General features: G+C 36.0%; 53 protein-coding genes and 5 tRNA genes (2 of these 58 cut by a window edge). 41 read left to right on the top strand and 17 right to left on the bottom strand.

Annotation, left to right across the window (positions count from 1 at the left end):
* The 3 genes from ypfJ to JEP71_RS02955 all read left to right on the top strand — a co-directional run.
* Positions 1–574, top strand: partial view of a KPN_02809 family neutral zinc metallopeptidase gene (gene ypfJ, locus JEP71_RS02965; protein WP_198619858.1) — the 3' portion only. Its footprint begins 311 nt before the window's first position; only the last 574 of its 885 coding nucleotides appear in the window; its start codon lies off the left edge, out of view; the stop codon is at positions 572–574.
* 61 nt (positions 575–635) lie between these two features.
* Positions 636–1,088, top strand: coding sequence for a DUF441 domain-containing protein (locus tag JEP71_RS02960; RefSeq protein ID WP_006533030.1), 453 nt, complete (start codon positions 636–638; stop codon positions 1,086–1,088).
* Between the two features lie 2 nt (positions 1,089–1,090).
* Positions 1,091–3,139, top strand: coding sequence for a tRNA(Met) cytidine acetyltransferase TmcA (locus tag JEP71_RS02955; protein WP_198625722.1), 2,049 nt, complete (start codon positions 1,091–1,093; stop codon positions 3,137–3,139).
* On the opposite strand, the gene JEP71_RS02950 is transcribed toward JEP71_RS02955, so the two are convergent.
* Positions 3,102–3,311, bottom strand: a complete 210-nt coding sequence (locus tag JEP71_RS02950) for a YpfN family protein (protein WP_109373648.1) — start codon at positions 3,309–3,311, stop codon at positions 3,102–3,104. The genes JEP71_RS02955 and JEP71_RS02950 overlap by 38 nt on opposite strands.
* Before the next feature lie 98 nt (positions 3,312–3,409).
* Between JEP71_RS02950 and JEP71_RS02945 the strand changes: the two genes are divergently transcribed.
* Complete coding sequence (locus JEP71_RS02945) at positions 3,410–3,793, top strand: DUF454 family protein (protein WP_198625721.1); 384 nt, start codon at positions 3,410–3,412, stop codon at positions 3,791–3,793.
* Positions 3,794–3,795: 2 nt separating this feature from the next.
* Here JEP71_RS02945 and JEP71_RS02940 read toward each other — a convergent pair whose 3' ends face one another.
* The 3 genes from JEP71_RS02940 to JEP71_RS02930 are packed head-to-tail and all read right to left on the bottom strand — an operon-like array spanning position 3,796 to position 5,968.
* Positions 3,796–4,464, bottom strand: a complete 669-nt coding sequence (locus JEP71_RS02940) for a M15 family metallopeptidase (RefSeq protein ID WP_109373646.1) — start codon at positions 4,462–4,464, stop codon at positions 3,796–3,798.
* Positions 4,461–5,591: a succinyl-diaminopimelate desuccinylase gene (gene dapE / locus JEP71_RS02935; RefSeq protein ID WP_198625720.1), complete on the bottom strand. Its 1,131-nt coding sequence runs from the start codon at positions 5,589–5,591 to the stop codon at positions 4,461–4,463. Before dapE ends, JEP71_RS02940 begins: the two co-directional genes overlap by 4 nt.
* A gap of 5 nt (positions 5,592–5,596) precedes the next feature.
* Positions 5,597–5,968 carry an ArsC family reductase gene (locus JEP71_RS02930; RefSeq protein ID WP_109373644.1) on the bottom strand — a complete coding sequence of 124 codons (372 nt, stop codon included), beginning with the start codon at positions 5,966–5,968 and terminating at the stop codon, positions 5,597–5,599.
* 206 nt (positions 5,969–6,174) lie between these two features.
* Between JEP71_RS02930 and JEP71_RS02925 the strand changes: the two genes are divergently transcribed.
* Complete coding sequence (locus JEP71_RS02925; protein ID WP_100160343.1) at positions 6,175–6,735, top strand: hypothetical protein; 561 nt, start codon at positions 6,175–6,177, stop codon at positions 6,733–6,735.
* Between the two features lie 77 nt (positions 6,736–6,812).
* On the opposite strand, the gene JEP71_RS02920 is transcribed toward JEP71_RS02925, so the two are convergent.
* Complete coding sequence (locus JEP71_RS02920) at positions 6,813–7,436, bottom strand: response regulator (RefSeq protein WP_069368881.1); 624 nt, start codon at positions 7,434–7,436, stop codon at positions 6,813–6,815.
* A gap of 556 nt (positions 7,437–7,992) precedes the next feature.
* Between JEP71_RS02920 and maeB the strand changes: the two genes are divergently transcribed.
* The 5 genes from maeB (at position 7,993) to JEP71_RS02895 (ending at position 16,795) form a co-directional block, all read left to right on the top strand.
* Positions 7,993–10,275, top strand: a complete 2,283-nt coding sequence (gene maeB, locus JEP71_RS02915) for an NADP-dependent oxaloacetate-decarboxylating malate dehydrogenase (RefSeq protein WP_196532491.1) — start codon at positions 7,993–7,995, stop codon at positions 10,273–10,275.
* A gap of 215 nt (positions 10,276–10,490) precedes the next feature.
* Positions 10,491–11,360, top strand: coding sequence for a ChaN family lipoprotein (locus tag JEP71_RS02910; RefSeq protein ID WP_196532492.1), 870 nt, complete (start codon positions 10,491–10,493; stop codon positions 11,358–11,360).
* A gap of 45 nt (positions 11,361–11,405) precedes the next feature.
* Positions 11,406–12,188: an energy transducer TonB family protein gene (locus tag JEP71_RS02905; RefSeq protein WP_232797462.1), complete on the top strand. Its 783-nt coding sequence runs from the start codon at positions 11,406–11,408 to the stop codon at positions 12,186–12,188.
* 28 nt (positions 12,189–12,216) lie between these two features.
* On the top strand, positions 12,217–14,385 hold the full coding sequence (locus JEP71_RS02900) for a S9 family peptidase (RefSeq protein WP_198625719.1): 2,169 nt from the start codon (positions 12,217–12,219) through the stop codon (positions 14,383–14,385).
* 166 nt (positions 14,386–14,551) lie between these two features.
* Entirely contained in the window at positions 14,552–16,795 is a 2,244-nt protein-coding gene (locus JEP71_RS02895) for a TonB-dependent receptor (RefSeq protein ID WP_198625718.1), read from the top strand.
* Positions 16,796–16,899: 104 nt separating this feature from the next.
* On the opposite strand, the gene xseA is transcribed toward JEP71_RS02895, so the two are convergent.
* The gene (gene xseA, locus JEP71_RS02890; protein WP_198619863.1) at positions 16,900–18,282 is read right to left on the bottom strand and encodes an exodeoxyribonuclease VII large subunit; all 1,383 of its coding nucleotides are present in this window, start codon (positions 18,280–18,282) and stop codon (positions 16,900–16,902) included.
* A 169-nt stretch (positions 18,283–18,451) separates the two neighbouring features.
* Here xseA and guaB point away from each other — a divergent pair, with 169 nt between their 5' ends.
* From guaB to JEP71_RS02875, 3 genes are all read left to right on the top strand, one after another.
* Complete coding sequence (gene guaB, locus JEP71_RS02885) at positions 18,452–19,918, top strand: IMP dehydrogenase (RefSeq protein ID WP_109373637.1); 1,467 nt, start codon at positions 18,452–18,454, stop codon at positions 19,916–19,918.
* A gap of 84 nt (positions 19,919–20,002) precedes the next feature.
* Positions 20,003–21,580, top strand: a complete 1,578-nt coding sequence (gene guaA / locus JEP71_RS02880) for a glutamine-hydrolyzing GMP synthase (protein ID WP_100160335.1) — start codon at positions 20,003–20,005, stop codon at positions 21,578–21,580.
* 230 nt (positions 21,581–21,810) lie between these two features.
* Positions 21,811–22,302, top strand: coding sequence for a hypothetical protein (locus JEP71_RS02875; RefSeq protein ID WP_198625717.1), 492 nt, complete (start codon positions 21,811–21,813; stop codon positions 22,300–22,302).
* 60 nt (positions 22,303–22,362) lie between these two features.
* Here the strand turns inward: JEP71_RS02875 and JEP71_RS02870 are convergent, their stop codons facing one another.
* Positions 22,363–22,950 carry a hypothetical protein gene (locus JEP71_RS02870; protein ID WP_198625716.1) on the bottom strand — a complete coding sequence of 196 codons (588 nt, stop codon included), beginning with the start codon at positions 22,948–22,950 and terminating at the stop codon, positions 22,363–22,365.
* A gap of 142 nt (positions 22,951–23,092) precedes the next feature.
* Between JEP71_RS02870 and JEP71_RS02865 the strand changes: the two genes are divergently transcribed.
* Positions 23,093–23,872 (top strand): nucleotidyltransferase domain-containing protein, encoded by a 780-nt coding sequence (locus tag JEP71_RS02865; RefSeq protein WP_198625715.1) that lies wholly within the window; start codon positions 23,093–23,095, stop codon positions 23,870–23,872.
* Positions 23,856–24,908 (top strand): DNA polymerase beta superfamily protein, encoded by a 1,053-nt coding sequence (locus JEP71_RS02860; RefSeq protein ID WP_198625714.1) that lies wholly within the window; start codon positions 23,856–23,858, stop codon positions 24,906–24,908. Before JEP71_RS02865 ends, JEP71_RS02860 begins: the two co-directional genes overlap by 17 nt.
* 128 nt (positions 24,909–25,036) lie before the next feature.
* On the opposite strand, the gene sra is transcribed toward JEP71_RS02860, so the two are convergent.
* Both sra and cutA read right to left on the bottom strand, forming a co-directional pair.
* Complete coding sequence (gene sra / locus JEP71_RS02855; protein WP_109373597.1) at positions 25,037–25,270, bottom strand: stationary-phase-induced ribosome-associated protein; 234 nt, start codon at positions 25,268–25,270, stop codon at positions 25,037–25,039.
* A 399-nt stretch (positions 25,271–25,669) separates the two neighbouring features.
* Positions 25,670–25,978, bottom strand: a complete 309-nt coding sequence (gene cutA / locus JEP71_RS02850; RefSeq protein WP_198619902.1) for a divalent-cation tolerance protein CutA — start codon at positions 25,976–25,978, stop codon at positions 25,670–25,672.
* A 370-nt stretch (positions 25,979–26,348) separates the two neighbouring features.
* Between cutA and JEP71_RS02845 the strand changes: the two genes are divergently transcribed.
* From JEP71_RS02845 to JEP71_RS02830, 4 genes are all read left to right on the top strand, one after another.
* Complete coding sequence (locus JEP71_RS02845) at positions 26,349–27,332, top strand: sugar-binding transcriptional regulator (protein ID WP_099075600.1); 984 nt, start codon at positions 26,349–26,351, stop codon at positions 27,330–27,332.
* A 252-nt stretch (positions 27,333–27,584) separates the two neighbouring features.
* Positions 27,585–28,340: a molybdate ABC transporter substrate-binding protein gene (gene modA / locus JEP71_RS02840; protein ID WP_196532527.1), complete on the top strand. Its 756-nt coding sequence runs from the start codon at positions 27,585–27,587 to the stop codon at positions 28,338–28,340.
* Between the two features lie 99 nt (positions 28,341–28,439).
* Positions 28,440–29,216, top strand: a complete 777-nt coding sequence (locus JEP71_RS02835; protein WP_109401741.1) for an ABC transporter permease — start codon at positions 28,440–28,442, stop codon at positions 29,214–29,216.
* Positions 29,210–29,836, top strand: a complete 627-nt coding sequence (locus JEP71_RS02830) for an ABC transporter ATP-binding protein (RefSeq protein WP_160230432.1) — start codon at positions 29,210–29,212, stop codon at positions 29,834–29,836. Before JEP71_RS02835 ends, JEP71_RS02830 begins: the two co-directional genes overlap by 7 nt.
* A 21-nt stretch (positions 29,837–29,857) precedes the next feature.
* On the opposite strand, the gene JEP71_RS02825 is transcribed toward JEP71_RS02830, so the two are convergent.
* Together JEP71_RS02825 and JEP71_RS02820 are read right to left on the bottom strand one after the other, a co-directional pair.
* Entirely contained in the window at positions 29,858–30,550 is a 693-nt protein-coding gene (locus JEP71_RS02825) for an XRE family transcriptional regulator (RefSeq protein WP_198625713.1), read from the bottom strand.
* 110 nt (positions 30,551–30,660) lie between these two features.
* On the bottom strand, positions 30,661–30,918 hold the full coding sequence (locus JEP71_RS02820; RefSeq protein WP_006532995.1) for a hypothetical protein: 258 nt from the start codon (positions 30,916–30,918) through the stop codon (positions 30,661–30,663).
* A gap of 832 nt (positions 30,919–31,750) precedes the next feature.
* Between JEP71_RS02820 and JEP71_RS02815 the strand changes: the two genes are divergently transcribed.
* The 4 genes from JEP71_RS02815 (at position 31,751) to JEP71_RS02800 (ending at position 34,808) form a co-directional block, all read left to right on the top strand.
* The gene (locus JEP71_RS02815; protein WP_196532529.1) at positions 31,751–32,158 is read left to right on the top strand and encodes a DUF4878 domain-containing protein; all 408 of its coding nucleotides are present in this window, start codon (positions 31,751–31,753) and stop codon (positions 32,156–32,158) included.
* Positions 32,137–32,712 (top strand): YiiX/YebB-like N1pC/P60 family cysteine hydrolase, encoded by a 576-nt coding sequence (locus JEP71_RS02810; protein WP_232797461.1) that lies wholly within the window; start codon positions 32,137–32,139, stop codon positions 32,710–32,712. Before JEP71_RS02815 ends, JEP71_RS02810 begins: the two co-directional genes overlap by 22 nt.
* 258 nt (positions 32,713–32,970) lie before the next feature.
* Positions 32,971–33,675, top strand: a complete 705-nt coding sequence (locus JEP71_RS02805; protein ID WP_198619904.1) for an RNA ligase family protein — start codon at positions 32,971–32,973, stop codon at positions 33,673–33,675.
* Positions 33,672–34,808 (top strand): AAA family ATPase, encoded by a 1,137-nt coding sequence (locus tag JEP71_RS02800; protein ID WP_198625712.1) that lies wholly within the window; start codon positions 33,672–33,674, stop codon positions 34,806–34,808. Before JEP71_RS02805 ends, JEP71_RS02800 begins: the two co-directional genes overlap by 4 nt.
* Positions 34,809–34,933: 125 nt before the next feature.
* Here the strand turns inward: JEP71_RS02800 and JEP71_RS02795 are convergent, their stop codons facing one another.
* Positions 34,934–35,425: a DUF4822 domain-containing protein gene (locus tag JEP71_RS02795; RefSeq protein WP_160230430.1), complete on the bottom strand. Its 492-nt coding sequence runs from the start codon at positions 35,423–35,425 to the stop codon at positions 34,934–34,936.
* 1,032 nt (positions 35,426–36,457) lie between these two features.
* Here JEP71_RS02795 and JEP71_RS02790 point away from each other — a divergent pair.
* From JEP71_RS02790 to JEP71_RS02775, 4 genes are all read left to right on the top strand, one after another.
* Entirely contained in the window at positions 36,458–37,678 is a 1,221-nt protein-coding gene (locus JEP71_RS02790; RefSeq protein ID WP_109373588.1) for a PfkB family carbohydrate kinase, read from the top strand.
* A 27-nt stretch (positions 37,679–37,705) separates the two neighbouring features.
* Positions 37,706–38,443 (top strand): glutamine amidotransferase, encoded by a 738-nt coding sequence (locus JEP71_RS02785; protein WP_006532984.1) that lies wholly within the window; start codon positions 37,706–37,708, stop codon positions 38,441–38,443.
* Between the two features lie 130 nt (positions 38,444–38,573).
* On the top strand, positions 38,574–39,530 hold the full coding sequence (locus JEP71_RS02780) for a DMT family transporter (protein WP_075674018.1): 957 nt from the start codon (positions 38,574–38,576) through the stop codon (positions 39,528–39,530).
* Between the two features lie 10 nt (positions 39,531–39,540).
* On the top strand, positions 39,541–40,572 hold the full coding sequence (locus tag JEP71_RS02775; protein ID WP_075674019.1) for a methylphosphonate esterase: 1,032 nt from the start codon (positions 39,541–39,543) through the stop codon (positions 40,570–40,572).
* Positions 40,573–40,681: 109 nt separating this feature from the next.
* Here the strand turns inward: JEP71_RS02775 and glpX are convergent, their stop codons facing one another.
* The gene (glpX, locus tag JEP71_RS02770) at positions 40,682–41,662 is read right to left on the bottom strand and encodes a class II fructose-bisphosphatase (RefSeq protein WP_198625711.1); all 981 of its coding nucleotides are present in this window, start codon (positions 41,660–41,662) and stop codon (positions 40,682–40,684) included.
* A 206-nt stretch (positions 41,663–41,868) separates the two neighbouring features.
* Here glpX and JEP71_RS02765 point away from each other — a divergent pair, with 206 nt between their 5' ends.
* The 10 genes from JEP71_RS02765 to JEP71_RS02720 all read left to right on the top strand — a co-directional run bounded on the left by JEP71_RS02765 (position 41,869) and on the right by JEP71_RS02720 (position 49,619).
* A complete protein-coding gene (locus JEP71_RS02765; RefSeq protein ID WP_198625710.1) occupies positions 41,869–44,928 on the top strand; it encodes a DUF2339 domain-containing protein in 3,060 nt (1,019 codons plus the stop codon).
* Between the two features lie 104 nt (positions 44,929–45,032).
* Positions 45,033–45,437, top strand: a complete 405-nt coding sequence (locus JEP71_RS02760; RefSeq protein WP_198619908.1) for a GFA family protein — start codon at positions 45,033–45,035, stop codon at positions 45,435–45,437.
* 216 nt (positions 45,438–45,653) lie between these two features.
* On the top strand, positions 45,654–46,313 hold the full coding sequence (locus JEP71_RS02755) for a LuxR C-terminal-related transcriptional regulator (protein WP_198619909.1): 660 nt from the start codon (positions 45,654–45,656) through the stop codon (positions 46,311–46,313).
* A complete protein-coding gene (gene uvrC, locus JEP71_RS02750) occupies positions 46,297–48,129 on the top strand; it encodes an excinuclease ABC subunit UvrC (RefSeq protein ID WP_196574360.1) in 1,833 nt (610 codons plus the stop codon). Before JEP71_RS02755 ends, uvrC begins: the two co-directional genes overlap by 17 nt.
* Before the next feature lie 55 nt (positions 48,130–48,184).
* Positions 48,185–48,733 carry a CDP-diacylglycerol--glycerol-3-phosphate 3-phosphatidyltransferase gene (gene pgsA / locus JEP71_RS02745; RefSeq protein ID WP_075674025.1) on the top strand — a complete coding sequence of 183 codons (549 nt, stop codon included), beginning with the start codon at positions 48,185–48,187 and terminating at the stop codon, positions 48,731–48,733.
* 141 nt (positions 48,734–48,874) lie between these two features.
* Positions 48,875–48,950: transfer RNA gene (locus JEP71_RS02740), tRNA-Gly, on the top strand.
* 25 nt (positions 48,951–48,975) lie between these two features.
* A tRNA-Cys gene (locus JEP71_RS02735) sits at positions 48,976–49,049 on the top strand.
* 5 nt (positions 49,050–49,054) lie between these two features.
* A tRNA-Leu gene (locus JEP71_RS02730) sits at positions 49,055–49,141 on the top strand.
* 133 nt (positions 49,142–49,274) lie between these two features.
* Positions 49,275–49,361 (top strand) — tRNA-Leu (locus JEP71_RS02725).
* 171 nt (positions 49,362–49,532) lie between these two features.
* Positions 49,533–49,619, top strand: a tRNA-Leu gene (locus JEP71_RS02720).
* A 191-nt stretch (positions 49,620–49,810) separates the two neighbouring features.
* On the opposite strand, the gene JEP71_RS02715 is transcribed toward JEP71_RS02720, so the two are convergent.
* The 4 genes from JEP71_RS02715 to copM all read right to left on the bottom strand — a co-directional run bounded on the left by JEP71_RS02715 (position 49,811) and on the right by copM (position 54,008).
* Positions 49,811–50,842 (bottom strand): glycosyltransferase family 9 protein, encoded by a 1,032-nt coding sequence (locus JEP71_RS02715; protein ID WP_198625709.1) that lies wholly within the window; start codon positions 50,840–50,842, stop codon positions 49,811–49,813.
* A 319-nt stretch (positions 50,843–51,161) separates the two neighbouring features.
* Complete coding sequence (locus JEP71_RS02710) at positions 51,162–52,331, bottom strand: iron-containing alcohol dehydrogenase (RefSeq protein ID WP_198619911.1); 1,170 nt, start codon at positions 52,329–52,331, stop codon at positions 51,162–51,164.
* A 226-nt stretch (positions 52,332–52,557) separates the two neighbouring features.
* On the bottom strand, positions 52,558–53,469 hold the full coding sequence (locus tag JEP71_RS02705; RefSeq protein ID WP_198619912.1) for an AraC family transcriptional regulator: 912 nt from the start codon (positions 53,467–53,469) through the stop codon (positions 52,558–52,560).
* Positions 53,470–53,636: 167 nt separating this feature from the next.
* Positions 53,637–54,008 (bottom strand): CopM family metallochaperone, encoded by a 372-nt coding sequence (gene copM / locus JEP71_RS02700; RefSeq protein WP_109373579.1) that lies wholly within the window; start codon positions 54,006–54,008, stop codon positions 53,637–53,639.
* Positions 54,009–54,297: 289 nt separating this feature from the next.
* Between copM and JEP71_RS02695 the strand changes: the two genes are divergently transcribed.
* From JEP71_RS02695 to JEP71_RS02680, 4 genes are all read left to right on the top strand, one after another.
* Positions 54,298–55,083 (top strand): class I SAM-dependent methyltransferase, encoded by a 786-nt coding sequence (locus JEP71_RS02695; RefSeq protein ID WP_232797460.1) that lies wholly within the window; start codon positions 54,298–54,300, stop codon positions 55,081–55,083.
* 226 nt (positions 55,084–55,309) lie between these two features.
* Positions 55,310–55,729: a hypothetical protein gene (locus JEP71_RS02690; RefSeq protein ID WP_198619913.1), complete on the top strand. Its 420-nt coding sequence runs from the start codon at positions 55,310–55,312 to the stop codon at positions 55,727–55,729.
* A gap of 460 nt (positions 55,730–56,189) precedes the next feature.
* Complete coding sequence (locus JEP71_RS02685; protein ID WP_198625708.1) at positions 56,190–57,419, top strand: sugar transporter; 1,230 nt, start codon at positions 56,190–56,192, stop codon at positions 57,417–57,419.
* Between the two features lie 134 nt (positions 57,420–57,553).
* Positions 57,554–57,671 carry the beginning of an SMR family transporter gene (locus JEP71_RS02680; RefSeq protein ID WP_023581949.1) on the top strand. The gene runs 215 nt beyond the window's last position, so 118 of the gene's 333 nt are visible here — the first part of the coding sequence; it begins with the start codon at positions 57,554–57,556; its stop codon lies off the right edge, out of view.

The raw sequence follows: 57,671 nt of genomic DNA, 5'->3' as shown, positions 1-57,671 counted from the left end.
AGCAGGCAAACAATATAGCTATCCTAAACTTGTTTTATATACCAACAGCACCACAACGCAATGCGGTACAGGTACAAAAATAATGGGACCTTTTTATTGTCCCGCGGATAGAAAGATTTATCTCGATCTCTCTTTTTATAATGAAATGAAACATAGCCTAGGTGGTGGCGGTGAATTTGCTCAAGGTTATGTGATTTCACATGAAGTAGGGCACCATGTTCAGCATTTATTAGGTATCACTAATCAAATGCGTGAAAAACAACAAATGGCGCGTTCAAAAGCAGAGGCAAATCGTTTATCTGTAAAATTAGAGTTGCAAGCAGACTGTTTTGCTGGAATGTGGGGACATTTTATTGCAGGTGAAGGTCGTATTGATGAAAGCGATTTATTAACCGCGATCAAAACGGCGCAAGCGATAGGTGATGACAAGTTACAGAAACAACAGCAAGGTTATGTAGTGCCCGATAGTTTTACACACGGCACAGCAGAACAGCGCAAGACTTGGTTTATGAGAGGCTATAACAGTGGCAGTATTAAATCTTGCGATACATTTGCTTCTTCGTCTTTGAACTAATACCATTTGTCGGTAAATAAAAGATAATTAACGCTATAAAGAGAAAGGCTTAGGAACAAACATGAGTAACGTTGATCCCTCACTATTAATTTTGCTGGTTCTCGCAGGACTTGGCATTATTAGTCATAATATGACTGTAACGTTAGCAATGCTTGCTTTGCTAGTGATTAAAATCACACCTCTAAATCAATATTTTCCTGTTGTTGAAAAATATGGCATGACTATCGGGATCTTAATTTTGACCATTGGGGTAATGACACCCATAGCAACAGGACGTATTTCAGGGCAAGAAGTTCTTAACTCATTTTTAAACTGGAAATCATTACTAGCAATTGCGATAGGTATCGCGGTTTCTTGGTTAGGCGCACGGGGCGTTTCTCTAATGAATAACCAGCCTTCAACGGTTGCTGGCTTATTAGTGGGAACAGTCATTGGTGTCGCACTTTTCCGAGGTGTGCCTGTTGGACCATTAATTGCAGCTGGTATTCTTTCATTGTTAATCGGTAAATCCTAGCTGTGCCATTGTCTCATTTACATCAATATCAGCAAAAATTAGCTCAATTAGGGCAACGCCAGTTACTGCTATTAGCGGGTGAACCAGCATGGCAAACGGCACAGATCCAGCAAATTACTCAATTATGCCAAGGTGATTGGGTCACTATTTCTTCCAATCAACCCCATGCTATTTTACCTGAACAAGCTATTCGCCTATTGGGACGTGAGTTCCTACATGCGGTTTTTGATGCTAATGAAGGATTTAATACTGATGCTTTAGCCATGTTAACGGGCACATTAAAAGCAGGTAGTGTATTGATTTTGTGCTTGCCTGATATTGAACGTTGGGACAGTTATACCGATAACGATAGTCAGCGATGGAATGATGCTCAAGGTGTGCTTTCAACACCAAATTTTATGGCATGGCTAAAAAACATCACTTTAGGTGATGACAAAGCAATTGTCTGGCAACAATCAACGCCATTTCAATTACCCAAATTGATTGAAAAGGCTAAACCTTGGGCACTTCCACAAGGTAAACCAACCGCAGAACAGCAAGTAATTTTAGATAATTTGCTATTATCGACATCGGGTATTTGGAGTGTTATTGCACCAAGAGGCAGAGGAAAGTCAGCGCTGGCGGGAATGTTTATCGATCAATATCAAGGAAATGTACTGGTATGTGCACCTGCTAAAAATAGTACAGATGTTTTATCTTCACACACCAATAAAGCTATTTCATTTTACTCTCCTGATAATTTATTAGCGCTGTGTATAAATAACGAAATCCAAAGTGATTGGCTGATTATTGATGAGGCTGCTTCTTTGCCTATTGCACAACTAGAAGTGCTGTGTGGTTATTTCCCTAATGTCTTAATGACAACTACAGTACAAGGCTATGAAGGAACAGGGCGAGGTTTTATGCTGAAATTAGGAGACAACATTCCTAATTTGCATACCTATCAATTACAAACACCAATTCGTTGGGCTAAAGATTGTCCATTAGAAAATTGGCTTAATCAGTTGTTATTGCTTGATGAGCTTGAGTCTGATTTCGAGCGTCAGAAACAAGGTGGAGTCGATATCCACCAGCTTCAAGGAAATTGGCATAACAATATTTCACAACTACATGATTTTTATCAGTTACTTACCAGTGCGCATTATCGAACAACGCCACTTGATCTACGACGTTTACTTGATGGTCAAAAACAGCGTTATTGGTCAGCTTCAATCAATAAAAAAATCGTGGGTGCTGTGTGGTGTATCGAAGAAGGAGGATTACCTTTCGAACTTGCTTATGATGTTTGGCTAGGTACTCGTAGGCCAAGAGGTAATCTGGTTGCTCAATCATTAGTAACTTATGGTTTAACACCCGATGCAATGTGTTTGAACTCATTGCGTATTAGCCGCATTGCTGTTTTACCTCAATATCGACGCCAAAAAATTGCCGCAACTTTAATTGCTAATATTGTAAAAGAGAGTCAAAAACAGACTATTGATTATCTTTCGGTGAGCTTTGGTTATACCGAAGTGTTAGCACAGTTTTGGATGCAATGTGGCTTTCAAATAGTGCGCTTAGGGGTACATAAAGAGGCAAGCAGTGGATGCTACGCTGCAATGGCAATTTATCCACTAACAGAAAAAGGCGAACAGTTATTACGCTCGTCTTTACGTGCTTTTGCTTTGCAATATCCGCAGATAGAACAGCAAACCAAGCTCTGCTTAGCGGATAATTTAATACCAAATCATATCGCTACATCACAAGACCGTTGGTTAGTGATGGCGGGTTTTGCATTTGCTCATCGTCCAGCACTGACTGTTTATGAGAGTGTTGCTAATTTTTTAGCAGGTTATGAGCAACACTACCCGTTATTAGTGGCTTTTTTTGTAGACAATAAGTCAGTCGAGCAGTGTGTGGCTGAGTTTTCTTTATCAGGAAAAAAAATCTTAACTAAGCAATTAAGAGAGCAATGTGCGCAATTAATGGCTGAAAAAGATCCTCAATTAACATCGCGTTATCAACAGTGGTTAGCTACTTATTCTCATCCTTCTTGTTTTGATTTTGTTTAGGCCAATCATCTTCATCATCCCATTTATCATTAAAATCACGATGTGGAGGCAACTTTCGCTTATTTTTAAGAAATTGCTTGGGATCGATTTTGTTCATATCTTTAATAGCGTTAATGATAATTCCTACTAAAAGAATTAAAATTACCCACCAATAGTCAGCAATCCAGTGCATAAATAAGCCTTATATTTTAAAATTGTTGTTGAGAATGAGGATCTTTTTTATTTACTCTATAAAATAACACAATAAAGCATAGGTTGGAAAAGCACAGCATGAAACGGATATTATTGATTATAGCAGGTTGGTTATGTGTTGGATTAGCTACATTAGGTGTTATTTTGCCTGTGTTACCCACTACACCTTTCTTATTGCTTGCTACATGGTGTTTTTCTCGTTCATCGAAGCGCTTCCATTATTGGTTACTTTATCGCTCTTGGTTTGGTCCTTATTTACGATATTGGCAAACTTATCACGCTATGCCTAAAGGGGCGAAACCTAAAGCTATCTTAGTGATCTTAATTACCTTTGCGATTTCACTGTGGCTAGTGTCTATGCTTTGGGTCAGAATATTATTGCTGATAATCTTAGTGTGTTTGTTGATATTTATGTGGAGACTTCCTGTTAATGATCAACAAGAAGTCCCATGTGAAAAATAACGTTATTCAGGCAAAACAATGTAACGTGCAAATATTTCGTCAAGATTAGCTAATAGCCACTGTTTACCATAAATATTCTCTTCTTCTAACACAGATTTTAGAATATCAGGTGTATAAGCAAGAGACGCTTCATGGGAAAGAGGCCAATAACTGATATGCCATGGCTCGTAAGCAATATCGCTCTCTTTATGAGTAAAAGGGCGATAAAAGTCATACGCTGACATATTCTCTGTTAACCATTCATTAAGCTCTGCAAAATAGCCACCATCTTCGTATTCCCAAGGTTCTAATTGTAATGATTGCCCTTCAGGTAAACGAAAAGGATCGTAAATATCAATCTCAGTGCCCCAATGGTGGCGACTTGCACCAGGCAATGCTGACCATTTTAAAATAGCGATACAGCGCTCACCATCTGATAATGCATGAATATCTATTGGCTGGCTTTGTGCATCTAAAACAGGGCGAGTACCTTCAAACTTTCCATTCCATATAGCTAATTGGCGATTAAAATCACGAAAAGAGCTGGCTGGCATTAATTTAAAGCCTGCTTTTGTGGCTTGTTGTTGTAATGCTAAAAAAGCTTTAGTGGCATTAAATTGTAAGCGATGCTGACCAGATAAAGTGACTAAATGATCAGTAGAACGGCCTGTTAGCATTAAAGGCGTTATCATAAAATAAGTTGCTCCATAACCCGCTGATAAATTCGGCTAAGCTGTTGTAAATCTGCCGCATTAACACACTCATTAACTTTATGAATTGTTGCATTAACAGGGCCTAATTCGACAACTTGCGCACCCATTTGGGCAATAAATCGACCATCAGAAGTGCCTCCACTGGTGGAAAGCTCTGGCTCTAAATTGGTGTAATGCTTAACGGAGTAACGGACAGCTTCAAGTAATTTACCTTGCCCAGTAATAAAAGGCTGACCAGATAAAGACCATTCCAACTGATAGCGAAGTTGATGCTTTTGTAGTAACGCTTCTGTACGTTGGCGAATTTCTTCATCTGTAATGGCAGTACTAAAGCGGAAATTAAATTGAATAAGCAGCTCACCGGGGATCACATTATTGCTGCCTGTACCTGCATGGATATTAGCAATTTGCATTGTGGTTGCTGGGAAAAACTCGTTACCTTCATCCCAAACAGTATTAACGAGCTCTTGGATAAAAGGGGAGGCAAGATGAATAGGATTTTCTGCAAGGTGAGGGTAAGCGACATGACCTTGCACACCTTGAATAATTAAATTTGCTGTTATTGAGCCTCGACGACCATTTTTTACCATATCGCCTAAATGATGTTGGCTTGAAGGCTCACCCACAAGGCAATAGTCGAGACGTTCGCCACGTGACATTAACGATTGTACGACTTTAACTGTGCCGTCTGCGGCTTTGGCTTCTTCATCCGATGTAATTAAAAAGGCTAGTCGTCCACGGTGATCAGGATAAGAGCGAACAAAACGTTCAGCAGCGACAATCATGGCGGCAAGCGAGCCTTTCATATCCGCCGCACCGCGTCCATATAACATACCATCACGAATAGATGGTTCAAAAGGCGGGTTATCCCACAAATCAAGATCACCTGTTGGTACAACATCAGTATGACCAGCAAAAGCTAGTGTTTCGCCTTCACCACCACGACAAGCCCAGAGATTTTCAGTTTCACCAAAAGGCATTCTTTCAATCGTAAAACCAAGAGGGGCAAGCCTATCGATAATCAGTTGCTGACAACCTTGATCATCAGGGCTGATTGAGGGACGCGAAATCAGTTGTTGTGCAAGCTCAATAACAGGACAGGACATAAAAATTAGGCTCCTGTAAAGGACGAATAATCATTGACATCAAAACCAACAACAAAGCGGTTGTCTGATGACACAAGAATAGGGCGTTTAATGATCGCGGGTTTATCTAACATAAGTGAGATTGCAGAGGTAACATCAGTGATTGCGTTTTTTTCTTCATCAGATAATTGACGCCAAGTTGTTCCTCTTTTATTCACAAGTGTCTGCCAATCTAAATTTTCTGTAAAGGTGCGTAATAATGCTTCCGTCAAACCCTCTTTGCGGTAATCATGAAACGTGTAGGGAACATGATTATCATCTAGCCATTTACGTGCTTTTTTGATTGTATCGCAATTTTTTATGCCGTACATGGTATATGTCAGGTTTGTCGTGGACATGATATTTTCCTTATATGACAATACGTAATATTAGTATTGATGAGAATGAGTGTTATACAATTCCAAAATAACAGCTTTTGTTGTAGTGAAAAATCCTATTTACATTATAAAATATATCGGATATTAAACTGTCACGTTAGTGTAACGAATTGTGTAGCGTAGAGTAATACAAATACGAATAAAGATTTCCGTTGGTAAAAGAGAATATGAAAAGTATTTCACTGAGTCTTATATTGCTTTTACTTTCTTCTTTTAGCTGGGCAGATGAAGAAAATGACAGTCAAAAAGTTGATGAGTATAAAATAGCCTTAGAGGCTTTTTTTAACAGTGATTATTTATTGTGTTTGGGCGAAGGGAAATGGCCTGTGTACAGCAATGAAGATGATGCACCTTGGGTGCTAGAAAGAATGCATGCATTAGTTGAGGCAGGATTGATTGAACAAACCGCAAATGGAGAAGAATGGGTGTTCAATCTCAGTGAAAAAGGGCGCAGAGCATGGCAACCTTATCAAGACTTCTGTTATGGTCACCTGTTCATTAGCCAAATTAAAGAGATCCAACCGATAGGATCAGGCAAAAGTAAAATTTATTTTTATTATGGTGTAAAAGGTATTCCTTCATGGGCAACCAATGAAGAAATACAATCCGCTTTTAGCGAACTTGATATTGTGATTAATGGAATAAATCGAGAGCTGTACCAGTTAAATATCGAAAAATTACCAGATAACCATTTTAAAGTATTAAGTTATCCAGTTCCTATTGAGTAGAGATGATTTAATATAGCACTAAGCAGAATATTCAATAATAGCTCTGATTACCCCGACCCTGTGTCGGGGTAAAGCGTTTAGTACTGATGCTTAATAAGAATAAGACTGGCAGCTAAACGAGAAGTGACTTGCAGTTTCTTTAAAATATTACGAATGTGGACTTTCACTGTTTCTTCAGAAATAAATAAATTCTCAGCAATTTGTTTATTTTTCATTCCAGCAGACACTTCATGAAGAACATCCAACTCTCTTTTAGTCAATGCTGAAAGTGGATCAGAATAGTTTTGCCTAAGTTGAATATATTGCCACACTCGCTCACTATAAACAGGATGCCCAACAGCTGCTTTGCGTAGGCTAAGTAATAGCATGTCTAACTCACACTCTTTTAAAAGATAACCGTTTGCGCCAGCATCCAACGCAGCGTAAACATCATTACGTGAATCAGAAACGGATAAAACAAGAACATAAGATGTTAAACCAGAGCGACGAAGTGTTCGAATAATATCGATACCTGAACGCCCTTGTAGATTTAAATCCATCATAATTAAGTCTGGATTTAACTGTTTTGCAGCGGTTACAGCCTCTTGAGCATTGCCACTTTCGCTTACTACGACAAAGTCCTTGTCTTTTTCTAACAATAGCCGTAATCCATATCTCATGATAGGGTGATCATCCACTATCATAATTGAGTAGCTAGGCATAACCCCTCTCCCTAAAAAAAAATAATAATGTGCGTAATCTTTCCAATAGCAGAAAATAAAAAAGTAAATTCCAAATGAGGAATAAAAATTAGAATCAGACATCTTATTAAAACAATAAGAAAATAAAATTGACGGTTCGCAATATTACACCAATTATTGTTACGGGTAAAAAAGAAAATAACCAAAACGACTAACAAAAAATCTAATTCTATAAAATCTTTATAGTTACAATGAGTTGTGCAGAGATAAGGCTATTTAAAAAATAATCAAAAAGTGAAAATAGTTATTGTTTTTTTAAACAATATAAAAAAATTAATTATTTTAAATGTTAATTTAATATCTGGTAAATAATAAACAAATATTGTCTTTTTTCTGTTCGAGTTTATTACACCGGTGAAATTAAATAGTGTTAATAATATACCTATAACTAGGTATTAATTGTTTATAATAAATCTTGTTTACTAATTTGAAAAAAGTGTCGGAGCCGTCATGATTTAACGCTCCATTACCATTATACTAACGAAGCCCTTACCCTATTGATACAAAGGATATGAAGATGGAAGACAAATTAAAACAAAGCGCTCTAGATTTTCATGAATTTCCCGTACCTGGCAAAATCACAGTAACACCAACAAAACCACTCATAACCCAACGTGATTTAGCATTAGCTTATTCACCAGGCGTCGCCGCTCCTTGTTTAGAAATTGCAGCAGATCCTCTTGCTGCTTATCGCTACACAGCCAAAGGTAACCTTGTCGCGGTGATTTCAAATGGTACTGCGGTACTTGGACTTGGAAATATCGGTGCCTTAGCAGGTAAGCCTGTGATGGAAGGTAAAGGCGTTTTGTTTAAGAAGTTTTCTGGCGTTGATGTTTTTGACATTGAAGTTAATGAGACAGATCCTGACAAACTCGTTGATATTATCGCATCATTAGAGCCAACATTTGGTGGTATTAACCTCGAAGATATTAAAGCACCAGAGTGTTTCTATATTGAGAAAAAACTGCGTGAGAAAATGAACATTCCTGTATTCCATGATGATCAGCATGGTACAGCGATTATCTCTACAGCCGCAATTCTCAATGGCTTGCGTATTATTAAAAAAGAAATTAGTAAAGTAAAATTAGTGGTATCAGGAGCAGGTGCCGCGTCTATTGCTTGTATGAACTTATTAGTTGCTTTAGGGCTAACACGCGAAAACATCACTGTATGTGACTCTAAAGGGGTTATCTACCGTGGACGTGAAGCTAATATGGCAGAAACCAAAGCTGCTTATGCAATCGAAGATAACGGTACTCGTACATTAGATGACGTTATTAATAATGCTGATATTTTCTTAGGTTGCTCAGGGCCTGGCGTATTAACGCAAGAAATGGTCAAGAAAATGGCTCGCGATCCACTTATTCTCGCGCTTGCAAACCCAGAACCTGAAATTTTACCGCCGTTAGTAAAAGCTGTACGTTCAGATGCGATTATCTGTACAGGGCGTTCTGACTACCCAAATCAGGTTAATAACGTATTGTGTTTCCCATTCATCTTCCGTGGCGCATTAGACGTTGGTGCGACAGCAATTAATGAAGAGATGAAACTCGCTTGTGTTCATGCTATTGCAGAATTAGCACTCGCGGAACAAAACGAAGAAGTTGCTTCTGCCTATGGTGATCAGGAACTCTCTTTTGGTCCTGAATACATTATTCCGAAACCGTTTGATCCACGTTTGATTGTGAAAATTGCGCCAGCAGTTGCAAAAGCGGCGATGGATTCAGGTGTTGCAACTCGTCCAATTGAAGATTTTTCTGCTTATATTGAACACCTTAATGAGTTTGTTTATAAAACGAACTTATTTATGAAACCTATTTTCTCGCAAGCGAAAAAAGAGAAAAAACGCATTGTGTTAGCAGAAGGGGAAGAAAACCGCGTACTGCATGCAACACAAGAATTAGTAACATTAGGATTAGCCACTCCAATTTTAATTGGTCGTCCTAGTGTGATTGAAATGCGTATTCAGAAATTGGGTTTACACATTAAAGCTGGTAAAGACTTTGAGGTGGTGAATAATGAAAACGACCCACGTTTCAAAGAGTATTGGCAAGAATATCACCAAATCATGAAACGTCGCGGTGTATCACAAGAGCAAGCTCGCCGTGCAATGATTGGCAATCCAACACTTATTGGTGCCATTATGGTTCGCCGAGGTGAAGCAGATGGCCTGATTTGTGGTACTGTGGGTAGCTATTCTGAACATTTTGAAATCTACAAAAATGTGTTTGGCTTACGTGAAGGAATGGAAACCGCAGGAGCAATGAATGCTCTGCTATTGCCAAGTGGTAACACCTTTATTACAGACACTTACGTTAATGAAGATCCGACCGCAGAACAACTAGCCGATATTACGATTATGGCTGCTGATACTATTCGTCGCTTTGGTATCGAGCCAAAAGCAGCGCTGGTTTCTCGTTCAAGTTTCGGTTCATTTGATAGCCCATCTTCAATCAAACTCAGAAAAGCGTTAGAGATAATCAAGCAACGTGCACCTGAATTAGAGATTGATGGTGAAATGCATGCAGATGCAGCATTAGTAGAATCTATTCGCCGTGATGTGATGCCAGATAGTCCATTAAAAGGCGCTGCAAACCTATTAGTTATGCCAACAATGGAAGCCGCACGTATTAGCTATAACTTATTGCGTGTAACAAGCTCTGATGGTGTGACAGTAGGACCAGTATTAATGGGTGTTGCTAAACCTGCCCACATTTTGACGCCAATTGCATCAGTACGTCGTATCGTGAATATGGTGGCATTAGCTGTTGTGGAAGCTCAGGCACAATCTCAAAATTAATTGTTACTAATTAAATAATTCCATTCATAAAGCGCCTTTTATTGAAGTGACCCCCGATAGTTGGACAACCGATTATCGGGGGTTTTTTATGCTCATCAAATCAGCATAAAGAATGTTAAATACAAATTAATATAAGAATGATATTGATAATTATTAGCAACAATATTAACCTATGCGTCTAACTAAAGTAGGTATATATAACTAATAGGATGATTATGTTTTTCTCAATATCAAAAAGGATCTTACTACTAGTTTCATTAATAAGTCTTTCAGCATGTCATTCAATAGAAAAACAACCTGTATCAACCGTAGATCTGGCAATTATTCAGTCAGCAAACATCATTGATACTCAGACTGGGCAATCCATCACAGCAGACACACTGTTAACACGATTAGCAAGTCAATCACATGTGATTATTGGTGAAAAACATGACAATGCTTATCATCATGATATTGAATATTGGTTAATGACAGAGCTACCTAAAAAACGCCCTCAAGGAGCGGTTCTACTTGAGATGCTAACGCCAAGCCAGCAATCATTAGTGGATAACACAAAGAAACGTTATTCAGGCTCTGAATATCTACGAGATGAGCGACTAATGGCTGCATTAAAATGGAATTCAGGTTGGCCTTGGAAATGGTATGGCAATATAGTTAAAGCAGGGCTAAGCGCTGATTATCCTTTATTAGCGGCAAATATTGATCGCAGTGAAATATCTAGTGCGTATAAAAATCCTCCTATTATTGATGGTGTGCATTCAACTGATACATCTGTTCGCCAACTTATTCAAAAAACAATTGAGCTTTCTCATGGCGGTGAGCTTGATAAAACACAAGCAGAAAAAATGACGGTTATTCAGCAATTGCGTGATCGTGCAATGGCTAAAAGTTTATTAGATGCTCCGACACCCGCACTGTTAATTGCTGGCTCTTTTCATGCCACAAAAGTAATGGGTGTACCTTTACACGTTGCTGATCTAGCGCCGAATGAAAAAGTAACTGTGGTGATAATGACGGAAGAGGGAAGTGATGTGACTTCCGTTCATGCCGATTATCTTTGGATAACACCTGTCGCCTTACCTTAATTTATTGATAACACGAATATGCTTATTTCTTCTTGTATGGATCAAATGCCAAAATTTCAGCTTTGTAGTTCTAAAGCATTTATTTTGGCTCTCGGTGTACATGCTATTTTTGTCATGGCTTATTTTTATTTCAATAAAGAGAATACGGTACTTATACAGGAGCCAGAATTAGCTGTAATGATGAGCTTAAGTGAAAACGTACAAGCACTCAGTGATGAAAAACAGGTTGTAGGCGTCGATCAACAATTGGCGGTAGCAAGCCAAAAAAAGGTAGAGCAAGATATTGCTGAAAAACAGCCTGATCTGATTGTGAATGAAAATGCAGATATTTTGCTCGAAAAACCTAAAAAAAGAGTCAATGTAGAGCAAACAGCTAAAGTGACACCTATAACCTCTCCGGTAAAGCCCGCGCCTACTATTAGCGAAAATGTGTCTAGCCAATCAGCACCATCAAGCAGTCGCTCTGCGGCGAAACAGCAATCTAATGATGTTAGTGCAAATTATGATAGCGATTCAGATAGCACGGAAAGCGCATTAGCATTATGGCAAGCTAAAACAAAAGGGCATCTTAATCGCTATAAAGCCTATCCCGAAGAAGCTAAAAGTAAAGGTAGAACAGGGATTTCTAAAGTACGCTTTATTGTTGATGAACAAGGTTATGTCATATCGAGTGAATTAATTCTTAGTAGTGGCGTGCGTTCTTTAGACAGAGAAGCACAACGAGTACTCAAACGTGCAGAGCCCTTACCGATACCACCAATTGAGTTATTGTCGAAAGGTAAAATAATGGTTGAAATGCCAATTGAGTTTTCTACACTAACGTTCTAACGACAGGTCAAAAAGGAAATAAAACGTTATGCTAGTCGCAACAAAAAAACGGATGACGTTGCAATTAACGAGTGTGATCATGGCATTGTTAATTTCAGCAACACCTGCATTGGCTCAAAATCAGAAGGACTCCCTAGTGATGCCACCAAAAGCGAATAAAGTGCCTCATGTGATGACAGAACATGGAGACACGCGCACCGATAATTACTATTGGCTAAGAGATGATTCACGTAAAGATCCTAACGTGCTTGATTATCTGAATGCTGAAAATGCCTATACTGAATCAGTGATGAAAGAAGGCAAGGCGCTCGAAGAAACGCTCTTTAATGAAATGGTGAGCCGTATGGCTCAAAACGATGAATCAGTGCCTTATATTTATAATGGCTATACTTATCGTACTATTTATCAAGAAGGTAAAGATTTCCCTATTTATCAGCGTAAACCAGTAAATAGCGAAGGTGAATGGGAAGTTCTCGTTGATGGAAACGAACGTGCTAAAGGGCACGAATTCTATCAATTAGGTGATTTGACAATCAGCCCAGATAACAAACGTATCGCTATTGCAGAAGATAACGAAGGGCGCAGAAACTATAATGTTGCCTATAAAGATTTATCGGATAATACATGGAAAGAGAATGTGTTAACCAATATCTCAGCAAATCTTGTGTGGGCAAACGACAGCAAAACACTATTTTATGTTGATAAAGATCCGCAAACCTTACTGCCTTATCAAATCTATCGCCATCAATATGGCACTGATCGTAAACAAGATGTCAAAATCTTCGAAGAAAACGACGATCGCTTTTATACATGGATGGGTAAAAGTAAATCTGAAGATTACATTCTTGTCTCTATTGAAAGCTCAACAACCTCAGAATCTCGTTTAATTGACGCGAATGCGCCAGAAAAACCAATGGTAATATTCTCTGCGCGTCAAGAAGGGCGTGAATATGATATCGACCATTTTAATGGTGAATTCTATATTCGTTCGAATCATGAGAGTGAATTGTTTGGTCTTTATAAAACGGCATCAATCGATAAGCCTTGGGAAACCGTCATTGCACCACAAAAAGAGGTCGATTTAGAAGGTTTTGATCTCTTTAATCGCTGGTTAGTTGTGGAAGAAAGAAAACAAGGACTAGTGTCATTACGTCAAATTGATTGGAAAACAGGTCAATCGACAAATGTGACCTTTGACGATCCTGTTTATATGGCATGGCTAGGTTTTAACCCTCAAGCAGATAGCGAAGAGCTTCGCTTTGGTTATACTTCCATGACAACGCCTTCTTCAACTTATCAATGGAATATGCAAACGCATCAAAAGCAATTGCTTAAACAGCAAGAAGTGAAAGGCTTTGAACGCAATTTATATGAAAGCGAGCGTATCTGGGTAAAAGCACAAGACGGTGTTGAAGTTCCCGTATCATTGGTTTATCGCAAAGACTTATTTAAGAAAGGTGAAAATCCTATCTTAATTTATGGCTATGGCTCTTACGGTAGCAGCATCGATCCTTCGTTTAGTTCACCTCGTTTAAGCTTATTAGACCGAGGCTTTGTGTATGCCATTGTGCATGTGCGTGGTGGCGGTGAATTAGGTAAACGCTGGTATAACCAAGGTAAAATGGAACATAAAGTTAATACTTTTACAGACTTTATTGATGCCACTAAATATCTAATTGCCAAAGGTTACGGAGCACCCAAACACGTTTACGCTATGGGTGGCAGTGCGGGCGGATTATTAATGGGCGCCGTTGTGAATCTGGCACCTGAATTATACCGAGGTGTTGTATCTCAAGTTCCATTTGTGGATGTTGTGACAACAATGCTTGATGCTTCAATTCCTTTAACAACAGGGGAATATGAAGAATGGGGAAATCCTGCGGATAAAGACGTTTATTTCCGCCTAAAATCGTATAGCCCATATGACAATGTGGTTGCCAAGGCATACCCTCATTTATTAGTCACAACAGGGTTACATGATTCACAAGTGCAATATTGGGAGCCTGCAAAATGGGTTGCGAAATTGCGTGAATTAAAAACAGATAATAATCTGCTATTACTTGAAACTAATATGAGTGCAGGGCATGGTGGTAAATCAGGGCGTTTTAATCGCTTACGCGATACAGCAAAAGAATATGCCTTTATTCTGATGTTAGAACAGCCTGAAGTCTATTTTAAAGCTCAAAATATAAAATAGAATAATCAGTAATAGTAAATCAGTTTAATAAATTAGCCTGTCTCTCTTTAAGGGAGACAGCGCTATTATTTAAAGCAAACATAACAATAATAATATTTTCTAGTTTAATTTACTTTATATAAAGCAACGTGAGCCTATTTAAATAAAAATAAAGAATAGGTTTATTATGAAATTTACAAGGAAAATACTTAGCACTCTTATTTTATTTTCGGGTGTTAATCATCTTGCCATTGCATCTGAAACAGATAAAGCGATTCAATTTAGTAGCTTAAAAGTTTCATCAGCACAAAAAGAAACGCCTGAACAAAAAGCATTGGGAAAACCGGGTGCTTATAGCTCTATTGGTGAAATTAATAATCTTGAATCTGTTGAACAAACATTACGTTCAACGCCGGGAACATATACTCAAATGGATGTGAGTCAGCCGGGCATTGGTGTTAATATTCGCGGATTAAGTGGTTTTGGTCGCGTTAATATGATGGTTGATGGTGTCACTCAAACTATGTATAGCACATCACCTAGCCAATATGCGCATGGCGCGCAACCTTACAACCAATTTAATAGCATGATCGATCCGAATTTTATTATTCAAATCGATATTTCTCGTGGTCAACAAGACGGTGAAAATAGTATTAATGCCCTGGCAGGAAGTGCTAATTTTAAAACTATTGGTGTAGAAGATATTTTATTTCAAGGACACACTTGGGGTGTCAGAAGTAAAGCAGCTGGTGGTACAAATGGCTTAGGTTATAACGGTATGGTTGCTTTTGCAGGGCAGCGTTCATTATTTAATGATAATGGTTCTGTTGGTGCAATGCTTGCGTTAAGTGGACATAAAATAGAATCGTCTTATAAAAATGGCGCTGGCTTTAATAGTGAAGAATTTTCTACAAGTAAAGAATTTAATCAAAGACCACACTCAGAACTTACCAAAATAAATATAAAACCAAATGATTCTCATGAATTAGAATTAAGTGGTCGTTTTTATAACAATGATTTTAATCGCCGTAAAATTGATGCTAAAGATTATTATGCAAAATATCGCTATACACCATTAAATGATCTATTTGATAGCGAAATTCTGCTTAGCCATAGTCAAGCATCGCAAAAGTTTGCGGGTGATTCTCTTGTGAGTTTACGTGAAGCAAATGCAAAAAATATATCTGATTCACTAGTCGCTAAAAATACCAGCCGCTTTAATTATGATGAATTGGATATGGCATTAACACTGGGCACAAAATTAATGTCAACAGAATACAAACGCAGTGTTATTGCACCTTCTACTGATCCGTGGCAAGCACAAAATATGGTTGAATATAATACGTTTGCACCTCAAGGAAAAAATGATTTAACCAGCTTCTTTTCACAAATGAAATTTGAATATGATATTTATACTCTCGACCTTAATTTAAATTATGTCGATTATCATATTAAAGGGCGAAAACCCGCTTGTGATCCACGAGCCGCATGTTTCCCCGAAGGTGAAATGAACCTCAGTCGCCATGATAGAAATTGGGATCCAGGCATGTTGTTTTCTGCCGAAATTATTCCTGAATTTCAGCCTTTTGTAAGCTATGCACACACCATGAGGGCACCGACATCACAAGAGATCTTTTTTGCCAATGAAGGTGGTGCTTCAATGAATCCATTTTTAAAAAGTGAAAAAGCCGATACCGTCCAAATTGGTTTTAATAGTTATCACCCAGATTTAATGATAGAAGGTGATAGTTTACGATTTAAAGGATTGTGGTATCACACAAAAATCAAAGACTACATTTCCAGTGATTCTTATTTGGTATGTAAAGGTGGGGTGCGTTGTAAAAATGACGGTTCTTTAACTGGCGAGGATTACGCGGGGATAGAATACGATGGGAATATTTTCTTGTACACCAATAGCCTTGATCCTGTGACTTTACGTGGTTATGAGCTACAAGCAAATTATGACGCAGGGGTGTTTTACACTAACCTTTCATACAGTGATCAACGAACTTCACAGCCGACTTCGATTGCCAGTACAGACTTTGGGCAAACGCCCGCTTCTGAATTACCTAAATATTATGCCACTATTGATACTGGTGTTCGCTTCTTTGATGACCAGTCATTAGAACTAGGCACTGTGATCCAAATAACGGGAAAAGCACGTAAATCCTCACCAGAAGGGGTAGATTACGATACAGGTAAAGTACCAATGGTACAGCAAGATGATATCCCAACGGTTGTCGACGTTTATAGTAATTACAGAATTAATAAAAATATTTCTTTAAAATTTGCCGTGCATAATTTAATGAATAAAAACTATTCTAATGCGCTTGATAGAAGTAATTCAGCGCCGATTATGCAAGATCCGAGTGCAAATACACAAACTGCCCGTGGCAGAAGTTATCTTTTTGCAGGAGAAGTACGTTTTTAATGTAACGTAATGATTATTTTAAAGTATAAATAATAAAAAACGGCATCAAAGGAAGATTGGTGCCGTTTTTTGTATCACGGTTTCACTAAACAATAATATTTAAGTTAATCGTCACTTTTAGGTGTTGTTTTACGTTTAGCTCTTATCTTTTGTGTTTTAACTACTTCACTGGTGATCCAACCATCTTCAACGCGTGTTTTCAACGGATCGCCAATTTTCACTTGTTTGGTATTTTTCAGCACTTCTCCAGACTCTGTTTCGCTAATACTGTAACCGCGAGAAAGTGTTGCGAGAGGACTCACACTTTCTAAACGAGAGCAACTAATAGCGAATTGTTCACGTTGACGAGATAACTGTAGTGAAATACTTTCTCTCATACGGTAAATCAACTGCTGTTGTTGGCGAAGTAATGCTTGAATTTGTGAACTAGGCTCTTGGTAATTAAGGCGTTTTTGTAGTTGTGTTTGTTGATGTTGCTTGGCTTGCAATAGCCGCTGAAAACTAGTGACTAAACGCTGTTGTGTGGAAGCTAATACATTTTGCTGACGAGCAAGACGTAAATGAGGATGCTGTTGCTGTAAACGATGATGGAGCTGTGTTATTGCGCGTAATTTTTTCGCTAAATAGTAATCCATCGCCATTTCAAGGCGTTGTTGCTGTGATTGTAGTTGGCGCAATAGCTCAAGTTTGTTACGACTAATGAGTTCTGCCGCCGCAGAAGGGGTTGGCGCTCTAAGGTCGGCAATAAAATCAGCAATGGTCACATCGGTTTCATGACCAACTGCACTTACAATTGGAATTTCACTGGCAAAAATAGCACGAGCAACGCGTTCATCATTAAATGCCCAGAGATCTTCTAACGAACCGCCACCACGACCAACAATTAAAACATCACACTCTTTACGGCGGTTAGCAAGTTCGATGGCATGAACAATCTGCATAGGCGCTTCAGCACCTTGAACAGCGGTTGGGTAGATAAGCACTGGCAAAGAAGGATCACGACGACGAAGAATATTTAAGATGTCGTGTAGTGCTGCTCCGGTTGATGAAGTGATAACACCAATTTGTTTAGCGGGAGATGGCAGGGGTTTTTTATGAATTGCATCAAATAACCCCTCCGCACTGAGTTTTTGTTTTAATAGCTCAAATTGTTGTTGTAATAGCCCGTCACCAGCAGGTTGCATACTCTCAACAATCAATTGGTAATCGCCTCGTGGCTCATACAATGTAATTGTTGCGCGAACTAAAACTTGCTGACCATGCTGAGGGCGAAAAGTAACTTTAGTATTTTGCCCACGAAACATCGCCGCTCTGATTTGGGCATTCGTATCCTTTAACGTAAAATACCAGTGACCAGAAGAAGGTTGAGTAAAATTGGAAATTTCAGCGCTGATCCAAATGCGACCCATTTCCATTTCTAATAACTGGCGAACGGTCTTATTTAGACGGCTAACAGTAAAAATATTATTGTTTATCGGTAGTGTCATGTGAGCCAGATCAAATTTTAAAACAAAGACTTAATTGATTGATACTACCTAAGTTAGTGGCAGGATCAATAAAAATTTTGAAAAAAAGCTAGAAGCAACCGATTACGGTGTGTATAATTCCGCGGCAATATTTTCTATTTCCTAAAAGCCGCCTTGGTGAGATATTGCTATGTTACGAATTAAAAAAGAAGCACTTACATTTGATGATGTTTTGTTAGTTCCTGCACACTCCACTGTTCTTCCTAATACTGCCGACTTGTCTACTCAACTGACTGAAACAATCCGCCTAAATGTTCCTATGCTGTCTGCTGCAATGGATACTGTGACTGAAGCGCCTTTAGCTATCGCATTAGCTCAAGAAGGTGGAATTGGTTTTATCCACAAAAACATGTCTATCGAACGCCAAGCTGAAGAAGTTCGTCGTGTGAAAAAACATGAAAGTGGTGTTGTCACTGATCCTATCACCGTAACACCAGAAACTTCTTTACGTGAAGTTCAAGCAATGACTGAACGCAATGGCTTTGCGGGTTACCCAGTTGTGACTAATGACAACGAATTAGTGGGTATTATTACTGGTCGTGATGTTCGTTTTGTTACTGATTTAGACCAACCAGTTACTGCGGTAATGACACCAAAAGAGCGCTTAGTGACAGTACAAGAAGGTGAAGCACGAGATGTTGTCATGCAAAGAATGCATGAAAAACGTGTAGAGAAAGCCTTAGTGGTTGATAACAACTTCCATCTGAAAGGTATGATCACTGTAAAAGATTTCAAAAAAGCAGAACGTAAACCAAACGCATGTAAAGATGAACACGGTCGTTTACGTGTAGGTGCTGCTGTTGGTGCAGGTGCAGGTAACGAAGAGCGTGTAGCAGCATTAGTTGCCGCTGGCGTTGACGTTTTACTTATTGACTCTTCTCACGGTCACTCTGAAGGCGTATTACAGCGCATTCGTGATACTCGTGCATTGTATCCAAATCTCCCTATCATTGGTGGCAACGTTGCAACCGCAGAAGGTGCTTTAGCACTGGCAGATGCAGGTGTAAGTGCGGTTAAAGTTGGTATTGGTCCTGGTTCAATTTGTACAACACGTATCGTAACTGGTGTTGGTGTACCACAAATTACCGCTATTGCAGATGCAGTTGAAGCACTGAAAGATCGTAACATTCCTGTTATTGCAGATGGTGGTATTCGTTTCTCTGGCGATATCGCAAAAGCATTAGCAGCAGGTGCAGCTTGCGTGATGGTTGGTTCAATGTTTGCAGGTACTGAAGAATCTCCGGGCGAAATCGAACTATTCCAAGGCCGTTCTTATAAATCCTATCGTGGCATGGGCTCATTAGGTGCGATGTCTAAAGGTTCATCAGATCGTTACTTCCAAACTGACAATGCAGCAGACAAATTAGTACCAGAAGGTATCGAAGGTCGTGTTGCTTATAAAGGTTTATTAAAAACTATCGTTCACCAACAAATGGGTGGTTTACGCTCATGCATGGGCTTAACAGGCTGCGCAACAATTAAAGAATTGAATACTAAAGCTGAATTTGTTCGTATCAGTGGTGCCGGTATTCAAGAAAGCCATGTCCATGATGTGACCATCACGAAAGAATCACCTAACTATCGCTTAGGTATGTAATTTATTCCGAGAAAGGCTTGTTTTGATTATAAATTAGCAAGCCTTTCAACTTTATGACTTTATCTGTTTTGGAATTCACCACAAATGACAGCAAATATCCATAATCATCGCATTCTTATCCTTGATTTCGGTTCACAGTATACGCAGCTTATTGCTCGTCGTATCCGTGAAATCGGCGTTTATTGTGAACTCTGGGCATGGGATGTTACAGAAGAACAAATTCGTGAATTTAATCCTAATGGTATTATTCTGTCTGGTGGCCCTGAAAGTACTACTGAAGACAACAGCCCTCGTGCGCCAGAATACGTATTTAATGCAGGCGTTCCTGTATTAGGAATTTGTTATGGTATGCAAACGATGTCAATGCAATTAGGTGGCGACGTAGAAGTTTCTGGTGAGCGTGAATTTGGTTATTCACAAGTTGAAATTCGTGAAACTTGTGCTCTGTTCAATGATATTCAAGATTCAGTTAGCGAAGATGGCAAACCACTATTAGATGTGTGGATGAGCCACGGTGACAAAGTTACTGCTATTCCATCAGACTTTGTAACAGTAGCCAGCACTGAAACTTGCCCATTTGCTATTATGGCGAATGAAGAGAAACGTTTTTATGGTGTTCAATTCCATCCAGAAGTTACACACACCCATCAAGGCTTAGCGATTTTAAAACGTTTCGTTTTAGATATCTGTGGTTGTGATGCTCTGTGGACTTCTGCTGCAATTATTGAAGACACTGTTGCTCGTTTAAAAGAGCAAATTGGTGATGATCACGTTATTTTAGCATTATCAGGTGGTGTTGATTCTTCAGTGACTGCATTATTGTTAAACCGTGCGATTGGTAAACGTTTAACATGTGTATTTGTTGATAACGGCTTATTGCGTCTGAATGAAGCAGAACAAGTCATGGAAATGTTTAAAGGTAAATTTGACCTAAATATTATCCATGTTGAAGCAGAAGAACGTTTCTTAACTGCGTTGAAGGGCGAAAACGATCCTGAGAAAAAGCGTAAAATCATTGGTCACACATTCATTGAAATCTTTGATGAAGAAGCGGTTAAACAGCCACAAGTTAAATGGTTAGCGCAAGGTACTATTTACCCAGATGTGATTGAATCTGCCGCATCTGCAACAGGTAAAGCTCATGTGATTAAATCACACCATAATGTGGGTGGTTTACCTGATGATATGAAACTGGGTTTAGTTGAGCCATTAAAAGAACTATTTAAAGATGAAGTTCGTAAAATTGGTCTAGAGTTAGGCTTACCTTACGACATGCTTTATCGTCATCCATTCCCAGGTCCTGGTTTAGGGGTTCGTGTATTAGGTGAAATCAAAAAAGAGTATTGTGATTTACTGCGTCGTGCTGATGCTATCTTTATTGAAGAATTGCATAAAGCTGACTTATATAACAAAGTAAGCCAAGCATTTACCGTGTTCTTACCTGTGCGTTCAGTGGGCGTTATGGGTGACGGTCGTAAATATGACTGGGTTGTTTCATTACGTGCAGTTGAAACTGTGGACTTTATGACAGCACATTGGGCACATTTACCATATGACTTCTTAGGTCGTGTTTCTAACCGCATTATCAATGAAGTTAGTGGTATCTCTCGTGTTGTTTATGATATCAGCGGTAAACCACCAGCAACAATTGAGTGGGAATAAAATACCGTTTATCAGTACTAGTTGATAAAGGTTAAAAAACCAAGAGCCATCAGTATGTTACTGGTGGCTTTTTTGTTTAGATTGAGAATTGATGGTTAAAAAACTACAGTTCGTATACAAAGAATAGCATTAAAATCTAGCTTATTAAGCCATTTGACTATTTTAAAATTTGTTATTATTGAAATTTGTTTTTTATGAATAGCATATTTTTATAATACTGAGGATTTTTAATGCGAAACATTCTATTTATATTAATAATAATTGCTTCTTTTGGTGCTAATGCTTCTAATTGGCAATATTCTGAGAAAAAAGATGAATTAAGAGATACATCTTTTTATTTCTCTGGTAATTTATCTAGCAATATAAATAACTTGGGTTTTCCTTATGAAGAAAACCAACTGAGAATAATTTTAAGAAAACATCTAGATACACAATATGTACTTCTTGAAATGATAAATGGACAATTTTATTGTGGTGAATTAACTGAATATGATAATTGCCAGTTTTCAATTAAATTTGATAATAATGAAATATTGAGCAAGGAGTATCTTCCTCAACAAGGAGGAGACAATATTGTTTTTGTTTTTGAACCCAAGGTCTTTTTTGAACAACTAAAAAATGCAAATAAAGCAATTATTGAACTAAATGCGTATCAAGGTGGTAAGGTCCAATATAAATTTGACTTATCAGGGTTTGATATAGAAAAATCACATTTCCAATAATATAAATAGATAAGAATAGTTTTCATGACGAATGCTATTCTTAATGTTTTAAATAAATCATTAAACCCCAATACCAATAACCTTTTTTAATTCTTTTTTAATATCCTCTTCAAACCATATACTATTATCGACGATAATGGCATGCTCGGTTTTATCCACGAGAACAATTTCAGTTTCAATATTCCGCTTATTTAATAATGCTTGTACATGTTGTAAATTACGGTGTTTATTAGTAAACCAATTTTTATTAATGGTGAGTAAATTAATAATGTCGGTATATCCGCATTCTAGCCATTGTTTCAAATTAAGTAATGCGATTTTGTTTTCTTTAGAAAAAGTGGGGCGAAGAAGATAGAACTGACTATCAGCAGTTTGGGTATCATAGATATCTTGTAGAAAATCCTCGACACTTTCTCCACTACCAACGATATCAATTTTACCTGTAGAGGTATTCACTAAATAGGCATTTACACCGACATAACAATGCTCTAGTTGATTATAAATAACATAACGTTCAGAGTTGCAACGGATTATCCAAAAATCTTGTTTCGGCGATAACTCACAAAAATAAATAGCAAACCGTTCATCACAAAGTGATGAGTGACAGTGATTAAGAACGATATCTTGTGCTTGTTGTGAGGTGATCATTTCAGTTATAGACCAATTAATTACACATGAAAAAATAAAAATTAGCCAAGTTTGTATTGGTGTATGTCTGTGTTATAACCATAGAATATTAGAACTAAGATGTAAATTAGCGAAAAAGTAACAATAAGGAGATAAGGACATCATGCATAATGAGATTTTAAAAAAACTCCCGCAGATAGAGCAAGAGTATCAAGTCAAACTACTCTATGTTGCTGAAAGTGGTAGTCGAGCTTGGGGATTTGCCTCAACAGATAGTGATTATGATGTGCGAGGTATTTTTATACGGCCTCGCAATGCTTATCTTTCTATTGATAAACCTAAAGAAACCTTCGAATGGATAGAAAATAGTTGGTTTGATGTAGGCGCTTGGGATATTACCAAAGCTCTACACTTATTACGCAAATCGAATTGTATATTATTAGAGTGGCTCCAATCGCCAATAATTTATCAACAATATCCTAATGTTCAAAAAGAGTTATTTGAGCTTGCAGAACTCTATTATCAACCAAAAGTGATTGTTCATCATTACAGAGGAATTGCTAAAGTTGTGAGTGGATATTGTCCTGAAAATAACGCTAAAAATGAGATTAGTGCAGAGCCAATAAAATTAAAAAAATGGTTCTATATGTTACGCTCTCTTTTATCCGCTTATTGGACAGTGAAAATGAGTAGCATTCCGCCTATGGAATTGGATAAGCTGATAAAAATTTTAACTATCGAAGAACAAAAAGCCATCAAAGAACTAGTAGAATTTAAATCAGATAAAGATGAACATTTTACTTGGGTGCCAACAGATGCAATGCAACATCTAGTGATCTTTTTATGGCAAGAGACAAATGTTCAATTAACCAAGAGAACAGTACCCGATAATAATATTTTAAATAATTGGTTTAGGAAAAAATTAGATGAAACTGACTATTGAAGATATAAAACCTTACCTTTTATTTGAAAGTATTGCTGGAAGTCGTTCACATAATCTTGCAACGGAAACATCAGATACAGATATTAAAGGTGTCTTTTATCTTCCTAAAGATCTTTTTTATGGGTTGGAATACACACCACAAGTAAGTAATGAAACCAATGATATAGTCTATTATGAACTTGGACGATTTATAGAACTATTGTGTGCATCTAATCCTAATATTTTAGAGTTACTTAATTCACCCGAACAGATGGTTACTTATCGACATCCTTTAATGTCATTGATAAAACCAGAATGGTTTTTGTCTAAAACTTGTGTTCAAACATTTGTGCGCTATGCACAAGGGCAGATTAAGAAAGCTCAGGGACTAAACAAAAAAATAGTAAATCCGGTCGAAAAAAAATTAAAAACTATTCTTGATTTTTGTTATGTCATTGAAGATGGAAAAACAACATTAATCAATACTTGGTTAGAAAATCGACGTTGGAAACAAGAGAATGTTGGGTTAGCAAAACTTACTCATGCTCAAGATACTTATGCAATTTATTATGGTGATAAAGTGCCTTATCAAGGAATAATAAAAAAAGAAAATGCTAATGATGTATTGCTAAGTAGTATTTCTAAAACAGCAAAACTAGAAGGTTATCTTAGCTTTAATAAAGAAGGTTATAGTGCATATCGCAAGCAATATCATGAATATTGGCAGTGGGTTGAGCAACGTAATGATGTTCGTTACCAACAAAACATCGATCATGGCAGAAGTTATGATAGTAAGAATATGATGCATACCTTTAGATTACTCTATATTGCATTAGGGATTGCACAAGAAGGTAAAGTGAAGGTTTGGTGTGATAACAGAGATGAATTATTAGCAATTAAGGCAGGTCAGTTTAGTTATAATGAATTATTAGAGCGCAGTGAAATTCTTATTAAGACTATTAAGAGAGCATTTCAATTAAGCCTGTTGCCTGAAAAAATTGAGCCTTCAATTGCAGAAGTTGCTCTTATAAATATAAGAAAAGAGCTTTATAACTAATAGAAAAATAAACTAGCCTAGAAAACTAATATCCCTTACGTAATGTAAGGGATATGCTATTTTAAATATTTTAAGTATATAAACTAAATGCAAAAATATTTATTAAATAGCGTTGATATATAAAAATATTAATTAGTTGCAAGATACTCTGGGTAAGCATCTGTTAACTTCATATATATACGCTTGTGCTCTGCGTTCTTTCTAAAATCCTGTTTTAAACAGATTTTAGCTGTATTTTTTAACTCAGCAGGCATATTTTCTGCGTTTGCAGAGGCAATAATGGAAAAACGCACTTTCTTTTTAGACCGACTCAAATTATAAGGTAAACCTAAAATACGTCTTGCGACTCTGTTTGTTTTCACAACTCACTCCTTTTTGCATGTAATTTAGAGAAAGCCTATTTATTATAGCAGAGAATAAATAGAATAAGATATTGGTAACCTTATTAATTTAGCATTAAAGGCTATTCTGCCTATATTTTCCCTTTTTTTAAAAATATTCAGATTAATAAAATAAATATTTTTATATTCGAAATTTAATTAAGTATCTAGATTATCATCAGTTGAAATTAAAATATTTACACTTATAAAGTGTATTTAAAACACTTGTCATGATTAAAAATAAGAAATTTAGCTTAATATTAACATCGGGTTATTTGTCTCATAATTGAGATGATATAAGATGCTTTAATTTACAATTAATTATCATTTTTTTGAAAAAGAGAATTAGAAAAGAGATCTCGTTAAAAATTTAACGTTATTTTAATTCAAGGAGGTATAGATCCAATTAAGATAACCTTTAAAACCATTTTCAATCGGTATTATAATTACTTCAGGAGTATCATAAGGATGTATTTCGATAAGAGTATCAATTAAGTTTTGCTGTTTACTTTTTTCGGATTTTATCATCATAAGTATTTCATTATCTTCAACAATTTCATTATTCCAATGATAAATAGACTTTACGTGAGGTATTAAATTCACACAAGCAGCAAGTTTTGCATTGATGAGGTGGTGAGCAATTTCATTAGCGATTGTTTCATTTGGTGCGGTTGAGTATGCAATTATCATTGTTTTTCCTTTTAAAATTAATTCGATCTTTCATAGCAACAATAAGGTTTGGTGATTTTAATTTTATCAAAATAAAACTTTTTAAAACTTAAAGCTAATATTTTTATTTTTAGCGAAATAAAACAGTTTTTTCAAAAAAAACTTTCTCGATATGAAATGTTTACGGCATTATTAAGGGCTTTTTACGTATTATAAGGTTCTTGTAGTAAAGAAAAATATCAGGGTGCCGATATTATTATTAGATTAATGAAATCTATCTATTTGTGTTATAAGGCTTAATTTTGCTAAAGGCATTTTTACCTTCAATAATATCTCTAATATAAAATAAACTAATTAGTCATAAGATTTATAAAAATTTGTGGGGTTTAAAATGGATAATAATTCGCTAAAAAACGCGAGTTTATTTGATAATGATCCCGTTCTCTATGCTGCGTGGCTTTACTATCAAGACGGACTCAGCCAAAGTGAAGTTGCAAATATTATGGGTGTTTCTCGAGTCACCGTCGTGAAATATTTGCATCTAGCTAGAGAAAAAGGATTCGTAAATATTAACTTGGATTCATCAGTATTTTCTACGATTGATTATGCCATCAGAATAAAAGCAAAATTCGATCTTAATAATGTGCTTATTTTACCTGATGAAGAAAAGAATAAATCGCAACACACTTTAAATATGAATAGAGAAAGATTAGCGAAAGCAGGAGCAATGTATCTTTCTCAGATAATTAATGACGATGATATTTTAGGTGTTGCTTGGGGACGAACAATTTATAAATTGGGTAATTATCTTCCACCCAAGTCATTAAAAAATATCACCGTACTACAAATGATAGGTGCAGTAGCGCCACAGCCTGATTTTAAAACAACAGAAGCAGCCGCGTTAATCGCAAACAAGTTGTCAGGGTGCAGTATTAATTTGCATGTGCCTGCGGTGGTTTCTAGTGCGCGCCTAGCAATGGAACTTCAAGCTGAACCTATTATTAGGCGTAATTTTTCAGCGCTAAATCAGTGTAATAAAGCCCTTTTTGTTGTGGGTAATACATTAGATGATAATCCTTTGGTTACAACGGGGGTTTTAACGAGCAGTGAAATGGCTCAATATCGTGATTTGGGTGCTGTTGGCGTAATTTGTGGACGTTTTTATGATGCGCAAGGCAATCCTTTGGTTTCTGATATTGACCTTAGAATAATGGGAATAAGCCTTGCTCAGTTAAGACAAATAACACAGAGACTTTTTATTGCTGGTGGTGTGGAAAATATTCAGGCGACAATAGGGGCGATAAAAGGAGGTTACGCCACTGATATTGTGATTGATGAAGTCACAGCGCTGGCATTATTAGAGCTAGACAATTAGTAATAAAATCCTCGTGAAAGCGAGGATTTGTTGGCAAACCACTATTTAAGCTTTACTTATTTCTGATAAAAATAAAGTATTTGAAGCATTTGTTTTGATCAGTCTATTTTGTAAAGCTTACATATAAAGAAAAAGATAAAAATGATAAGTTGTTAACATTTTTATCTTTTTTTATATGAGCCTCTTGCCTTAAATACTTATATCATTCATTATATAAAAAATTATATAACGATAGTCGGGATCACCACTTTTATGAAACGCCAATTTCTTGCTGGTTTAGGGCTAGCATTAGGATTAATTTGCCATAATACATTTGCAGCAGAGCTTCATCTTTATGCAGGCGCTGGATTAAAACAACCAGTAGAGCAAGTTGTGAGTGTATTTGAAAAAGAGACAGGAAATAAAGTTACTATTGAATATGGCGGTTCAGGTCAAATACTAACACGCTTTAATTTAACTAAGCAGGGGGATTTATTTTTTCCCGGTTCACAAGATTACGTGGAAAAGTTAAATAAAGAAGGACAAGTAGTTAATCAATATTCTATTGTTCGCCATATTCCAGTTATTGCTGTGCGTAAAGATAAAGTGGGTGATATTAAAACACTAGAAGATCTTGCGAATAGTTCATTAAAACTAGGTATGGGTGATGCTAAAGCTATCGCATTAGGAAAAAGTGGCGAGCAACTTATTGATGCATCAGGTCAAGGCGATAAACTACGTGATAAAGTTGTTGTACGCACTGCAACCATTAAACAATTGCTTATGTATTTACTCAATGGGGAAGTGGATGCCGCCATTATTGGGTATGCAGATGCAATGAAAAATCAAGATAAACTCGTTTTGCTTCCAGTTCCTGAAGGTAGCCCAGAAGAAGTGGCAACACTTGCTGTTTTAAAAACATCAGCAAATCCGAAAGAAGCACAATTACTTGCTGATTATTTTACTCGTGCTGAAGGGATAAAGGCTTTTACTGATTATGGTTTTCTTCCTGTAATTTCGAAACCATAGATTTTTTCTCACATAAATTGTGTTTTTTCGCCACCAACTCACTGGTGGCTTTTTTCATTATTACAGCAAAATAAATATCTATCTTAAAAAGGAAATAACGTGTTTCGATGGGCATTAATTCCACTTTTTTTATTGTTATTTCTGATCTTAGGATCGCTAATTGCATTGATATGCCAACTTTCTTATGTTGAATTGAGGCAAGTTATTACCGATCCTGAATTCCATTTTGCTATTGGCATGTCGCTCAGTACAGCGTTAACTTCTTTATGTCTAGCAATTATCCTAGGTGTACCTGCCGCATGGGCAATGGCAAGAATTCCTTTTAAAGGACATCGTTTTATTGATGCGTTATTAGATTTGCCTTTGGTTACTCCTCCATTAGTTATCGGTATCGGATTATTATTATTGTTAGGAAATCAGGGCCCTTTAACAGGCGTTTTTCCTGAATTATCTCGCTCTCTTTTTTCACCATTGGGTATTATTATTGCTCAAACTTATGTCGCAAGCGCGATTATTATGAGAAATAGTCTCTCTGCTTTTAAGTCTGTCGATCCTGCTTATATTCAAACGGCACAAAATTTAGGATTAACGCCAACAAAAACATTTTTCTTGATTGAAATACCACTGTGTTGGCCAGCTTTAATGAGTGGAAGCATCATTGCATTTTCTAGAGCTTTAGGTGAATTTGGCGCAACGTTAATGTTAGCTGGTGCAACAAGGTTAAAAACAGAAACGTTGCCTATGGCAATTTATTTAAATATTGCCAGCGGAGACTTTACTCTGGCAATAGGTTGTGCGCTTGTTCTTATCGCTATCGCGATTACTTTGTTATTTGCATTACATCGTTTACAGCGAGAAAGGAAAAGATCATGTTAGAAATTCGTTCATTAACAACGGGTATATTAAAAGATATTTCGTTGGACGTAGAAAAAGGAACATGTTTAGGAATAAGTGGTACATCTGGAAGTGGTAAAACAACGCTTTTAAATGCGATTGCTGGATATACTTCATACACTGGTGATATCTACCTTGCAGATAAAAATATAAATGAACAACCAGTATGGTTACGCTCTTGTCGATATTTAAATCAACGGCTTTATTTATTTCCGTTTATGACTGTGACACAAAATTTATGGTTAGCACAATATGGTGCAAAACAGAAACGAAGCAAGGAGAGAGAAAAGGCGATATTAGAGCAAATGGGAATTGCACATCTCGCTACACGTTATCCTCATCAAATTTCAGGAGGGGAGCAACAACGCGTTGCATTGGCAAGAGCGCTTATTAGCCAACCCAAACTGTTACTACTGGACGAACCTTTTTCGAGTTTGGATTGGGAAACACGTTATCAGCTTTGGGATTTAATTGATTCCTTAAAATCTAAGGAAATAACGATGATCATGGTTACTCATGAGCCTCGTGAAATCAGAGCGCTAGCAGATAAAACGGTTTTATTGTCTAAAGGACAAGTTGTTACTGAAAATTCTATACTATGAAATTGTTGCTTTGCTTATTGATTACCAAGCCATTACTGACCAATGGATAATACGCCCCATAATTTTTACAGAATCAGTTTCTGCTGATTCATCAGGAAATTCGTCTTTATTATAACTACGTATAATCAATTTACCGCCCGGTTGACGATAGAGCAGTTTTATTCTAAACAAGGCATCTTGTTCGATAGCATAAATGCCACCATCAACAATACGTGTGTTACCTGTATCGACAGTGACTGTTGAGCCATTGGGAATAACAGGTGACATACTATCGCCATAAACAGAAAAGCAAATAACGTTTTGAGAAGATGCGCCATAACGGCGTAATGTGCTTTTTGAAAATCTCAATTTATATCCATTATGATCTTCGTTAGTACAACAACCGTCACCCGCCGCGAGTTCGATACTTTTAAAATAGGGAATTTCCACTTCATCGGCATCTAAAGGGGTATTACTGTCCCATTCACTCACCGGTTGCCATTCATTCTCTGGTGGAATTTCAGAAGTTGCATTGGGTTGTTCTTCACCTTCGAGTAGCCAAGCCAAATCACAATTTAATGCTTTTGCTAATTCAGGTAAAAAACGGGGGCGTTTAGTTTTACCACTTTCTAGCTGTTCTATGGATTGCTGTGTCGTACTCGCTAAAGTAGCAAGTTCTGATTGTGTTAAACCTAACGCAATGCGTTTATCTTTGGTACGTTTCGCAATAGACATTAGTGACTCCTAATACGTGTCCTTACATATTCAAGTACAAAGAGTATATCGTAAAAAGAAAACAAATTAAATTGTATTTTATCTTAATTATAAAACTAGGAATAGATTAGTTACTTAATTTTGAAAACGTCGTCTGCACTATCTGGTGGGGTGAGGTAAGGGTTTTCATCAGTAACTTCAGGATCTCTCAAGACTTCTCCACAGAAAATAATAAGGTCAGGTCTTTTTTGTTTTAAGTAGTTAAGTCGTGTTGTGCATTCATCTTTAGTATAAATTGTTTCTGTAACAGGAACTGCATCACAAGAATCATTTCCACAAGGACTTACCAACAACACATAACCGACCAGCATGAGCTGTGAAGTAAACATAAAATATCCTTTTAACTATTCATGTTTGGTCATCAAAATCAGACCGCTAGATTACCTATTTGTTGATAAAAAAGCAGTTTCTATTTGTCTTAAATAGCATTAATGATGCAAAAAAGTGTATGCGATCACAATTTTTCTAGTGTTTATTTGTGTTTTTTTGCAATGTGTTATAAGCAAATGACCTAAATATTAGGCAATAATACGCTGTGATATATTGTGAAAACAAATAGAATTGTTTTTTAGTCTACTTAATTGTTGTAATATTGTTATTTGTAATATTAAATTGATATTTCTCATGAGATATTAGTTTAAATGATGCTTGTTAATTAGATAAATTAAGGCAAAAAGTATTATATTTAGCAAATATTAAAGTAGTTTCGACAATAAATAGAGAATAATTTTATTCTAATGTTATCGAAAAAATATTAATACTCAATATTATTAATATTTGCTCCTAATTATATTCTTAAAAAGAAAGCAAAAAGCTAAAGTAGAGATGTTTTTTCTTTATTTATTGATTATAAAGGGTAAATATATAAGATATTTTCATTATGTAACGAGTAGGTTTCTTGTGCAAATTAAAATTACTCTTTTTATGATATGTGGCAAAACTAATTTAGTTTCATTTAATCTCTATCTGAAAATAGTGAATGATATAAAAATATGCCTAAACTTACTTTTATCACGTATAATTTATTGGTAGGAAAGGTAAGTTATCTCTCTTTATTGAATTAATTTTAAATAATGCATTTACTGTCTTATATCTTAATATAGGAAATATTTTATATAAGATTTCTTTTAGTTAAAATAACTTTTATGGTGATGGCGAATTATGTTAAAGAAAATTGTGGGTTCTCTGTTTTTAATATTTACAGTTATGGTGTTATCAGCTTGTGGTGATAAAACAGATGATCCAGGGCAGGCTGCCGTTGCATTCGTTGAAGCAATTGCAGAAGGAAATGGAGATAAAGCAGTATCATTAATCCACTTAGGCGAAATGGAAAAAGATCCAAGAGCAGAGCAATTTAATAGCAAGTTTAAGATGATTGTTGCGGAAACAGGGAAACAAGTTAAAGAGCAGGGTGGTTTAAGCAAGGTTGAAATTGTTAGTGTTGAATATAGCGAAGATAAAAAGAGCGCAATAGTGACATTAAAAACTGTCTTAAAAGATGGTGTAGAAAAAACAAAAGCACAAGAAATGATTAATGTTGATGGTAAATGGAAAGTTGCTTTCAAGTGATTGTTCGCATATTTAATATTGTAGCTTTATTCTTAGCGGGTGCATTTTATGCACTCGCTTTGCCTCATGACTTAAAAAATGGTGATTTAGTCTTTCGGGATGGGGATGAAGTTATTAGTGAGATAATTAAACAAGTTGATAAAAGTGGGTTTAGCCACGTAGGTATGCTGTGGATCTCTGATTACGGTGTTCAAGTGATCCATTCTACACCCAGTGAACATAGCAATATAAAAGATGGCGTTACTGTGGATAGTCTTGAATTTTTCATTAGTCGAGCAAAGCCGAATTCAGTTCGTTTTTACCAAGTGAAAGGAAGTGAAGAAGCTAGAAATATTGCGGTGCAAACTGCATTAGAACGAGTTGGTGAAAAATTTAGTATTTACCCAGGACAGGGTGTTTATTGCACTGAGCTAGTTGCTACTGCATGGTTAAAAGCTGGGGTTTCTATTTCCACGGGTAGTCGAAAATTAGATATGCCATTTATTTCAGATAATCCACTTATTTTTCCTGAAAATCTGATTAACTCTGAAAATATTTTTCCATATCCACAGTGATATTTATCTTTAAGTTATTTCAAGCGTAAGACTAATTAGAAAAAATACAAAGAAAAATGTATATTAATTGTCTAGCTCTTTTGGAAAGTTATAGGTAATATCTGTCTAAATTTATTTTCCTCTCTCTTTTGATTATTTAGGTCGTTGTTATGTAATACACATTAAGGCACTGAAGGAATAGTGCAATACAGAAAAATCAACTTACTGAATTTCTTTTTAAATTTGGTAGGACTTCTGTTACTTGATGAGTATTAAATAATGAATAATCAATCACAAAAATATGATAGAACTTATCACTATCCTTTTTCACCGGGCACAACAAACGACGATCGTATAAATGCACAATGGTGGCAGGATATTTGCAAGATAAAACAACTTATCCATACAGAAAAACTGGATGGAGAAAATAATTGCCTGAATAAAATGGGTGTTTTTGCTCGCTCGCATGCAACCCCAACACAATCAGCGTGGACATCTCAATTGCGTCAACGTTGGCAATTGATGAAAAATGATTTAGGTGAGTTAGATATTTTCGGCGAGAATCTATATGCCATTCATTCTATTGAATATGCACACCTAGAAGAATATTTTTATGTGTTTGCGGTTCGTTATAAAGATAAATGGCTAAGTTGGGAAGAAGTGCAGTTTTATGCTTCTCTGTTTGATCTTCCAACTGTGCCAGAAATTAAACTGCCTAAATGTCAGGATAAAACTGATTTTGAAAATATGATTGTTTCACAAGCGAAACAGGCAAGTTTCTTTCAATCACATGATGTTTTAACGCAAAAACCAAGCCCAATGGAAGGTATTGTTACACGAGATGCACAATCATTTTCTTTAGATGATTTTTCACATCGTGTTTTTAAATATGTTAGAAAAGATCACGTTAAAACAGATGTTCATTGGAAAAAAAATTGGCGACGAGCCTCTTTAATTTGGGAAAAAACACAGGAGTCTCAATGATGCTTCATAAGAAATTACACACTGAAATGTCATGGGAACATCTCTGTGGATTGTATGACGAAATTAGTGATATGGCTGGTGTTATGCAAGATCCTATTCATCATGCAGAAGGTGATGTGGCGATACATACACAAAGAGTAATCAATTCAGTTAAATCATTGCCAGAATATAAGACTTTAACTGAAAGAGAACAGCAAATTTTATGGATCTCGGCACTACTTCATGATGTGGAAAAACGATCTACAACACGCGAAGAAGAGGGGCGTATTGTTTCACCGGGTCATGCACGTAAAGGGGAATTAACAACACGTCTTTTTCTGTATGAAAAAGTACCTTTAAGCTTTGCTGATAGAGAGCAGATCGCGGCTTTAGTTCGCTTTCATGGGCTACCGTTGTGGGTGATGGATAAGCCTGATCCTAAAAAAGCGCTACTTGCTGCATCATTAAGAGTAGATTGCTATTTGTTGGCATTATTAGCTAAAGCTGATGTTTTAGGGCGAGATTGTGAAGATAAACAAGCCCTTTTTGATAAAATTGTGTTATTTGCGCTTTATTGTGAAGAGCTAAATTGTTGGCGTAAGGTTGCTCCATTTCCTTCAGATGATGCTCGCTTTCACTATTTTTATACAGAAAATAGTACGGATTGCAATTATGAGCCTTACCCTGAAAAAGGAAGTGAAGTTACGGTGTTATGTGGATTACCAGGTATGGGAAAAGATACTTTTATTCGCCAACATTGTGCAGATCTTCCGATTGTGAGTTTAGATGATCTCCGTCGTCAGCATAATATTAAGCCTGATAACAGAGATGCTAATGGTTGGATAGTACAGCAAGCAAAAGAACAAGCCCGTCTTTATTTACGAGAGCATAAACCTTTTGTTTGGAATGCCACCAATATTACAAGAAAAATGCGAGATCAACTTATCTCTTTGTTTTATCGTTATAATGCGAAAATTAGATTGGTTTATATTGAAGTCCCTTATGCGCAGTGGCAGAGGCAAAATAATGCAAGAAACGAAGCCGTGCCAGTTAAAGTAATGGAACGCATGTTGAGTAAATTGGAAGTACCAACACCAGAAGAAGCGCATGAAGTGATTTATTGGATTGAAGGGCAATCTCAGACCATACTTTAATTATCCGATTATTTCGGCGAAATGATAAGTAGGTTATAAAGTAAAGTGAGGGTTACTTATTTTTATAAGTAACCCTTTTTACTTATTGAGTAGGATTAATTTGCAGGTAAAACAACGTACTAAATTTATTTTTTAACGTGATGGATAATATCGAAATAGGTATTACGATCATCAGCATTTGGATAAATACGATAGGTATATTCATCATTTTTAACCGTGATATTTTCTACATCTCGGGTGAATAATGTTTTACCCTCAGTATCTTTGGCAACTAAGGTACGTATTTTGCCATCATCTGACATTGACCAATCACCTTGCATTTTCTGTTTACCTTCCGGTGTAAACATAATAAAAGTGCCATTAGGGTAATACTCAGCAAGTCCAAAATAGTTGCTGACTTGAGGATTATCGGCCGCAGTTTTATTTCCTTTTTCATCGATAGCATCAGTCGTTATCCAAACTTTTTCTATCATGACTTTCTCATAGTCATTCAGTTCTTTTTGAGCCTGAATAACTCCTTGAGTTTGAATATTGGCAGTTGATGTCGAACTCTCTGCGGCAAAAAGAGAAAAACTAGCGCTTAATAATGAGATTGCGATAAGTGATTTTATTTTCATTAATATATCCTTATTTTACGTTGTACTTCTTGTCTATGAACACTGATGTTTTTCCTGTTAGTAATAAAGTTAGGCATGAAACGAGGTAAGTACCAGAAAAGAAGTATGTCAGAATGTTTCTGATGAAAAGGTTGTTTTACAAAAACAGCTAGAATTAAATCACTTTAACTGCGTTGTTTTCGGTGTTAAGTATCAATAATTTTTGTTTTTAGGATTTATTATCCGATTAAAAGATGTTCAACAATATAAATAATTATTATAAACAATGGATAAAACGTATAGAAAGCCTTCCTTATTTACAAAATTAGATCAAAGCTTGACCAATCGATGTGCAATATAGACAAAGATAAATAGCCAGCTCTCTGTAAAAATGGTGCATAAAATGAAAGATTGAAATAAATAATCAATATTTTATTTATGAAAAGGGTGTTGTAAACGTATTGAATGATATCTCGATCACAAAAATGAAAAGACAAAAATAGAAGATGTTTTAAGCATTACTTTTGCATTACTTAAGTGATTTATGTTCTTTGGTAAAAGGGTATCGTTTTCTTTGGTATTTAATGATTAGAATTTCTTTATGGCAAATGCGTTTTAAAAATCCGCGATGATAAAAATAATTAATGCATTGCTCGATTCAATTAGATTGTATTTTATTTAAGCATTATTACGGATATTTTACAGAAATATAAAATTATTTTTCTGTAATGCCTTATTTATAAAAGTAAATTTTATTTTTATATTTAATCTTTTAATTTTGTCTCCAGTATAAAAATAAAAAATAATATTAAATTTATTTATGGTAAATAGATTGGAATGACGTTATATGTTGATTTACTTTGTCTGAAAAATAAATAAATTCTAAATTTACTTATTAAATAATCTTACGATTATCATTGTTTATTTCTGTTTCTTTTTGTTTTTTATTTTTGTATTTCTGCTTTTTTTTGCTTTTAATAAATAACATATGATTGTAATCACAATCCCATAACAACTAATAAACTAAAGTTGTTGCCATAGAGGTAACATTAAATGAAAGCAGAACGTCATAAAAAAATAATTAATCTGATTAAAGGTAATGGTGCAGTAAAAGTTTCTGTTTTGGCCAAAGAACTTGATGTTACCAAAGAAACAATACGATCAGATTTAAATACACTAGCAGAAAAAGGAATTATAAAAAGATGCCATGGTGGTGCTTTTATAGAATTTGAGACATTAGATAAAGTCGCTAAGAAAGAAATTATACAATTTCTAGAATGTAATGATCAAATTGATAAAAACGATTTAGCAAATAAGACTGCAATAAATAAGGTGTGCGTACTGGGCTCATTTAATGTTGATATGATTAGTTATCTTCCTAGATTGCCAGAAGCCGGGGAATCCTTATTATCGAATAAATTTATCTTCTCACCAGGAGGTAAAGGCTGTAACCAAGCATTGGCGGCGAGTTATGCTGATGCACAGGTACATTTTATTACGAAGATAGGTACTGATCAATTTAGTGATTATGCAGTTAATTTTATATCGTCATCAAGAATAAAAACGTCAACGATATATCAAACTGAAAATTATCAAACAGGAACAGCGTCTATTTTTGTGTCGGAAGAGAGTGGAGAGAATATTATTTCTATTTACTCGGGTTCTAATATGGATATTTCTGCTGATGAAGTAAAAATACAGAAAGATAAAATTATTGACGCGGATATAATTTTAATTCAATTAGAAACGAATATTGAAGCATTAAAAGAAATTATTGCTATTGGAAACGAAAATAATATTCCTATTATTCTTAACCCAGCACCTTATAACAAAATAGTTAATGAATTACTTCCAATGATAGATGTTTTAACACCTAATGAAACGGAAGCAAGTTTATTATCTGGGATAGAAGTACTTGATTTAGAATCTGCAAAAAATGCTGCAGTTTCTATTTATCAGCAAGGCGTAAATAAGGTGGTTATTACGCTGGGTAGTAAAGGTTCGTTAGCTTATGACGGATATAAGTATATTTATTCGCCGGCATATCCGGCAGTTGTAAAAAATACAGCAGGGGCAGGTGATGCTTTTAATGGAGCACTCGCTGCCTCATTGGCAAAAGGAAAGCAGTTTTCTTATGCGTTACGCTATGCATCAGCTTTTTCATCATTAGCTGTTGAGACGAGTAATGCTTCAGAAATGCCTGAAGATATTAATGTCATGCATCGCATCAATCAAACAACATATTCACAGATTGTCACCCAATCCCCTGAATAAATAATCTTTTTTGAAAGAGGAATAAAAATGAAAATCTTATTTATTGGTGAGTCATGGCACATTCATATGATCCACTCCAAAGGCTACGACAGTTTCACTTCCAGCAAATATGAAGAAGGTTCAACGTTCTTATTAAGTTGCTTAAGAGAAAAGGGTGTTGAAGTTGATTATATGCCAGCTCATACCGTTCAGGTTGCATTCCCTCAAACGGCTGAAGCATTAGCTAAATACGATGTCATTGTTATTAGTGATATTGGTGCAAATACGTTCCTTCTGCAAAACGATACTTTCTATAACATGAAAGTTATCCCTAACGCATTAGGGTTAATTAAAGAGTTTGTGGTTAATGGCGGTGGTTTATTAATGATTGGTGGTTACTTGTCATTTATGGGTATTGAAGCTAAAGCAAACTACAAAAATACATTACTTGCAGAAGTTCTGCCTGTTGAAATGCTGGATGGCGACGATCGTGTTGAAGCGCCAGAAGGTGTATTTGCAAGTGCGGTTAATGCAGAGCATGCATCCGTAAAAGGTTTTGGTGAATGGCCAATGTTCCTTGGCTATAACAAAGTTTCAGCTAAAGAGAATACAGAAACTGTATTAAATATTGGCGAAGATCCATTACTGGTATTTGGTCAGTTTGAAAAAGGAAAAACAGGCTGCTTTATGAGTGACTGTTCTCCTCACTGGGGAAGTAAAGAATTTTTAGCATGGCCGCATTATGCCGATATGTGGGTCAACATTCTTAAACAAATCGCTCGTTAATTTGAATTAAGAATAACTGTCATAAAAAGTAAAAAAGCGCAGAGTTGCTGCTCTGCGCTAATAAAAAACCGATTACTTGAAAAATAAAAAAAGAAATCACTCATAGCCAATAATCCAAAAGGAACATCTTATGAGTACAAAAAATTTATCAACACCATTGCTGATGTTAGCAACTGTGTTAGCAGGTATGCTATCACCAATGCAGTCTGCGGTGAATGGGCAGTTAGGGCATGTTTTAAAAGATGGTAACGCCAGTGCAGTTATCTCTTTTGCCAGTGGTTTAGTGGTGATGTTTTTTATCATTATGTCGAAAAAACAGTATCGCCAGCAATTTGCTTCAATCCCTAGTTTAATTAAAACGCGCAAAATTCCATTATGGAACTGGTTTGCGGGTCTTTGTGGTGCAATGGTTGTTTTCTCTGAAGGGGCTTCTGCGAGTGCATTAGGGATTGCAACATTCCAAACAGCATTAATTTCAGCACTTTTATTATCAGGCTTATTATGTGACCGCTTTGGTGTTGGTGTTGATGAGAAAAAATATTTCACACCATATCGTGTATTAGGAGCTGTGTTAGCTGTTGTTGCGACTTTATTTGTAGTTTCTCCGCAATGGCACTCAACCTCATTTATTTATTTAGCAATCTTACCTTTCCTTGCGGGTTTATTAGCCGGTTGGCAGCCAGCAGGTAACTCAAAAGTTGCAGAAGCAACAGGTTCTATGATGGTGTCTATCACTTGGAACTTTATTGTTGGCTTCACTGTTTTAACGATTGCTCTTATTGTTCGTATGGCATTAGGTCATATCACTCTTGAATTACCCGGTACTTGGTGGATGTATTTAGGTGGTCCTTTAGGGCTTATGTCTATCGCATTAATGGCTATTTTAGTACGTGGTTTAGGCTTACTGATGTTAGGTGTTGCTTCAACAGCGGGTCAATTGTTAGGTTCTGTATTAATTGACTTGTTATTACCTTCATTGGGCAATACCGTTTATTTAGTGACAATCATCGGTACATTATTTGCGTTAGTGGGTGCAATTGTAACAACAATTCCTGAATTCAGAGCGACTAAGTCAGCAAAAGCGTAGGAGTATCGTAATGAAAGGTTATATTCAAACCGTAACTGGCCCCGTGAAAAAAGAAGATATGGGGCTAACATTGCCCCATGAACACCTCTTTAATGATCTCTCAGGTGTTGTTGATGAACCTTTTTATGAATTCTCGCATGTGTTAGTTGATAAAAAAGTGAGTGCAGATATTCAGTGGGGACTTAAATACGATCCATATTGTTGTTGCGATAATATGGATAAAAAACCAATCGAAGATGTTATTTTTGAATTAAATAACTTCAAAGAGTTAGGTGGAAGAACAATTGTTGATGCAACAGGCTCTTCATCCATTGGACGTGATATTAGAAAACTAAGACAAGTTGCAGAAATAACAGGTATTAATGTTGTAGCTTCTTCAGGACTTTATATTGAAAAGTTTGAAGGAGAACGGCTGGCTGATGATATTGATGCAATGGCAAAAATCATTGATGATGAATTGAATGTAGGTATTGATGGTACTGATATTCGTGCAGGTATGATTGGTGAAATTGGTGTTTCTCCATTCTTTACAGATGGTGAGAAAAATAGCCTACGTGCCGCCGCTATTGCACAAAACAGTAATCCTCATGCTTCGATGAATATTCATATGCCAGGTTGGCAACGTCGTGGTGATGAAGTTTTAGATATTCTATTAACAGAAATGGGATGTAATCCCGCTAAGATTTCATTGGCACATTCTGATCCATCAGGTAAAGATATTGATTATCAATGCAAAATGTTAGATCGCGGTGTTTGGCTTGAATTTGATATGATTGGTCTGGATATCTCTTTCCCTAAAGAGGGTGCGGCACCAAGTGTTATGGATACCGTAGAAGCTGTCGCAACTTTAATTGAACGAGGTTATGGTAGCCAAATTGTATTAAGCCATGATGTGTTTTTAAAACAGATGTGGGCGAAAAATGGGGGGAATGGCTGGGGATTTGTTCCTAATGTATTCCTTTCATTATTGGCTCAACGTGGCATTGATAAATCTATTATCAAAAAATTATGTGTTGAGAATCCAGCCAATTTGTTGGCTTAAATCTGAAGTGAATAAATAACAATAAATATACCCCTTGAAGTAAATTTAGCGGCATCTTAATAAGGTGCCGCTTTTTTATGTCTCAAGGAAACGAAGACAAATTTAAGCATTAACGTAAATGATAATTTTCAATATAACGTAATGAGTGTGTTGAACCATTAATTACTAAAGAATGTGTTTGTAGATATTGAGCTTGTTGATTAACACCAGATAAGAAATCACCTTTGGTAATCGCGGTTGCGGCAAACATAACATCTTGGTTACGTACTAATGTGTCTAATGACAACTTAATATTTACATCAGTACCCATTTTATGACAACGAGCAATTTCAGAAACGGCATATTCTCTATTTTCTGCACTATTTCCTTTTGCAATATCACGAGTAATTAAACGTGCTTGCATATCACCACCTAATGCCTTAGCGATAGCTGCACTAATTACGCCTTCAGGTGCTCCACCAATACCATACATAACATCAATACTGTTATTAGGCATTGTGGCATATAAAGAGGCTAGAACATCACCATCAGGTAGTGTAATAACATTAATACTTTTAGCGCGTAGATCGTTAATAATATCGTGGTGACGCGGTTTATCTAAAATAGCGAGAGTTAACTGCTCAATAGATTTATTTAATGTTTGTGCAATCGCATCAAGGTTATATTCAAGGCAATGGTTAAGATCAATCACACCAGCAGCTTGCTTACCCACAATTAATTTTTCCATATACATGTCGGGAGCTTGTAAAAAACTGCCTTCAAAGCCTGCGGCTAAAATGGCTAGGGAATTATTTTCACCCGTAGCGACCATGCGAGTACCGTCAATTGGATCAACCGCGATTTCTATTTTATCGCCTTTCCCATTACCTACTTTTTCGCCAATATAGAGCATAGGTGCTTCATCTATTTCACCTTCACCAATGACTATTTCACCATTGATATTCAGGTTATTCAAACGTTCACGCATAGCACTGACAGCAGCATCATCTGCTGCATTTTTATTTTGTTTTCCAATCCAAGGCATTGCTGCAATAGCTGCGGCTTCTGTTACAGAAGCGATAGCATTAGTTAATTCGTCATTTAATTTCATATTATGAGTGTGTTTTGCGATATAAATGGAAGATTAAGATAGGTTGCCGATCATACCTTTTTTTCGAAATTATGTGCTAGGTTTAAATCAAGAGTTCTCGAAATAGGTTATTTAGGAATAAACTAAGATAAATCTGTGAAAATTAAAGTATAACTAAGGTTAAGAGATTAAAAGCATGTGATGCTTAACGCAAAAGGATTAGGTTTATGGATGACTTTTTGGTGCTTATCGTTACAATATTTGTCGTGGTATCTTTGTATTGGCAATATCACGCTTATACAAATAGCAACTCATTGTTACATCGAATTAAACAGCTTGAAGAAAAACTTACTGAACAACAAGAGAAATTATTTAAGTTATTAAGTAAAGATAACGCTGCGGATATTCGCACAGAGCTTGACGCTCAGAAAAGCGAAGTTAAGGATTTCTCTTGTGATATAAAAAAAGAGCCTCAATCAACGATTTCAACTGCTTCAACTTATCAACCTAAAACAGTTGAACCTATTAACACAACAGAACATGTGAAAAATCAGGCGGAAAATAAAGACGCGCCTGTATCTCAATATGCACAAGCATCACAAGAAACAGCATTTAATAAAGTTTCTCCTAAAGAAGAAAATCCAATTGTTCAATCTTCTATGGTTAATAATATTAACTTTGAAAACAAACAACCTGATCAGCCAGAAATATCAACAGCCCCTACACCTAAAGGAGCTGAGCCTTATCAACCTAAGATAGCAACAAGTCGTTTTGCCCATCATTACCAACAAGAGGCAAAACAAACATCTGTTAAATCAACATCAGATCTGCTTGCCGAAAATAGAGCTAATATGGCAAGTGCAAGCCTTGCAGGATCTGAAACAGGTAATTTAGGAAATGCTACACCTCAAGCAAATAGACCTGCATCGCAATATAGACCTAATTTAAACTCTCGTCCAAAACGTCAACAGAAATCGATCTTGGGGCTTATTTGGAATTGGGTAGTAACAGGAAATCCGCTGGCTAAAATAGGGATGTTATTACTCTTTTTTGGTCTGTCTTATTTACTTAAATATAGTATTGAGAATGAGCTTGTCTCAGCATCAACACGTTTAATGATGGCGGGAACAGGATGCTTAGCGTTATTAGGTATTGGCTGGTGGCTTAGAAAGAAAAACCTGATATATGCATTAATTTTGCAAGGTGGCGGCATTGGTGGGTTTTACATTACTATTTTTGCTGCGACTAAAATTTATGATTTTATTCCTATTAGCATTGCTCTCGCTATTATGGTGTTTATCTGTTTGGTTAGTGTAAGTTTGGCAGTTATTCATCGGGCTATTAGTTTAGCTATATTAGCTTCACTTGGTGGTTATTTAGCACCTGTATTATTGTCTACGGGTAGTGGCAATTATGTTGCATTGTTTAGCTATTATCTTATTCTTTCAATTGGTATTCTTATTATCAGCCATTGGCAAGTTTGGCGTTTATTAAATCTTATTGGTTTTGCATTTACTTTTGGTATTGCTTTTATATGGGCAATACCAAATTACACCCATGCTGATTATTTACCTTGCCAGCTATTTTTAATTGCAAATTGGTTGATTTTTGGTGTTGCAACGGAACTTTCAACATTAAAAAATAAACTGAAACTTAATATTCCTTTTGATGCCACATTACTATTTGGTACGCCATTAATTGGTTTTATCTTCCAACATCGATTAGCTTCTGAATGGCCATATGGTGTTGCTATTGCTTCATCACTTTATGGATTAGCTTATTTCGCACTAAGTTGGTTTGCACTTAAGCGTTATCGTGAAGAGGGCAAATTACTGGCAATTGCCTTCTTTATGCTATCTGTCACCTTTGCTACTTTAGCCGTACCATTTGCATTCTCTGCTGAATGGACATCGATTGTATGGGCAATTGAAGGGGTAATGATCCTCGCATTTTCTGTTTTACAGCAGCAAAAGAAACCTGCGATTGCAGGGACTATTTTAGTTGCGGTTTCCTCTGTTTTATTATTTAACATGCCTGTTATCTCGCTAGGCGATTGGCTAATGCTTGTAACACAAGTCATCGTTGTATTTGCCGTCGCAGTACTGTGGTATCGAGCACAATTTATTAATCTTGATAATCGAACTATTGGATATGTAACACTATTTATTTCTGCTGTAAGTTGGGGATATAGCGTTTTACTTCTACAAGAATATGGCGAACATTGGCTTTCTCCAGAAGTAAAATCCATTACCTTTGCTTTTATTCTTATTAGCTGTTGGGGCATGTTCTTTGCTGGGAAGAAAGCCCAATTTTCTGAGTTGGCTAGTTGTTCTATTTTATTATGGCCGATGTCAGCGCTTATTATGTTGGTGTACATCTATCTTGCAGGCTCGTTAATTGATAATTGGTTAAGTGCGATTATCTGGATAGCAGTTTTTGCGAGTGGTTTTTACTTGCTTAAGGTAAATACGTTATTGCCGAAACAAAGGATAAATAAAGCATTGATCCACAGTATGCACCTTATCTTTATTGTTCTATTCTTATTTACTGAAATTATTTGGTTAATGGATGTTACGTACCTTTATGTGAGTTTACATTTTGCAAGCGTAATTTTTGTTATAAGTTTATTTATTGCAATAAGCCATATACTAGCAATGAAAGTTGATTGGATAAAAGAGTACCAAAATGCTTATTGGGTAGTCACTTTTCCTGTTTTAGGTTTACTGGCACTTTCTTTAATCTTTGCAAACTTTAATGACGGCACTGAAAGTGGAGTTAAATTTATTCCATTATTTAACTTAATGGATCTAATGGGAGTTATTGGAATATGGGTTGGCTATAAATTTATATTAGTAATAAAACAGTCACCTAAATATCAAATATTATTGAAAAATAACTTGATTATATTTAATTACATTATTCCAGCTATGATTTTCTGGTGGGCAAACGGTATTTTATTAAGAGGACTAGTCTTTGCAACAGATATTGATTGGTCGAGTTATGCAATAATTAATTCCAAAGTTATCCAAACAGTATTAGCCATTATTTGGGCAATTACTGCGTTAGTGACTATGGTGATGGCGACACGTAAGAAGTTACGTTCACAATGGTTTATTGGTGGCGTACTGTTGGCCGTAGTTATCGCTAAACTTTTCCTAATTGATACATCATTAAGTAGTGGGTTGCTCAGAGCATTGGCCTTCATTGGTGTTGCAATACTGATTTTATTAATTGGGTATTTCTCACCATTGCCACCTAAAAAGCAAAGAGAAAATACAAAAGTATAGACGTTTTTTACATGTGCGTTTTATTGATCTTTGAAATTAAATCATGCATATAATCTTAAGTGATTAATGCATGATTTCATGATCTAAAGAAGAGGAGAGTATCAATGCATCAAGGTCAATGTTTATGTGGCAAGGTTAAGCTATCGACAGCGCAAGATATCTCTGCACTCAGCGTTTGTCATTGCAGTATGTGTTTGCGTTGGAATGGTGGCCCTGGTTTTTCAATTGATTGTAAATCAGATTTGAAGATTGAAGGTGAAGAAAATATAACACGTTATGATTCATCTTTATGGGGAGAACGAGCATTTTGTAAGCATTGTGGTTCTCATCTTTTTTATCATCTAAAAGAAACCCATACTTACTATGTATCAGCAGGATTATTCCCCGATGCAAAAGAAAGTAAACTGACAATGCAAATTTATATAGATAGCAAACCTAATTATTATAATTTTGTAGAAAAAACACCCATGCTAACAGAACAAGATATTATGAATATGTTCAATAAATAAAATTTCATTTATTAGTTTTTTATATTTTTTTATTTTTTAAAGACTCTTTTCTACATGAGTCTTTTTTATTATTTTATTTCATTAAATAAATATTAATGTAATATAAAGGAAGCGCTGGGTTGCTATTTTCTTATTATAGTATGATGTTTGTATTCACGCCTGTGAAGAATTGATTTAATGTTCTTTGTTATGGTGTAATTTAAAAGGAAAAAGTTATTGATAAATACATTGATAATAAGTCGAGTTGAAATATTTAGCTTGGGAATAAAAACACTTCTTAGCCAGATTAAAAAAATTAATATCCGAAAGGTGGTGAATAATGAAAATGATGCATTTCGTTATTGCCGACAATTTTCAGTTAATCTTATTATTATTTATTCAGCACCTTCAGTCTCATTAATTGATTCTATAAAAAGAATAAAGCGATCATCTTTATCAATTAAAATTATTGTTATTTCACCAAAAACAGATTCAATATTATCAATAACACTTCTTCAATTGGGTATTGAAGGTTTTATTGTAGCTGATACTTCTTGTGAAAATATTCTGCAAGCTATCCGACAGGTTTGTATCGGTCAACGGTATATAAGCCAAGAGTTAGCGATGGAAATCGCACTAACAAAATTACAGCAAGAATTAAATCCTTTACATCATCTGTCTGAACGAGAATTGCAGATTATGTCGATGATCATTAGAGGGAAGAAAATCACACAAATCGCAAGTGAGTTGAATATTAATACAAAAACAGTAAATAGCTATCGTTACCGAATGTTTAGTAAACTTAAAATTTCAGGTGATGTAGAATTAACACATATAGCAATACGTTATGGGTTAATTGAGATAGAGAGTCATTTACAAAGTGGAAGACAAATTTGACGCCAAAGCATTCTTAAGCCGAGTCACAGATAAACCAGGTGTGTATCGGATGTATGATGCAACAGACACAGTAATCTATGTCGGCAAAGCTAAAGATCTGAAAAAAAGGCTTTCAAGCTATTTTCGTACACAGGTAAATAGCCGTAAAACTGAAGCTTTAGTGAAGTGCATTGCAAATATTGATGTCACGATCACCCATACAGAAACGGAAGCTTTATTGCTTGAACACAGCTACATTCAGCGTTATCAGCCTCGCTATAATGTGTTGTTGCGAGATGATAAATCCTATCCTTATATCTATTTAAGCGGTGATAAACACCCCAGACTTGCTAGCTACCGTGGCGCAAAACATGCGAAAGGGGAATATTTTGGACCTTTTCCTAACTCCTTTGCAGTAAGAGAAACCTTAGCATTAATGCAAAAATTGTTTCCTATTCGTCAATGCGAAGACAGTGTTTATCGCAATCGTTCAAGACCTTGTTTGCAATATCAAATTGGGCGTTGCCTTGCACCTTGCGTAAAAGGTTATGTTTCTGATGAAGAATATGCCCAACAAGTTAATTATGTGCGACTTTTTCTTTCAGGTGATGATACGCAAGTTATTGATGGATTGGTTAAACGTATGGAAGGAGCTAGCCAAGAATTACGTTTTGAAGAGGCCGCTCGCATTCGTGATCAAATTCAAGCGGTAAGGCAAGTAACAGAAAAACAATTTGTTGCCAATATTGGTGATGATCTTGATGTGATCAGTGTTGCTTTTAATGGTGCGATTGCTTGTGTTTATGTTCTCTTTTTCCGTCAAGGTAAAGTGTTAGGTAGTCGGAGTTATTTTCCTAAAGTTCCTGCAAATACCTCAATCGATGAAGTTGTTCAGACTTTTATTGGTCAATTTTATTTACAAGGCAGTGCAATTCGTACTTTACCAAGTGAAATTTTGCTCGATTTTGATTTAGAAGATAAAGCCATTCTTTCTGAATCTATATCTTCAATTGCAGGTCGAAAAATTCAAATTCAAACAAAACCGCGTGGTGATAGGGCGCGCTATTTGAAATTAGCTAGAACAAATGCGGCAACGGCATTGGCTTCAAAACAAGTCGAGCAATCGACAATTTCACAGCGCTATACCTCTTTGATGTCTCTTCTTGATATGAAAGAGATAAAACGAATGGAATGTTTTGATATTAGTCACACTATGGGAGAGCAAACTGTGGCTTCATGTGTAGTATTTGACATGAATGGCCCATTAAAATCTGAATATAGGCGCTATAATATTAGTGGTATTACTCCTGGTGATGATTATGCGGCGATGAATCAAGTGCTTACTCGACGTTATGGTAAATCATTAGAAGACAGTAAGGTTCCAGATGTTATCTTTATCGATGGTGGTAAAGGGCAATTAGCACAAGCAATAGAGGTATTTGATTCTCTTAATGTTGATTGGGACAAATCACACCCAAAATTAATTGGTGTCGCAAAAGGAAGTGATCGTAAAGCAGGGCTTGAAACTTTGTTTTTTGTGCCTGAAGGTGAAGGAATGGCGTTACCTTCTGATTCACCTGCGTTACATTTGATCCAACATATTCGTGATGAATCCCATCGTCATGCAATAACGGGACATCGTCAACGTAGAGCAAAAGTAAAAAATACCAGTTCGCTGGAGTCTATTGAAGGCGTAGGGCCCAAACGTCGTCAAATGTTGTTGAAATATATGGGAGGGCTACAAGCTTTACGAGATGCAAGTGTTGAAGAAATTGCAAAAGTCCCCACAATTTCGACGGCATTAGCAGAAAAAATTTTTAATGCGTTGAAACACTAAGTGTATTGATGCACCATATTAATAACTCTCACTTTTCTAGGTCGTGTAGAACGCTATGCAACTAAATATCCCAACTTGGCTAACTCTATTTCGTGTCGCTCTAATCCCATTCTTTGTTTTGGTGTTTTATTTACCATTCAAAGATGCTCCATTAGTTTGCGCTATTATTTTTATGGTAGCGGCTGCAACAGACTGGTTTGATGGTTTTTTAGCACGTAGATGGAAACAAACTACCCGCTTCGGAGCTTTTCTTGATCCAGTAGCGGATAAAGTAATGGTTGCAACAGCACTTGTTTTAATTACTGAGTACTATCATGAGTGGTGGATAACCTTACCTGCAGCAACAATGATTGCTCGTGAAATTATTATTTCTTCATTAAGAGAATGGATGGCTGAATTAGGTAAACGTAACAGTGTTGCAGTTTCTTGGATAGGAAAAGTGAAGACGACCGCACAAATGGGATCGCTTGTTGTGTTATTATGGCGTCCTACTGTTGAAGCAGAATGGTTTGGATTCGCTTTATTATATATCGCAACAGTGCTGACTTTCTGGTCAATGTTTCAATATTTGAGCGCTGCGTGGTCAGATTTGCGCGAAGGTTGATCGAAATGACTGAAAATTCACCGAACAGTCAAAAAGATGCAAATATAGTGTTGACTAGATTCAGGAAATCAGTAGAATGCAACGCATCGAAAGGCACAACGGTTTACAGAAATAAATAAGTAAATCAGCAAGTTCGGTAATGCGGGAATAGCTCAGTTGGTAGAGCACAACCTTGCCAAGGTTGGGGTCGCGAGTTCGAGTCTCGTTTCCCGCTCCAATCTCTTATGAGATTGAGTAGTTGAGGCGCGTTGGCAGAGTGGTCATGCAGCGGATTGCAAATCCGTGTACCTCGGTTCGATTCCGGGACGCGCCTCCATTAATGCCCAGGTGGTGAAATCGGTAGACACAAGGGATTTAAAATCCCTCGGCTGTAAGGCTGTGCGGGTTCAAGTCCCGCCCTGGGCACCATCTCTTTAAGATAAAGAGTTTGGTGCAAAAAGAAAGTCCATTGTAAATGGCATTGAGAAGTAAATAAGTAATAAGTCGTCCATGCCAGTATCTATCTTAGTAATAAGGATTTACGGACGCACCACAGAATTTAGCCCAGGTGGTGAAATCGGTAGACACAAGGGATTTAAAATCCCTCGGCTGTAAGGCTGTGCGGGTTCAAGTCCCGCCCTGGGCACCATATAAATAGCGGACCTTAACTTGGGTCCGTTTTTTCTTCCTCTAGCAACAAGTTAGTGAGAGAAAAGCAAAAAACTAAAGTTAGCTATTTTAGAAGTAAATGCTTTAAATTTATTTGTTATCTATCTTGTTTGATAAACAAGTATTAAGCGTGACAAGTAAATACAATTTAGCCCAGGTGGTGAAATCGGTAGACACAAGGGATTTAAAATCCCTCGGCTGTAAGGCTGTGCGGGTTCAAGTCCCGCCCTGGGCACCATATAAAAAAGCGGACCTTAATAAGGTCCGTTTTTTTTGATCATAAAAAGTAAAAATCAAATTGAATATATTATTTTATTGCTACTTAAATATGATTTTATCAACTCGATGGGTATAAAATAAAAAATCACCTTATCAGGTGTAGCAATAAGGTGACTTATATTTAATGTTTTTTGTATTAGTGTTCGGCGATTAACTCTTTGTATTTAAAGCAATGACTCGATCTCTTAGTGTAATAAAACGAGTCAATACATCGTCTACCGTAAGAAGCCCTACATTATCTTCAGGCGCCTTCAGTACTTCACTGGCAATATGCCATGGACCCCAAAAATCAGCATCACTATTACCAAACATCGCTACTGTCGGCACACCAACACCCACTGAAATATGTAATGCACCACCATCGCTGGTTAGCATCTGATCACATAAAGACATACCAGCCATTAATTCTCTAAGATTTTGCGTAGGTACTGGCGTAATAGGGATATCTTTGCACTGTTCAAGGATAAACTGTGCTTTTTCATCATCACCGGGGTGCTGTTTATTGTCGTTGCTTCCTGGCGACCAAAAGAGAAGAATGTGGCATTTTTCGCGTTGTGTTAATTGGTGTGCTAACTTGATAAATTTTTCTGCTTGCCAACGTTGTTGTGGTTTACGTGAACTGATTTGTAAGCCGTAAATAGGAACATTTTCAGTTATTTTAATGCGTTGACGAATTGCAGAGATCTCTTCATCTTTAACATACAATTTTAAAGGGCCAGCTTTTTTCTCTATTCCAAGAGGATGGGCTAGTTGACAGAACAACTCAGCGATATGGCCTTTGTTAGACGGCGTTGGAATAGGATCTGTCACTGCTGAAGGCGCGTCATTGCCAATAGCGATAATACGCTTAGCACCTGATAATTTTGCCCATTGTAATGCTCTTTTGGCCCAATGGTCACGAGCAACAATTGCGATATCATAATGCTGACGACGCATATCAAAAATAATTTTCAAGCGACTTAGAATAAGTTTTAGGGATGATTGTCCTGATTTTTTATGATGTAACTTACTGTAAATATGTATATTTCCAACAGAAGGGTTGCCTTCTAGGATGGCTTGATTGTAAGAGTTTACGAGCAGATCTATTTTTGTATTATATTCATGGGCAAGAGAGTCAATTAATGGTGTTGTAAGTATTAAATCACCAATGTTATCTCTTTGTATTATTAATATTTTAGGCATAATTAGATTTATGTATATTCGAATGAGAGAAATTCATTGCTGATGAGTATGACTTCAGCAGTAATCATATTGTATATTTATGATTATAAGCGATTCGATATGTAGAGGCATCTTTATCAGGGAATTAATCTGCTTTTGGGATAGGGATAGGGATAGGGATAGGGATAGGGATAGGGAATGAGAAGAAGATAAGCTCAAAGGCTGTACTATTGATAATACGATGACTATTTTTTAGATAATCATCGTATTTGTTATATGTCTTAATATAAAATTTATCTTTAGTAACTAAGACTATGTTTATAATGCCATTTACGGGTAATTAAAAACATGCTTCCAAAATATCGAGTACATCTTTAGAGGTTAGCTTTTGATAGCCTCTACCAATAATTGTGGTTGATTGTGCAATCTCAGGAAGCATTTCTCTTGTTGCACCTAAGGCTTCTAATGATGTAATAATGCCGCATTCCTTTGTGAAACGTTCTAGTGCATCAATACCTTCAAGGGCAATTTGATCTTGCGTTTTTCCTTCTGCGGAAATTCCCCATACTTGAGTTGCAAATCGTACAAATTTTTCAATACCAAACTTATAGATAAAACGATAATAAGGTAGAGAAATCGCTGCGAGTCCCATTCCATGTGCACAGTCTGTATAAGCCCCTAATTGATGTTCAATCATATGAACTTGCCAATCTTGTGTTTTTGATAATCCTGTGAGGGTATTTAATGCAAGTGTTGCATTCCACATAAGATTACTTCTGGCTTCGTAATCTGTTGGATTTTTTAGTGCGATACGTAAATTATCAATCGAAGATTTTAATAAACTTTCAATTAAATAATCGGTTGTATTTGCACCTTCATCAGAAAAATATTGCTCCATCAAATGCGACATAGTGTCAAAAACACCACTTACCATCTGATACTGAGAAACAGAAAAAGTATATTCTGGGTTTAAAATCGAGAACTTAGGAAATACATTTGCAGGAAATGCACGTCCAATTTTATATTTAGTCTCTTCATGGGTAATAACTGAACCACCATTCATTTCAGAGCCTGTGCCTACCATGGTAAGAATTGATGCGACAGGAACAATTTTATTTGTCACATCTTGGTATTCAACCCAGTATTTTTGGAAAGGATCTTCATTTTCACAATAAGCCGAAATGGAAATGCCTTTCGCACAATCGATAACGGAGCCACCACCGACCGCTAATATCAAACTGACATTGTGTTCGCGAACTAACTGAGCACCTTCCATCATTTTTTTATAAGTTGGGTTTGGCATAACGCCTGATAACTCAACAATGTTTTTACCTGCATGACGGAGTATGGTTATAACCTCATCATAGAGCCCATTTGATTTAATCGCGTTACGGCCATACATCAGCATAACTGTTTCGCCATAATGTGATAATTCATCATTTAATTTAGCAAGAGAATTCTTACCAAAATGAATGGTGGTTGGATTATAGTAAGAGAAATCGAGTTGCATTTTGATATCCTTTTGCCAGATTAAAGACTATCTAATTAAAGCCTAATGTATTTTTTAACTTCAAATAAGATAGAGACAGATTAATTGTTGAGGAAATGCTATCGCTTTCGCATTTAGAAATGAATGTCTGATCTTCTTAGTCTCTTGCCTATTTTTCCAAAAAACTAAAATGATGATTGTGAATAATATAAATCAGCTTAGAAAAAGAACAGAGTATTTATAACGGTTAAATATGATCCGTCTCTTTAAGCAACTTAATGTCTGTTGCTGGTGGAGCTCCGAATAATCGACTATATTCACGACTAAATTGAGAAGGGCTTTCATAACCAACTCGGAAAGTGGTTGTCGTTGCACCTAAATTTTCAGTTAACATTAACCGACGGGCTTCACTGAGTCGTAATTTTTTTTGGAATTGAAGCGGAGTCATTGATGTCATTGTTTTAAAATGAGTATAAAAAGCAGATTTGCTCATTCCAGAACATGAAGCCAATTCACTGATATTTAATGGTTTTATATAATTACTTTTTAACCAATCAATCGCTTTAGCTATTTGATGACTATGACTACCTGCTGTGACGATTTGATTCAATCGTTCACCTTGCTCTGTAATAAGTAGACGATAAAAAATCTCACGCTTTATACCTGGAGCAAGAATTTTAATACTATCAGGCTCATCAAGAAGAGTGAGCAAGCGAATAAAGGCATTGACTAAAGGTTCTGATAATTTGCCAACAGCAATTCCTTTTTGAGCATTTAAATCTGAGTTAAATGTTAATTCACTATCAACGATGAGTTGCGATATTTCTTGCAGATCTAACTCCATAACTAGCCCTAAAAAAGGTTTCTCGTTGCTGGCTTTCATAATATTCGCCATAACTGGGAGTTCTATTGAAGAAATTAAAAAATGGTTGGCATCATAAATAAAGCTTTCTTCTCCTAAGATCACTCTCTTTTCACCTTGGGCAATTAAACATATTCCTGATTTGTGAGTATGGCTGGTAATTGGTGTAGGAGAAGTCCAGTGTGTCAGCGTTAATCCCGGAATTTGAGTTTCAAATTGATTAGTATCATGAGTCCATTTTTCAATCTGCATGGCTAGTTTTTGAGTTAATAACGCCATGTTTTCTAATTTATTCATATGGACTCCATACGGGATAAAGCGATTAATATTGTCGTCGTCGCAAAATTATAATGTATGAGATGAATATTAGAAAATTATTTGACGTATATTTAATAAGAAATCTGGAAAGTAAACATCAAAAATAAGATAGGCTGTGCCTAATAAATCACAGCCTTATGAATATATTATTTATTGGTTTTATTTTTTTCTAACCATTTTTGCATTTGTTCTATTTCAGGGCCTTGCGCATCAATAATAGCCTGAGCTAGTTTACGCATTTCAGGATCAGTACCATATTTCAACTCGATCTTAGCCATATCAATAGCGCCTAAATGGTGGGCAATCATGCCATCAGCAAAAGCGACATCTGCATTATCGGTATTCATCCCTTTTGCCATATCGGCATGCATCTTATTCATGGAATCATTGAGTTCTTTTTGCATTGGCGAACTGTTATGAGGTGTATCCATATTCATGTTCATGTGTGTATTGTTTGCCATTGCACCAAAAGAGATAGCACTCATTAAAATAACAGCAGTAGGTAAAATCTTTTTCATAACAGTTTCCTTTAATTTATCGTGTAATTGTTATTACTCTAAAGATTCCCCCTAGGGGAAGGTCAATGTTGTTATTCAAAGTTTAATGTTCTTTACCTTTAATGACGTAATTACAAAATAGCCTTTTTAACCCATTTTATTTCAATTGGTTATATCTCTAAATTCAATTTCATATCTCTTTATACACTCAGAATTTCTTTATAAAAGATAGAAAAGTAATGATAACTATTCCCATTTAATATATTTTATTATAAAGTTGCATTATTAATGCAACTTTAAGGCGAGCTATATGGATAATCAAACTACAACGCAGTCTATGTCTCAAGAGCACTCAAAAGCAGGACATACCTTTTTAGCAAGTTTAGGGAAAACACGTTTAAGACCCGGCGGTGTAGAGGCATCTGATTGGTTGATTAATAACGCACATTTTACATCATCAAGCCATGTTCTTGAGATTGCTTGTAATATGGCGACAACTTCAATTGAAATTGCTAAGGAATATGGTTGCCATATTATTGCTGTCGATATGGATGATAATGCTTTAGCTCATGCACAGAATAATGTTGATAAAGCACAATTATCACATTTGATTCAATTAACCAAAGCCAATGCCTTATCTTTGCCTTTTCCTGATAATACGTTTGATATTGTTATAAATGAAGCAATGTTGACAATGTATGCAGATAAAGCCAAAACAAAGCTAGTAAAAGAGTATTACCGTGTTTTAAAACCCGGTGGTTTATTATTAACTCATGATATTATGAAGAAAAATGATGATGTTAATAGAGATAAATTAATCGGTGTAGTGAAATCAAATGTAGCACCAATGTTTAAGCAAGAGTGGCATGATTTATTTATTAATATTGGTTTCTCAGAAGTAAAAATAAAATCTGGCAACATGAGTTTAATGTCACCTATTGGTTTAATTCGTGATGAAGGTTTATTTAGAACAGCTAAGATAATTAAAAATGGATTGGCAAATAAGCAAAATAGACCACGCTTCTTATCAATGTTTCGTTTTTTTAGAGAAAATCGGCATATTTTAAATTACATTGCGTGTTGCTCTAAAAAATAATTCCATCAAGAAAAGCTTATATATCATTTAATGGCACCTAGGTAAAACTAGGTGCTTGTTTTTCTATTAATAAGAATAAATAGAACTGTATACCTCCGTAATAAAATGTAAAAAATAAAAAGAATCGTAATCCAGATTGAACCTGATTTATTTTAACTATATATATTAAAAATAAGCATTAAAAAATAAATATTAAAACAGATATGATTGATATGTGGAGTTTAATATGAAACAGATACTTATTATTGCAGGAGGGATATTATCGCTGACTATTATGTTGGCTATTCTTGTCGCTATTATCATAGTATCTGTCATTAAAGAAAATACCACTGAGTTTTGGAGTGAAAGCCGTGAATTGATTGAAAATTCGTCATCAACAGTACGTAAAACGCTTTCTACCGTAGAAGCAAAACGCGATACGCTTATGGCTATTTATCAATCTAAAGATAATAATGGAAGTTGTCAGCAGCTAGCTGAAAAGCTAAATGATGTTGAAAAAGCACTTTCTAATGGAAATTTAACGCTATCACGACCAGCAAAAGAACAAATTTCAACTATCAAAAATGCTTTTGATGGTTCGACATCACCTACGAAAAATATTGCTTGCGAGCAAGCAATTCAAGTTATTACTGACTTGAGTCAGTAATCTTAATATCCTTTCTATTTTTATTTATCTTTTATCCAACAGTAAGATTATTTTCGGTTATTAAATTAGTATCTCTTAACTTAATTCAATGAATATGCGATATATTTTTCTTGAAAAGAGTATATTTTTATTCTTTACCATAAAGTAGCAATAGGGCATTTATATCTACAATCTTACTATTAAAAGATTATGTTAACGTTAAAAAGAAGTTGCCAAGGGGATTTAAAATCGCGATACGAATATGCTAAAATTGATAGCTGATTCGCTTTAGCAGTGAGATTTGGTGATAATTTGGTTTATTTTTTGTTTCTAACGAAATGTGTTTTTATTTTTAATACTATTTTTTATTTTCAATCTAATAAATCAATTTTAGCGCAAGTAAGAAAAGCAAATCAGACAAAAGCTTCTATCAAAAGCATGGCATATATATCAATATAATTTAAGAAAATATCAATCAATTATGAATATCGCAGCATCAAACGTAAATGAAGTTAGCCGACAAACAGCGTGGATCAGGGTAATAATATTATCATTCGCGGCTTTCGTTTTTAATACAACAGAATTTGTTCCTGTTGCATTGTTAAGTGATATTTCTGAAAGCTTTGGTATGCTCCCAGCTCAAACAGGTTTAATGATCACGATATATGCTTGGGTTGTTGCTTTAATGTCTCTGCCTTTAATGATAATGACAAGTAAAGTTGAGCGACGTAAGTTACTTATTATTTTATTTATACTCTTTATTTTAAGTCATATTTTATCTGGTGTGGCATGGGATTTTAAATCACTGATAGCAGGGCGTATTGGTGTCGCTTTTTCTCATGCAGTATTTTGGTCTATTACTGCATCACTAGCTATTAGAGTAGCACCTGCTGGTAAACGCGCTCAGGCATTAGGTTTATTAGCAACAGGAACAGCACTTGCAACAGTATTAGGTTTACCTATTGGTCGTGTTGTTGGACAGTGGTTAGGATGGCGTGCAACATTTATGGGCATTGGGATATTAGCCTTAATTACTATGTTTGCATTAATGCGTTATTTACCTTTATTACCAAGTGAGCATTCAGGATCACTAAAAAGTGTGCCTATGTTATTAAAGCGCGGCCCACTCATGGGGATCTTTCTATTAACGGTTATTGCCGTAACGGCGCATTTTACAGCGTATAGTTATATCGAGCCTTTTGTGGTTGATATTGCAAATCTGGATCAGAATTTTGCTACGTTGGTGTTATTGATTTTTGGTGGAGCCGGTATCATTGGTAGCGTGTTATTTAGTCGTTATAGCACCAAAATGCCAACATCATTCTTATTTTCAGCCTTAATATTGCTTACTGTTTGTTTAAGCTTATTAATGATCAGTAGCCAGAATCTAACCGCATTTATTGTGCTGATTATATTTTGGGGTATTGGATTTATGTGTATTGGGCTAGGAATGCAGGTGAAAGTGATTGATTTAGCACCTGATGCAACAGATATCGCTATGTCTATTTATTCTGGTATTTTTAATATCGGTATTGGTGCTGGAGCATTGATTGGTAATCAGGTTATTTTACATGCTGGTATGACAAACATTGGCTATGCAGGAACAATATTAAGTATTATTGCAGCGGTTTGGTGTGGTTTTATCTTTAATCGTTATCGTGTTGCTATGGGCGGGGAACCCCGCCAAAAGAATCAACTTCATCAACACTAAATAAGTATTTCTACGATATAAAGGCACTTATTCAATAGGAAGAGTGCCTTTTTTATTTGTTGTAGATGAATATCTGTAATCTCGCTTGTGATAGAATTCACAAAATTGACTTTGTATAGGATTAAGGCGAAAAAATGAATGGATTAACTTACTTAATGTTGGCAATTATATCTGAAGTCATTGCGACAACAATGCTGAAAGCTTCTGATGGTTTTAGCCGATTATATCCATCTATTGTAGTCGTCATTGGTT

Source organism: Proteus sp. PR00224 (genome assembly GCF_016238105.1).
GTDB lineage: Bacteria > Pseudomonadota > Gammaproteobacteria > Enterobacterales > Enterobacteriaceae > Proteus.
This window is presented reverse-complemented; position numbering and strand designations above follow the sequence as displayed.

Bases quoted from the DNA above. Each gene is read 5' to 3' on its own strand.
- JEP71_RS02925 (WP_100160343.1), top strand. From the start codon at position 6,175: ATGAAAAGTATTTCACTGAGTCTTATATTGCTTTTACTTTCTTCTTTT.
- guaB (WP_109373637.1), top strand. From the start codon at position 18,452: ATGTTACGAATTAAAAAAGAAGCACTTACATTTGATGATGTTTTGTTA.
- JEP71_RS02775 (WP_075674019.1), top strand. From the start codon at position 39,541: ATGAAAGGTTATATTCAAACCGTAACTGGCCCCGTGAAAAAAGAAGAT.
- JEP71_RS02945 (WP_198625721.1), top strand. From the start codon at position 3,410: ATGAAACGGATATTATTGATTATAGCAGGTTGGTTATGTGTTGGATTA.
- pgsA (WP_075674025.1), top strand. From the start codon at position 48,185: ATGCAACTAAATATCCCAACTTGGCTAACTCTATTTCGTGTCGCTCTA.
- JEP71_RS02765 (WP_198625710.1), top strand. From the start codon at position 41,869: ATGGATGACTTTTTGGTGCTTATCGTTACAATATTTGTCGTGGTATCT.
- JEP71_RS02900 (WP_198625719.1), top strand. From the start codon at position 12,217: ATGCTAGTCGCAACAAAAAAACGGATGACGTTGCAATTAACGAGTGTG.
- JEP71_RS02785 (WP_006532984.1), top strand. From the start codon at position 37,706: ATGAAAATCTTATTTATTGGTGAGTCATGGCACATTCATATGATCCAC.
- JEP71_RS02690 (WP_198619913.1), top strand. From the start codon at position 55,310: ATGAAACAGATACTTATTATTGCAGGAGGGATATTATCGCTGACTATT.
- JEP71_RS02825 (WP_198625713.1), bottom strand. From the start codon at position 30,550: ATGTCTATTGCGAAACGTACCAAAGATAAACGCATTGCGTTAGGTTTA.
- JEP71_RS02810 (WP_232797461.1), top strand. From the start codon at position 32,137: ATGGAAAGTTGCTTTCAAGTGATTGTTCGCATATTTAATATTGTAGCT.
- JEP71_RS02845 (WP_099075600.1), top strand. From the start codon at position 26,349: ATGGATAATAATTCGCTAAAAAACGCGAGTTTATTTGATAATGATCCC.
- JEP71_RS02795 (WP_160230430.1), bottom strand. From the start codon at position 35,425: ATGAAAATAAAATCACTTATCGCAATCTCATTATTAAGCGCTAGTTTT.
- JEP71_RS02790 (WP_109373588.1), top strand. From the start codon at position 36,458: ATGAAAGCAGAACGTCATAAAAAAATAATTAATCTGATTAAAGGTAAT.
- JEP71_RS02920 (WP_069368881.1), bottom strand. From the start codon at position 7,436: ATGCCTAGCTACTCAATTATGATAGTGGATGATCACCCTATCATGAGA.
- modA (WP_196532527.1), top strand. From the start codon at position 27,585: ATGAAACGCCAATTTCTTGCTGGTTTAGGGCTAGCATTAGGATTAATT.
- JEP71_RS02960 (WP_006533030.1), top strand. From the start codon at position 636: ATGAGTAACGTTGATCCCTCACTATTAATTTTGCTGGTTCTCGCAGGA.
- glpX (WP_198625711.1), bottom strand. From the start codon at position 41,662: ATGAAATTAAATGACGAATTAACTAATGCTATCGCTTCTGTAACAGAA.
- JEP71_RS02930 (WP_109373644.1), bottom strand. From the start codon at position 5,968: ATGTCCACGACAAACCTGACATATACCATGTACGGCATAAAAAATTGC.
- JEP71_RS02950 (WP_109373648.1), bottom strand. From the start codon at position 3,311: ATGCACTGGATTGCTGACTATTGGTGGGTAATTTTAATTCTTTTAGTA.
- JEP71_RS02905 (WP_232797462.1), top strand. From the start codon at position 11,406: ATGCCAAAATTTCAGCTTTGTAGTTCTAAAGCATTTATTTTGGCTCTC.
- JEP71_RS02940 (WP_109373646.1), bottom strand. From the start codon at position 4,464: ATGATAACGCCTTTAATGCTAACAGGCCGTTCTACTGATCATTTAGTC.
- maeB (WP_196532491.1), top strand. From the start codon at position 7,993: ATGGAAGACAAATTAAAACAAAGCGCTCTAGATTTTCATGAATTTCCC.
- JEP71_RS02695 (WP_232797460.1), top strand. From the start codon at position 54,298: ATGGATAATCAAACTACAACGCAGTCTATGTCTCAAGAGCACTCAAAA.
- JEP71_RS02860 (WP_198625714.1), top strand. From the start codon at position 23,856: ATGAAACTGACTATTGAAGATATAAAACCTTACCTTTTATTTGAAAGT.
- JEP71_RS02710 (WP_198619911.1), bottom strand. From the start codon at position 52,331: ATGCAACTCGATTTCTCTTACTATAATCCAACCACCATTCATTTTGGT.
- JEP71_RS02760 (WP_198619908.1), top strand. From the start codon at position 45,033: ATGCATCAAGGTCAATGTTTATGTGGCAAGGTTAAGCTATCGACAGCG.
- dapE (WP_198625720.1), bottom strand. From the start codon at position 5,591: ATGTCCTGTCCTGTTATTGAGCTTGCACAACAACTGATTTCGCGTCCC.
- JEP71_RS02875 (WP_198625717.1), top strand. From the start codon at position 21,811: ATGCGAAACATTCTATTTATATTAATAATAATTGCTTCTTTTGGTGCT.
- JEP71_RS02895 (WP_198625718.1), top strand. From the start codon at position 14,552: ATGAAATTTACAAGGAAAATACTTAGCACTCTTATTTTATTTTCGGGT.
- JEP71_RS02780 (WP_075674018.1), top strand. From the start codon at position 38,574: ATGAGTACAAAAAATTTATCAACACCATTGCTGATGTTAGCAACTGTG.
- JEP71_RS02800 (WP_198625712.1), top strand. From the start codon at position 33,672: ATGATGCTTCATAAGAAATTACACACTGAAATGTCATGGGAACATCTC.
- guaA (WP_100160335.1), top strand. From the start codon at position 20,003: ATGACAGCAAATATCCATAATCATCGCATTCTTATCCTTGATTTCGGT.
- JEP71_RS02715 (WP_198625709.1), bottom strand. From the start codon at position 50,842: ATGCCTAAAATATTAATAATACAAAGAGATAACATTGGTGATTTAATA.
- JEP71_RS02870 (WP_198625716.1), bottom strand. From the start codon at position 22,950: ATGATCACCTCACAACAAGCACAAGATATCGTTCTTAATCACTGTCAC.
- JEP71_RS02820 (WP_006532995.1), bottom strand. From the start codon at position 30,918: ATGTTTACTTCACAGCTCATGCTGGTCGGTTATGTGTTGTTGGTAAGT.
- JEP71_RS02830 (WP_160230432.1), top strand. From the start codon at position 29,210: ATGTTAGAAATTCGTTCATTAACAACGGGTATATTAAAAGATATTTCG.
- JEP71_RS02805 (WP_198619904.1), top strand. From the start codon at position 32,971: ATGAATAATCAATCACAAAAATATGATAGAACTTATCACTATCCTTTT.
- JEP71_RS02685 (WP_198625708.1), top strand. From the start codon at position 56,190: ATGAATATCGCAGCATCAAACGTAAATGAAGTTAGCCGACAAACAGCG.
- JEP71_RS02910 (WP_196532492.1), top strand. From the start codon at position 10,491: ATGTTTTTCTCAATATCAAAAAGGATCTTACTACTAGTTTCATTAATA.
- JEP71_RS02815 (WP_196532529.1), top strand. From the start codon at position 31,751: ATGTTAAAGAAAATTGTGGGTTCTCTGTTTTTAATATTTACAGTTATG.
- cutA (WP_198619902.1), bottom strand. From the start codon at position 25,978: ATGATAATTGCATACTCAACCGCACCAAATGAAACAATCGCTAATGAA.
- copM (WP_109373579.1), bottom strand. From the start codon at position 54,008: ATGAAAAAGATTTTACCTACTGCTGTTATTTTAATGAGTGCTATCTCT.
- JEP71_RS02865 (WP_198625715.1), top strand. From the start codon at position 23,093: ATGCATAATGAGATTTTAAAAAAACTCCCGCAGATAGAGCAAGAGTAT.
- JEP71_RS02705 (WP_198619912.1), bottom strand. From the start codon at position 53,469: ATGAATAAATTAGAAAACATGGCGTTATTAACTCAAAAACTAGCCATG.
- xseA (WP_198619863.1), bottom strand. From the start codon at position 18,282: ATGACACTACCGATAAACAATAATATTTTTACTGTTAGCCGTCTAAAT.